The 57671-nt window shown below is 29.0% G+C and carries 56 protein-coding genes, 1 pseudogene and 1 riboswitch (2 of these 58 only partly in view); of the genes and pseudogenes, 7 read left to right on the top strand and 50 right to left on the bottom strand.

What is annotated here, in order from left to right:
• The 4 genes and pseudogenes from ACFYH6_RS05840 to ACFYH6_RS05825 all read right to left on the bottom strand — a co-directional run.
• Window positions 1–301: the 5' portion of a hypothetical protein gene (locus tag ACFYH6_RS05840; protein WP_416178887.1), read on the bottom strand. Its footprint begins 245 nt before the window's first position; only the first 301 of its 546 coding nucleotides appear in the window; its start codon is at window positions 299–301; its stop codon lies off the left edge, out of view.
• Between the two features lie 36 nt (window positions 302–337).
• Window positions 338–499, bottom strand: a pseudogene (locus ACFYH6_RS05835) (PhzF family phenazine biosynthesis protein); the annotation flags it as partial.
• Window positions 500–532: 33 nt separating this feature from the next.
• Window positions 533–1681, bottom strand: coding sequence for a flagellin lysine-N-methylase (fliB, locus tag ACFYH6_RS05830; protein ID WP_416178888.1), 1149 nt, complete (start codon window positions 1679–1681; stop codon window positions 533–535).
• A 47-nt stretch (window positions 1682–1728) separates the two neighbouring features.
• Complete coding sequence (locus ACFYH6_RS05825; protein ID WP_416178889.1) at window positions 1729–2493, bottom strand: EFR1 family ferrodoxin; 765 nt, start codon at window positions 2491–2493, stop codon at window positions 1729–1731.
• A gap of 227 nt (window positions 2494–2720) precedes the next feature.
• Between ACFYH6_RS05825 and guaC the strand changes: the two genes are divergently transcribed.
• Complete coding sequence (gene guaC, locus ACFYH6_RS05820) at window positions 2721–3704, top strand: GMP reductase (RefSeq protein ID WP_416178890.1); 984 nt, start codon at window positions 2721–2723, stop codon at window positions 3702–3704.
• A 102-nt stretch (window positions 3705–3806) separates the two neighbouring features.
• Here guaC and ACFYH6_RS05815 read toward each other — a convergent pair whose 3' ends face one another.
• The 4 genes from ACFYH6_RS05815 to ACFYH6_RS05800 all read right to left on the bottom strand — a co-directional run bounded on the left by ACFYH6_RS05815 (window position 3807) and on the right by ACFYH6_RS05800 (window position 7274).
• Window positions 3807–5060, bottom strand: a complete 1254-nt coding sequence (locus ACFYH6_RS05815; RefSeq protein ID WP_294363173.1) for an Nramp family divalent metal transporter — start codon at window positions 5058–5060, stop codon at window positions 3807–3809.
• Between the two features lie 290 nt (window positions 5061–5350).
• Window positions 5351–5782, bottom strand: a complete 432-nt coding sequence (locus ACFYH6_RS05810; RefSeq protein WP_416178891.1) for a YkvA family protein — start codon at window positions 5780–5782, stop codon at window positions 5351–5353.
• Between the two features lie 227 nt (window positions 5783–6009).
• The gene (locus ACFYH6_RS05805) at window positions 6010–6267 is read right to left on the bottom strand and encodes a hypothetical protein (protein ID WP_294363178.1); all 258 of its coding nucleotides are present in this window, start codon (window positions 6265–6267) and stop codon (window positions 6010–6012) included.
• A gap of 149 nt (window positions 6268–6416) precedes the next feature.
• Window positions 6417–7274 carry a DegV family protein gene (locus ACFYH6_RS05800; RefSeq protein ID WP_416178892.1) on the bottom strand — a complete coding sequence of 286 codons (858 nt, stop codon included), beginning with the start codon at window positions 7272–7274 and terminating at the stop codon, window positions 6417–6419.
• A 225-nt stretch (window positions 7275–7499) separates the two neighbouring features.
• Here ACFYH6_RS05800 and ACFYH6_RS05795 point away from each other — a divergent pair, with 225 nt between their 5' ends.
• Window positions 7500–8108 (top strand): hypothetical protein, encoded by a 609-nt coding sequence (locus ACFYH6_RS05795; protein WP_294363569.1) that lies wholly within the window; start codon window positions 7500–7502, stop codon window positions 8106–8108.
• A 54-nt stretch (window positions 8109–8162) separates the two neighbouring features.
• Here the strand turns inward: ACFYH6_RS05795 and ACFYH6_RS05790 are convergent, their stop codons facing one another.
• From ACFYH6_RS05790 to ACFYH6_RS05735, 12 genes are all read right to left on the bottom strand, one after another.
• Window positions 8163–8987: an RnfABCDGE type electron transport complex subunit B gene (locus tag ACFYH6_RS05790; protein WP_416178893.1), complete on the bottom strand. Its 825-nt coding sequence runs from the start codon at window positions 8985–8987 to the stop codon at window positions 8163–8165.
• 12 nt (window positions 8988–8999) lie between these two features.
• The gene (locus ACFYH6_RS05785) at window positions 9000–9590 is read right to left on the bottom strand and encodes an electron transport complex protein RnfA (RefSeq protein WP_291628356.1); all 591 of its coding nucleotides are present in this window, start codon (window positions 9588–9590) and stop codon (window positions 9000–9002) included.
• Between the two features lie 2 nt (window positions 9591–9592).
• On the bottom strand, window positions 9593–10303 hold the full coding sequence (locus ACFYH6_RS05780; RefSeq protein WP_316342323.1) for an electron transport complex subunit E: 711 nt from the start codon (window positions 10301–10303) through the stop codon (window positions 9593–9595).
• 3 nt (window positions 10304–10306) lie between these two features.
• Entirely contained in the window at window positions 10307–10936 is a 630-nt protein-coding gene (locus ACFYH6_RS05775) for an RnfABCDGE type electron transport complex subunit G (protein WP_416178894.1), read from the bottom strand.
• Window positions 10929–11942, bottom strand: coding sequence for an RnfABCDGE type electron transport complex subunit D (locus ACFYH6_RS05770; protein ID WP_316342321.1), 1014 nt, complete (start codon window positions 11940–11942; stop codon window positions 10929–10931). Before ACFYH6_RS05770 ends, ACFYH6_RS05775 begins: the two co-directional genes overlap by 8 nt.
• Before the next feature lie 67 nt (window positions 11943–12009).
• Window positions 12010–13332, bottom strand: a complete 1323-nt coding sequence (rsxC, locus tag ACFYH6_RS05765; protein ID WP_416178895.1) for an electron transport complex subunit RsxC — start codon at window positions 13330–13332, stop codon at window positions 12010–12012.
• Window positions 13333–13564: 232 nt separating this feature from the next.
• Complete coding sequence (locus tag ACFYH6_RS05760; RefSeq protein WP_316342318.1) at window positions 13565–14308, bottom strand: ABC transporter permease; 744 nt, start codon at window positions 14306–14308, stop codon at window positions 13565–13567.
• Complete coding sequence (locus ACFYH6_RS05755; RefSeq protein ID WP_416178896.1) at window positions 14305–15063, bottom strand: ABC transporter ATP-binding protein; 759 nt, start codon at window positions 15061–15063, stop codon at window positions 14305–14307. The genes ACFYH6_RS05760 and ACFYH6_RS05755 overlap by 4 nt, the downstream gene beginning before the upstream one ends.
• 16 nt (window positions 15064–15079) lie before the next feature.
• Complete coding sequence (locus tag ACFYH6_RS05750; protein ID WP_416178897.1) at window positions 15080–16027, bottom strand: ABC transporter substrate-binding protein; 948 nt, start codon at window positions 16025–16027, stop codon at window positions 15080–15082.
• Window positions 16017–16607, bottom strand: a complete 591-nt coding sequence (locus ACFYH6_RS05745; RefSeq protein WP_416178898.1) for a UbiX family flavin prenyltransferase — start codon at window positions 16605–16607, stop codon at window positions 16017–16019. Before ACFYH6_RS05745 ends, ACFYH6_RS05750 begins: the two co-directional genes overlap by 11 nt.
• Before the next feature lie 40 nt (window positions 16608–16647).
• Window positions 16648–17517 carry a UbiA-like polyprenyltransferase gene (locus ACFYH6_RS05740; RefSeq protein ID WP_416178899.1) on the bottom strand — a complete coding sequence of 290 codons (870 nt, stop codon included), beginning with the start codon at window positions 17515–17517 and terminating at the stop codon, window positions 16648–16650.
• Complete coding sequence (locus ACFYH6_RS05735) at window positions 17504–19333, bottom strand: menaquinone biosynthesis decarboxylase (RefSeq protein WP_416178900.1); 1830 nt, start codon at window positions 19331–19333, stop codon at window positions 17504–17506. Before ACFYH6_RS05735 ends, ACFYH6_RS05740 begins: the two co-directional genes overlap by 14 nt.
• A gap of 97 nt (window positions 19334–19430) precedes the next feature.
• On the opposite strand from ACFYH6_RS05735, the gene ACFYH6_RS05730 reads away from it, so the two are divergent.
• A complete protein-coding gene (locus ACFYH6_RS05730; protein WP_416178901.1) occupies window positions 19431–19799 on the top strand; it encodes a hypothetical protein in 369 nt (122 codons plus the stop codon).
• 180 nt (window positions 19800–19979) lie between these two features.
• Here ACFYH6_RS05730 and ACFYH6_RS05725 read toward each other — a convergent pair whose 3' ends face one another.
• The 5 genes from ACFYH6_RS05725 to cytX form a co-directional block, all read right to left on the bottom strand.
• Window positions 19980–21137: an amidohydrolase gene (locus tag ACFYH6_RS05725; protein WP_416178902.1), complete on the bottom strand. Its 1158-nt coding sequence runs from the start codon at window positions 21135–21137 to the stop codon at window positions 19980–19982.
• Between the two features lie 178 nt (window positions 21138–21315).
• On the bottom strand, window positions 21316–22095 hold the full coding sequence (thiD, locus tag ACFYH6_RS05720) for a bifunctional hydroxymethylpyrimidine kinase/phosphomethylpyrimidine kinase (protein ID WP_416178903.1): 780 nt from the start codon (window positions 22093–22095) through the stop codon (window positions 21316–21318).
• Between the two features lie 41 nt (window positions 22096–22136).
• Window positions 22137–22787 (bottom strand): thiamine phosphate synthase, encoded by a 651-nt coding sequence (gene thiE, locus ACFYH6_RS05715; protein ID WP_416178904.1) that lies wholly within the window; start codon window positions 22785–22787, stop codon window positions 22137–22139.
• Window positions 22765–23589, bottom strand: coding sequence for a hydroxyethylthiazole kinase (thiM, locus tag ACFYH6_RS05710; RefSeq protein ID WP_416178905.1), 825 nt, complete (start codon window positions 23587–23589; stop codon window positions 22765–22767). Before thiM ends, thiE begins: the two co-directional genes overlap by 23 nt.
• Window positions 23579–24757 (bottom strand): putative hydroxymethylpyrimidine transporter CytX, encoded by a 1179-nt coding sequence (cytX, locus tag ACFYH6_RS05705; RefSeq protein WP_416178906.1) that lies wholly within the window; start codon window positions 24755–24757, stop codon window positions 23579–23581. The genes thiM and cytX overlap by 11 nt, the downstream gene beginning before the upstream one ends.
• A 94-nt stretch (window positions 24758–24851) precedes the next feature.
• A riboswitch (TPP riboswitch) is annotated at window positions 24852–24962 on the bottom strand.
• A 166-nt stretch (window positions 24963–25128) separates the two neighbouring features.
• Between cytX and ahpC the strand changes: the two genes are divergently transcribed.
• Together ahpC and ahpF are read left to right on the top strand one after the other, a co-directional pair.
• On the top strand, window positions 25129–25692 hold the full coding sequence (ahpC, locus tag ACFYH6_RS05700; RefSeq protein ID WP_416178907.1) for an alkyl hydroperoxide reductase subunit C: 564 nt from the start codon (window positions 25129–25131) through the stop codon (window positions 25690–25692).
• 12 nt (window positions 25693–25704) lie between these two features.
• The gene (gene ahpF / locus ACFYH6_RS05695; protein WP_416178908.1) at window positions 25705–27246 is read left to right on the top strand and encodes an alkyl hydroperoxide reductase subunit F; all 1542 of its coding nucleotides are present in this window, start codon (window positions 25705–25707) and stop codon (window positions 27244–27246) included.
• 78 nt (window positions 27247–27324) lie between these two features.
• Here ahpF and ACFYH6_RS05690 read toward each other — a convergent pair whose 3' ends face one another.
• The 24 genes from ACFYH6_RS05690 to ACFYH6_RS05575 all read right to left on the bottom strand — a co-directional run bounded on the left by ACFYH6_RS05690 (window position 27325) and on the right by ACFYH6_RS05575 (window position 55345).
• A complete protein-coding gene (locus tag ACFYH6_RS05690; protein ID WP_416178909.1) occupies window positions 27325–28293 on the bottom strand; it encodes an ABC transporter substrate-binding protein in 969 nt (322 codons plus the stop codon).
• Window positions 28294–28322: 29 nt separating this feature from the next.
• The gene (locus ACFYH6_RS05685) at window positions 28323–29036 is read right to left on the bottom strand and encodes an ABC transporter ATP-binding protein (protein ID WP_416178910.1); all 714 of its coding nucleotides are present in this window, start codon (window positions 29034–29036) and stop codon (window positions 28323–28325) included.
• Window positions 29023–29787 carry an ABC transporter permease gene (locus ACFYH6_RS05680; RefSeq protein ID WP_416178911.1) on the bottom strand — a complete coding sequence of 255 codons (765 nt, stop codon included), beginning with the start codon at window positions 29785–29787 and terminating at the stop codon, window positions 29023–29025. The genes ACFYH6_RS05685 and ACFYH6_RS05680 overlap by 14 nt, the downstream gene beginning before the upstream one ends.
• A 329-nt stretch (window positions 29788–30116) precedes the next feature.
• Window positions 30117–31106: a choloylglycine hydrolase gene (gene bsh / locus ACFYH6_RS05675; RefSeq protein WP_416178912.1), complete on the bottom strand. Its 990-nt coding sequence runs from the start codon at window positions 31104–31106 to the stop codon at window positions 30117–30119.
• Between the two features lie 104 nt (window positions 31107–31210).
• Complete coding sequence (locus ACFYH6_RS05670) at window positions 31211–31360, bottom strand: hypothetical protein (RefSeq protein WP_416178913.1); 150 nt, start codon at window positions 31358–31360, stop codon at window positions 31211–31213.
• Window positions 31361–31382: 22 nt separating this feature from the next.
• Window positions 31383–32174 carry an SDR family NAD(P)-dependent oxidoreductase gene (locus ACFYH6_RS05665; protein ID WP_416178914.1) on the bottom strand — a complete coding sequence of 264 codons (792 nt, stop codon included), beginning with the start codon at window positions 32172–32174 and terminating at the stop codon, window positions 31383–31385.
• 56 nt (window positions 32175–32230) lie between these two features.
• Entirely contained in the window at window positions 32231–33913 is a 1683-nt protein-coding gene (locus tag ACFYH6_RS05660) for a GH3 auxin-responsive promoter family protein (protein WP_416178915.1), read from the bottom strand.
• Between the two features lie 137 nt (window positions 33914–34050).
• Complete coding sequence (locus ACFYH6_RS05655; RefSeq protein WP_416178916.1) at window positions 34051–34734, bottom strand: pseudouridine synthase; 684 nt, start codon at window positions 34732–34734, stop codon at window positions 34051–34053.
• Between the two features lie 139 nt (window positions 34735–34873).
• Window positions 34874–37645, bottom strand: coding sequence for a glycoside hydrolase family 3 protein (locus ACFYH6_RS05650; protein ID WP_416178917.1), 2772 nt, complete (start codon window positions 37643–37645; stop codon window positions 34874–34876).
• Between the two features lie 77 nt (window positions 37646–37722).
• Window positions 37723–39234, bottom strand: a complete 1512-nt coding sequence (locus tag ACFYH6_RS05645; RefSeq protein WP_416178918.1) for a response regulator transcription factor — start codon at window positions 39232–39234, stop codon at window positions 37723–37725.
• Window positions 39235–39653: 419 nt separating this feature from the next.
• Window positions 39654–40649: an ABC transporter ATP-binding protein gene (locus ACFYH6_RS05640; RefSeq protein ID WP_416178919.1), complete on the bottom strand. Its 996-nt coding sequence runs from the start codon at window positions 40647–40649 to the stop codon at window positions 39654–39656.
• A 3-nt stretch (window positions 40650–40652) separates the two neighbouring features.
• Window positions 40653–41630 (bottom strand): ABC transporter ATP-binding protein, encoded by a 978-nt coding sequence (locus tag ACFYH6_RS05635; RefSeq protein ID WP_416179029.1) that lies wholly within the window; start codon window positions 41628–41630, stop codon window positions 40653–40655.
• The gene (locus ACFYH6_RS05630) at window positions 41630–42586 is read right to left on the bottom strand and encodes an ABC transporter permease (RefSeq protein ID WP_416178920.1); all 957 of its coding nucleotides are present in this window, start codon (window positions 42584–42586) and stop codon (window positions 41630–41632) included. The genes ACFYH6_RS05635 and ACFYH6_RS05630 overlap by 1 nt, the downstream gene beginning before the upstream one ends.
• A 26-nt stretch (window positions 42587–42612) precedes the next feature.
• Window positions 42613–43602 carry an ABC transporter permease gene (locus ACFYH6_RS05625; RefSeq protein WP_416178921.1) on the bottom strand — a complete coding sequence of 330 codons (990 nt, stop codon included), beginning with the start codon at window positions 43600–43602 and terminating at the stop codon, window positions 42613–42615.
• Between the two features lie 30 nt (window positions 43603–43632).
• The gene (locus tag ACFYH6_RS05620; protein ID WP_416178922.1) at window positions 43633–45348 is read right to left on the bottom strand and encodes an ABC transporter substrate-binding protein; all 1716 of its coding nucleotides are present in this window, start codon (window positions 45346–45348) and stop codon (window positions 43633–43635) included.
• A 562-nt stretch (window positions 45349–45910) separates the two neighbouring features.
• Window positions 45911–47434 carry a phosphomannomutase/phosphoglucomutase gene (locus ACFYH6_RS05615; protein WP_416178923.1) on the bottom strand — a complete coding sequence of 508 codons (1524 nt, stop codon included), beginning with the start codon at window positions 47432–47434 and terminating at the stop codon, window positions 45911–45913.
• 45 nt (window positions 47435–47479) lie between these two features.
• Window positions 47480–48397, bottom strand: coding sequence for a transketolase family protein (locus tag ACFYH6_RS05610; RefSeq protein ID WP_416178924.1), 918 nt, complete (start codon window positions 48395–48397; stop codon window positions 47480–47482).
• Window positions 48397–49218 carry a transketolase gene (locus ACFYH6_RS05605; protein WP_416178925.1) on the bottom strand — a complete coding sequence of 274 codons (822 nt, stop codon included), beginning with the start codon at window positions 49216–49218 and terminating at the stop codon, window positions 48397–48399. The genes ACFYH6_RS05610 and ACFYH6_RS05605 overlap by 1 nt, the downstream gene beginning before the upstream one ends.
• A gap of 92 nt (window positions 49219–49310) precedes the next feature.
• Window positions 49311–49943 (bottom strand): ketohydroxyglutarate aldolase, encoded by a 633-nt coding sequence (locus ACFYH6_RS05600; protein WP_416178926.1) that lies wholly within the window; start codon window positions 49941–49943, stop codon window positions 49311–49313.
• A 75-nt stretch (window positions 49944–50018) separates the two neighbouring features.
• Window positions 50019–50909, bottom strand: a complete 891-nt coding sequence (gene dapA / locus ACFYH6_RS05595) for a 4-hydroxy-tetrahydrodipicolinate synthase (protein WP_416178927.1) — start codon at window positions 50907–50909, stop codon at window positions 50019–50021.
• A 4-nt stretch (window positions 50910–50913) separates the two neighbouring features.
• On the bottom strand, window positions 50914–51516 hold the full coding sequence (locus tag ACFYH6_RS05590) for a KpsF/GutQ family sugar-phosphate isomerase (RefSeq protein ID WP_416178928.1): 603 nt from the start codon (window positions 51514–51516) through the stop codon (window positions 50914–50916).
• Between the two features lie 97 nt (window positions 51517–51613).
• Window positions 51614–52885, bottom strand: coding sequence for a PTS ascorbate transporter subunit IIC (locus ACFYH6_RS05585; RefSeq protein WP_416178929.1), 1272 nt, complete (start codon window positions 52883–52885; stop codon window positions 51614–51616).
• Between the two features lie 63 nt (window positions 52886–52948).
• On the bottom strand, window positions 52949–53230 hold the full coding sequence (locus tag ACFYH6_RS05580; protein ID WP_416178930.1) for a PTS sugar transporter subunit IIB: 282 nt from the start codon (window positions 53228–53230) through the stop codon (window positions 52949–52951).
• Window positions 53231–53242: 12 nt separating this feature from the next.
• Complete coding sequence (locus tag ACFYH6_RS05575; RefSeq protein WP_416178931.1) at window positions 53243–55345, bottom strand: BglG family transcription antiterminator; 2103 nt, start codon at window positions 55343–55345, stop codon at window positions 53243–53245.
• A 453-nt stretch (window positions 55346–55798) separates the two neighbouring features.
• Between ACFYH6_RS05575 and ACFYH6_RS05570 the strand changes: the two genes are divergently transcribed.
• Window positions 55799–56434, top strand: coding sequence for a hypothetical protein (locus ACFYH6_RS05570; RefSeq protein WP_416178932.1), 636 nt, complete (start codon window positions 55799–55801; stop codon window positions 56432–56434).
• The gene (locus ACFYH6_RS05565) at window positions 56409–57020 is read left to right on the top strand and encodes a hypothetical protein (RefSeq protein ID WP_416178933.1); all 612 of its coding nucleotides are present in this window, start codon (window positions 56409–56411) and stop codon (window positions 57018–57020) included. The genes ACFYH6_RS05570 and ACFYH6_RS05565 overlap by 26 nt, the downstream gene beginning before the upstream one ends.
• Before the next feature lie 202 nt (window positions 57021–57222).
• On the opposite strand, the gene ACFYH6_RS05560 is transcribed toward ACFYH6_RS05565, so the two are convergent.
• Window positions 57223–57671: the 3' portion of a sulfite exporter TauE/SafE family protein gene (locus ACFYH6_RS05560; protein ID WP_416178934.1), read on the bottom strand. It continues 328 nt past the right edge of the window; 449 of the gene's 777 nt are visible here — the last part of the coding sequence; its start codon lies off the right edge, out of view; it ends in the stop codon at window positions 57223–57225.

Here is a 57671-nt window from a genome sequence, read left to right as displayed (position 1 = left end):
GTTTGAGTTTTTCTATATATTCCTTGGACTTTTCTCTTAAATTCATCTTTTCTCCAACCTCTAATATATCTATATTTATACCCGCATCTCCTATGGCATCATATGCATTTTGTAACTTTTTATTAGCACCTTTTCTATTTTCAAGATGAATTAATATTGTTATAAAAATACCCACTATTGAATTACCATATGTTATAAATGAATCATTTCCTATATTAATTTTAATTATTCCACTTGATTTAAGTAAATCTATCTCACTATAATCTTCTATATTATTAATATAATCTTTATAACTTCTCATCCCATCCCTCTTATCCTTATAATGTACTTTAATAGCTTTGCCGCTTAATTTCACTCTATTATTTTCTAATAATTCAATGGAAATTTCTCCACCTCTATCTGAATTTTGATAGGCTAACATTTCAGTTTTATTTAGTTTACTATTCCAATACTTTGCTAATACAGTATGAACTGCTCCTGTAACTAGAGCTTCGTTTATACCTCAAAAATAATTATCTTTAAATTATTTCTATTAGATTAAAACTAAAGAAGAAATATAATGAAAATCTAATATCTCATCTTCAAAGATATCTAATAAAAATTCCATTACTGCATCAGAATTATTACCTATAATTCTTGAAAAAATTACAATGTAGTCTTTTAAATCTTCAATGCTAATTTCTTTATTTTCATTAATACAGTAATTTAAAAATACAGCATGTCTTACAAATAAATATTCTAATATAATCATTTCCAAGGAAATAATCATCTCTTCTAAATCATCACTAATACAACTACTCAAAACTTTTGATACAATGCAGTTTTCCATTAAAGGATCATATTCTTTAAATAAATCCTTAACTTCTCTCCAATTATTGAAAATCTTTTCTATATTAATTTTTTCTGCAAATTTATAAATATCCTTTAAAGCCTCCTTAAAAAGAGGAACATTTCTGTAGTTTTCTATTATATCTATAAATAATGAATTTATTTCTTTTAAAGATTTCACCTTATCTTTACTATTATATTCTCTAAATTCATTTAATTCTTCTTTTATATAATTTTTAGATTTATAATTTTCTAAAAGCTCTATTAAGGCTTCATAATCTAAATCATCACTATTAAGAATATTAAAAAGTATATTGTAAGAAAGAATAAGCTTATTTTCTAAAGTTATATCTTCCTTTTGAAGTATATTAACTAAAGCTTCTCTTATTTGTAATGAGCCTAAATCCTCAATATAAGATAAAGCTTCATTAGACTCTATATAAATCTTTTCCTTCATATTGCTAATTATATTAACCACTTCAGGACATGAACATGATAAAGTAAGCTCTTTTACATCTTCAAAATCATTTTCTATTCTAGGAAAGCTTTTGCAAGTTGAAGATAAATATTCTTCACCATGATTTAAAACTATATTGCATAATCCTTCATCACTTAATAAAGGACATACTCCCTTTGTTTCTTTTTTTATTAAGTAACTATTTTCTCCATTACTTTTTATAAATCTTACATTATCTAAAAGATAATTCAGTTCACTCTTTTCTTTCCACTTGTTGTAGGTGTTAGTATCTACATTTATATCCCAGCCATTACAACAAGTGAATTTGCATTTATCTGCTATACACTTAAATTTATCATATTCTTTTATCTTTAAAATATTATCTATTTTCTTCATATAATAACTCCAACTTTCTCTTTAGTTTTAGTATAGTTCCTTTAGCTTTAGTCATTAGATACTAGCTCTTTAACTTCAATAAATGGATTTCTATATCTATTTTTCTTTAAAGTTGAATTACCAATATTTATAGCTTCCTTAGGACATATATTTATACATGCCATACAGTCTGTACACTTTCCTAACCATTTGGGTTTATTATTTATCATTTCAATATTATCTACTGGGCAAATTATTTTACACATTTCACAGCCTATACATTTATCATTAACATTAAAGCCCTTATCTTTATTCTTAAAAAAGTTTTTCCATCCATTATATATTAATTTCTTGCTAGCCTTATAATCCACAGTCTTTACTTCTTGATTTTTAATACTGTTAATAAAATTATCTATTATACCTTCATTTAACTTTATGGATTTAATAGCTCTTTCCTTTGTTGGATTTTTCCCTGCTCTTGTGTAATTAGAAATATATTTTACACATAAGTAATTGCTAAGACTACCCTTATCCCCTAAGACTTCATTAATGTGAGGAAAACTTATTTTAGCCTTTCCCCCTCCAGTAACTCCTACTGCAAAAACATATGATTTTTCCTTTATATGTAATTTAGATATAAAATCTTCTACTACTATAGGTAATGAGCCACAATGTATTGGATATACAAAGCCTATTATATTATCTTCTACATTAAATTCTTGATTTTTTAAAGCCTTTGGTATAGAGATTAACTCACAATTTTCTACTGATTCTTTGATTTTTTTAGCTACATATAATGAATTTCCTGTGGATGTAAAATAATAAATTCTCATTTTGCCTCTCCCTTTATCTATTTACTATAATTTTAATTTTAAATGAATTATATAAATTTGCAATTAAGTTATATACAAAAGGTAATACACATTATTCTTTTCTTTCGGATAATCAAGAAAAATCACTTCATTTCTTTTGACATATCCATTAAATATATGTATAATATACCTTGTTTGCGAACTATAAATTTATATTTATAAAAATAATTCGTAAAAAAGAGGTAAAAATGGATAAAGTATTTGATTATGAAGATATACAATTAATACCAGGAAAATGTATAGTAAACAGTCGTTCTGAATGTGATACATCTATAACTTTTGGAGGGAGAACCTTCAAGTTACCTGTAGTTCCTGCAAATATGCAAACTATTATAGATGAAAAAATTGCAACTTATCTAGCTGAAAATGGATACTTTTATATAATGCACCGTTTCAAGCCAGAGCAAAGAATAGCTTTTATTAAAGATATGAAAGAGAAAAACTTATATTCTTCTATAAGTGTTGGAGTTAAAGAGGAAGAATATGCCTTTATTGAAGAATTAAAAGCAGAAAATCTTTCTCCTGAATATATAACAATTGATATTGCTCATGGACATTCTAATGCAGTTATTAATATGATTAAACATATTAAAAAGCATTTACCAGAAAGCTTTGTTATTGCAGGAAATGTTGGAACACCTGAAGCAGTAAAAGAGCTTGAAAATGCTGGTGCCGATGCTACAAAGGTAGGAATTGGCCCTGGAAAAGTATGTATCACTAAAATTAAGACAGGCTTTGGTACAGGTGGTTGGCAATTAGCTGCCCTTCGTTGGTGTGCAAGAGCTGCAACTAAACCAATTATTGCAGATGGAGGTATTCGTACTCATGGGGATATAGCTAAATCAATTAGATTTGGTGCTTCTATGGTTATGATAGGTTCACTATTTGCTGGACATGAAGAATCCCCAGGGGAAACTATTGAAAAAGACGGAAAGATTTATAAGGAATACTTTGGTTCTGCTTCTGAATTCCAAAAGGGTGAAAGAAGAAATGTTGAAGGTAAAAAAATGTTTGTAGACTATAAAGGTTCTTTAAAAGATACCTTAGTAGAAATGCAACAAGACCTTCAATCATCTATTTCTTATGCAGGTGGTAAAAAGTTAGAGGCAATAAGAACTGTTGATTATGTAGTTGTTAAGAATTCAATTTTTAATGGTGATAAAGTATATTAAAATTACTTATACAAAAAAATCTACTGCTAATTTAAATATTAACAGTAGATTTTTTTATTTTACATTCATAATTATTCTAATTTAATTTTCTAGAATTTATTTTTAAATATAACTTATTAATAGCATAATATTTAAAGCAGTTACTATTCCACCTATTGTCCATAACATAATATTTTCTACTAAAGTATTTTTATATTCTCCCATAACCTTTTTTGATGATGTTAAATATATTTGAGTAAAAATAGTTATTGGAAGTTGTACACTTAATAGCATTTGAGAATATAAAAGTCCTTTAAATGGATTACTTACAAAGAATATTATTATTAATGCAACTATAATTGTAATTAACACTCCTATTTTACTATGTTTCTCATTTATATCATAGGACTTATTAAATAGTCCTGCAAATATAGAGCCTCCTGCCATTCCTGCTGTTACAGAAGATGCTACTCCTGCAAAAAGTAATGCTATTGCAAATATTATAGCTGCTGAATTTCCTAGTAATGGCTTTAATATTTCTTGTGCTTGTTCAAGTTCTGATACTGAAATATTATTTTTAAAGAATGTTATAGATACTAGAACCATTGCACTATTTATAATAAAACCTATTATCATAGATAAAATTGTATCCATGTATTCATATTTTAATTGCTTTTCCATAATAGATTTATCTTTTAAATTCCATTCTCTACTTTGAATTACTTCAGAATGTAAAAATAAATTATGAGGCATAACTACTGCTCCAAGTACACTCATTATTATTGGTAAAGAGCCCATTGGAATAGATGGCACTACCCAACCCTTAACAGCTTCACCCCAATTAATATTAGCTAAAGCAGATTCAAATATAAAAGAAAGTCCAATTATCGATACAAATCCAATAATAATTTTTTCTATTTTCTTATATGAATTTGAAAATAACATAATTATTATAAGAATTGATACTATTAAAGACCCTAATTTTATAGGAATATTAAAAAGCATCTTTAAGCCTATTGCAGCACCTAAAATTTCCGCCATGGCTGTACCTATTGCAGCTAATATTGCTGTTGAAGTTACTATTTTACCTATGGTAGGTTTTATATATTCAGTTATTGCTTCTGAAATACATAGCCCTGTAACTATTCCTAAATGTGCTGCATTATGCTGTAATATTATTAGCATTATTGTTGATAGGGTTACTATCCACAACAGCTTGTACCCATATTCAGATCCTGCTGAAATATTAGATACCCAATTTCCAGGGTCTATAAATCCAACAGTTACTAATATTCCTGGTCCTACAAATTTCAAAAATTCTTTCCCACTAAATTTTTTATTTTCCTTTATTAAATTACTTTTTATCCTTTTTTCCATAATAAATTACCTTCTTCATTATTAATTATAGTATTTTTATATGAAATTACAACTTTTCATTAATATCCCTTTACATTTAGCTATTAGTAATAATGTTAATTAGTTATTTTATCCTCTACTATTTTTAAGTAAAATTTAAAGTATTGTTATAAAAAACTTTTTATAATAATTAGAACTAAAAAGAAAAAAGTAGAAAATAGCTAAAAACCATTTCCTACTTAAAATAAATAATAAACTTAAATGTTATTTATTTAAGTTTACTATTTTTCTCTATTATAAAATTAATTTTTCTATTTATTATAATTTATCTTATTATCAACTTTTTCAAATTCATCATTTCCTATATTACCAAATAATTGTTTTGTCTTCCTTTTAGCCTTTTCTTTAGTTTCATCTGTTAGATATATTGCCACAACTCCTAATGCAAGCATTATTGTGGCTAAATCATCAGTATAACCTGCTACTGGTACTGCATCTAAAATTAGATCTAATGGTGTAATAAAATATCCTAAAGCTCCTATTATAGTTGCCTTAGCTTTAGCTGGAACATTTGGATCCTTTAAAGAATAAAACAATAGTAATACTGCATATACAACTGATGCTCCTGCCTTAGAAAAATTCTTTTTTATCTTGTCCACTAATTTCTTTTCTGTATATTCTTCTTTATATTCTTCTTTATATTTATCTTCAACTAGCATTTCTTCATATGCTTTATTATTCATACCAATTCCTCTTTTCTTTTTAGTATCTACAATACATAATAAAAAATGTATTTATTTTACTTATATCATTCCTTGGTATATATTGCAAGATTATTAAGAGTTTTAAGTTATCTTAAGATATTAAGATTAGTTTTTATAATTATATACATAATAAAAAAGCTATCTATTAGCTTTTCTACTAATAGATAACTTTTCTATAATTAATATCTACTTTTACAAATTAATTTTTAAACATTTAATAACAATATAATACCAGCTATATGAGAAACAAGACTTACAATTAAAACTATTATTCCTAAAACAAGAGATATTATAAACTTTTTATCTTCTTTATAAGCTTTCTTTCTTAATGACATTACTATAGTTATAATTGATAATATATATCCTATTAATGGACTTAATATGCCTCCTACTAAACCTATTACAGCTAATACAATTGCCACTACAGATTTAGAAGACTTTTGTGAAACTGAATTATTCTCCATAAATACTTCCCCCTATTATTTTAATATTTACATAATACCATTTTTAATGAACATTTGAAATAAATATTTTTTTCACAAAAGAAGTATAGACATATATTATAAAGTAATTAATGTCTATACTTAATGGTTATTATAATCTAATTTAATTCTTAAACTTCTTTAGAAAAGCCCACAATTCCAAAGGATCCTGGTCCTCCATGAGAGGTAATTACACAGCCTGGCTGCATCCAATGAATTATTTTAAAGCCTATTTTCTTTGCCTTATCTTCAGCTATTTTACGAACCTCTTGTGATAATCCTATGGACCATAATAAGTATAATTCTTTTTTATCTAAATTTTTAATATAGTCAAAGTCCTCTATTAATTTTTCAACTATACTTTCCATTTTCCCTCTATACTTTTTCTTAGCTACTAAGTATCCATTTTCAATTTCAATTGCTGGATGTATCTTTAGGATTTTCCCACCTATAAAGGCTGCATTACTTACACGTCCTCCAGCTCTAAGATACTCTAATTCAGCAGGAACAAAACACATTTGACAACTATCACGTATTTTATTCACTTCTTTTAATAATTCCTCCATAGTTACCTTTGGATTTTCTTTTAAATATCTAGCTGTTTTAATTACAATGGCTGCTTGTCCTATTGATACATTCTTAGTATCATAGCTTGTAACGTAATCTCTATTTTCTGCTGCTATTATTGCACTTTGATAAGAGCAAGTTGTTACAGCAGAATATGCTAAATGTAGTATTTGCTTATTTGGATATAAACTATGAATTTCATCAAATACTTTTATAAAATCCTGTGGAGAACTTCCACTGGTTTTTGGTACTTTATTTGTTTTATTATAATACTCACAAACTTCTTCTACTGGAAAATTTCCATCATCATAAGTATTCTCTCCCATGGTAACATGCATTGGAACAAGAAAAATCCCCATTTCTTCTGCAATATCCTTTGGAATATCTGAGCCTGTTTCCGCCACTAAAATAATATTGCTCATTTTCTTTCCTCCTTTTATATTAATACCCTCTTTAGGAATTATTTTCTAAATAACTTAGGTATATTATATCATTGTTTTTATAATGTAATAGTTTTATTTTCAAAGTTTTTATTATTTATAATCTCTCTACAACTTTCCTTAAGTTTTTTATAAGTTAATGAAAGAAACACCCTTTAATGGAATATTTAATATAATAAATATAATCACTTTTAATGAGGTAAAAATATGAATTTTAATGGTTGGGGAAATTTCGAAGATTTATTTAGAGCTTGCGGTTATACTAATTCTTTCCATGGAAAAGGTAATAATTGCAATGATAATGATGAGAGTAATAATACTACTGATAATAGTAGTAATAACAACAATAGTAATTATAATTCTAATTACTATGGATGTAATGATATACCAAATGGTTTCCAAAACCTGCACCCTGAACTTTTTGTAATTATAGGTGAAATACTGGGAAATATAGTAGCTGGAAGTATTCCCTTTAATGTTCAAAACGCCATTGGTAACTGGCTACAATTAGTTGGGCAAGCTATCGAAACTTATAATGCTCAACAACAATATTTTCAATCTGGTCCTGGTAGATATTATGATGTTAATACTCGTAATATTGATAATCCTTTTTGTAGCTCTGCCGCTCCAAGTACAGCTACATACACAGCAAATCCATCCAATGCACAGGGTCCTTCAAGTGGATCAAATTCTCAAAGTTCATCAAGAAACTCTAACTCAAAAGGTAATGCCAATAAAATAGAAGAATTAGAAAAGCAAGTTCAGGAATTAACCAAGGAAATAAATGAAATTAAAACTCTTCTTCAAAAAAAATAAGCTAATAGATTTTTAATTAACTAATAGCTTATTTTTATTTAAATAATTATTATATTAAACTGATATCTTAATGTTTGAATCAATAGTACTACTATACTTAATTATCTTAACTGGGCATTTTTCTGCACACTTTCCACAGTTTATACATTTATCGTAGTCTATTTTAGCTAAATTATTTTCTACTGTAATAGCATCGCTTTCACATACTTTAGTACATAATTTACATCCTATACATCCTGCATCACATACTAATTTTACTTCTTTACCCTTGTCATTAGACATACATTGAACTTGATATTCAGCACTATATGGAATCATTTCTATAAGGTTCTTAGGACATGCTTTTATACATTTTCCGCAAGCAACACATTTTTCTTTATCTACTACAGCTATTCCCTCTATTATATGAATAGCATCAAATAAACAATCTCTTACACAAGAACCATAACCTAAACATCCATAAGAACAGCCTTTATCTCCTCCCCCTGGGGCAATTACAGCCTTAGCACAATCTTCTATTCCATAATAATTATATTTTTTCTTAGATTTCTCACAAGTTCCTCCACATCTTACAAAGGCTACTCTTTTTTCGCTTTCTTCTAAGTCAACTCCCATAACTTCACTTATTTGATTAGCTACTGCTACCCCTCCAACTGGACAACTATCAACAGCTGCTTCTCCTGATGCTATAGCTTTAGCCAACCCATCACAGCCTGGAAAGCCACAACCTCCACAGTTATTACCTGGAAGTAGTTCTCTTACCTTCAATTCTTTTTCATCTACTTCTACTTGCAACTTCTCTCCTGCAATTCCAAGAAGAACACCAATAATAATTCCAATTCCCCCTAAAACTGCTGTTGCTATTATAATCTCTCCCATTTTCTATCCCCCTTATAGCCCAGCAAATCCCATAAAAGCAATTGCCATAAGTCCTGCGGATATTATTACTATAGGCATACCTTTAAAAGATTCTGGTATATCATTATGTTCTATTCTCTCTCTTATTCCTGCAAGTATTAAAATTGCAACTAAATATCCTATAGATGTACCAAGGCCCGATACTATACTAAAAATAAAGCTTTGAAGATTACTTGTATATTGTACTTGTACATTTGTAAGAGCAACTCCAAGAACTGCACAGTTTGTAGTTATAAGAGGAAGATAAACTCCAAGAGCCTTATATAAACTAGGAATATATTTTTTTAGAATCATCTCCACTAATTGAACTAAAGCAGCTATTACTACTATAAATACAATAGTCTTCATATATTCAAGATTAACTTTTACAAGTATAAAATTATAAATAAGATTAGTAATTGCAGAAGAAAATGTTATTACAAAGATAACTGCTCCTCCCATTCCAACTGCTGTCTCTGTCTTTTTTGAAACTCCTAAGAAAGAACAAAGACCTAAGAATTGACTAAGTAATACATTATTTATAAAAATTGTAGTTATTAAAACTAAAATTAAATCTTTTACCATAATTATTTACCTCCCTCATCAATTCCATTTACTATTTCAATTTTTGAACTACAGCTTGAAATAGTACATCCAGCACAACCTGAAGTGCAATTATCTTCTGACTTCTTCTTATTAGTAGCACTAGGTGCATTAAATTTATTTTGAAGGGCTGTTAAAAATGCAATTACAAAAAATGCCCCTGGAGCTAGTACAAATATTGATACTGGTTCATAAGAAGATGGTAATATATTAAGTCCAAATAATTGTCCACTTCCTATTACTTCTCTTACAGCACCAATAACTAAAAGTCCTACTGTAAAGCCTAGTCCCATACCAATTCCATCAAAAATAGATGATACCACATCATTTTTCGCTGCATAGGCTTCTGCTCTTCCAAGGATTATACAGTTAACAACTATAAGTGGTATATAAATACCAAGGGATTTATATAAACTTTCATAAAAATATGCCTCTAATAGCATTTCTACTACTGTAACAAAAGAAGCTACTATAACTATATAGGCAGGCATTCTAACTTTATCAGGTATAACTTTTCTAAGCATTGATATAAGTAAGTTTGAAGCTACTAAAACTGCTGTGGTTGAAAGTCCCATACCAATTCCATTAATTGCAGCAGTAGTTACTGCCATTGTAGGACATAATCCAAGCATCATTACAAAAGTAGGATTTTCTTTAATTACTCCATTATAAATACGTTCTGTACATTTATTCATTTATTAAAAAGCCTCCTTACCTAAAATATTTTCTTTGGCAAATACTAATGCTGAATTTACAGCTTCAGTTACAGCAGAAGTTGTAATGGTAGCTCCACTTATAGCATTAATTTCGTCTTCTTTAGATGCACCTGATTTTGTATATTTTATTTCTTTAACTTTTTTGCCTGCAAATTGTGATTTGAATTCATCATCTTTAGCCTTCATACCAAGTCCTACTGTTTCACTAATTGAAAGTATTTCAAAGCCTTGAATTTTACCTTCCTTATCAAGTCCAAGGGAAATTTCGACATTTCCGCCATATCCATTTGGTGAAGTAGCATTTATTATATAACCTATAGCTTCATTATTTGATTTAGCAATTAAAGCTTCATTTACTGTAGTTCCATTAAAGCCTTTCTCCTTTAAGAATTCTTTAGAAGACTCACACCTTTGAACTAATGTTTCATTTGATTGGAAAGTTTCTGCTTCATTAAACATTCCTTTATAAGCTTTATTTTTCTCCTCTGTTCTAGCATAAGCAATTGGCTCTTTTGTAACCTTATTAACTGCTGATAATGTAAATCCAGAAACAATTGTTATAATTAAAAGTATTATTGTATCTTTAATTATTGTACTTTTTCCCTTAGCCATTTATACTAGCCTCCTTTCCAAATGCCTTTGGAAGAGTGTATTTTTCAATAAGAGGCACAACCATATTAGATAATATAATAGCATAGGAAACTCCTTCTGCTGAACTTCCATAAAATCTAAATACTGCTGTAATAAAGCCTAATAAAATTCCATAGTATATTTTCCCCTTTTGAGTTATTGGGCATGTAACATAATCTGTTGCCATAAAGAAGGCACCCAGCATTAAACCACCCCCAAAAATGTTTCCTATAAGGTATTCTATGTTAAGGCCTTTTCCTCCTAAAAGATTCATTATTATAATAAATCCAATAAATGAACCTATATATGTCATAGGAATTTTTAGAGAAATTATTCTTTTTCTAAGCAGATAAATTGCTCCTATTAAAATTGCAACTACAGAGGTTTCTCCAATTGTTCCACCTGTTGTTCCAAGAAACATACTTAATAAATTATAATCTCCTCCTGTTTTAACTGCTGAAAGTATAGTTGCTGATGAAACCCCATCCACCATAGCATATCCATTTACAGCTGCATGTCCATTCATTATAATTCCTTTAAGTGTATTATTTGCTGCAATTCCAAAGTCTGTCATTATTCTTGAAAATGAAATAAGTAAAAAACATCTTGCAGCTAAGGCAGGATTCATAAAATTTTGTCCAAGACCTCCAAATAGCTGCTTAACAATTATTATTGCAAAAACTCCACCTACTATAGGTACCCAAAAAGGTACAGTTGATGGTAAATTATACGCTAATAACAGACCTGTTAATAATGCACTATAGTCATTTATTGTAATTGGTTTTTTCATTCTTTTTTCATAGATATATTCAGTAATTATGCAAGTGGCAACACTAATTAATATTATTTTTAATGCATTTAATCCAAAGTTATATATTCCAAATAAACCTGCTGGAATTAATGCAATTGCAACATCAGCCATTATAGTTTTAGTACTTTCTTTACTTCTTACATGAGGTGATGCTGATACATTATATAATTCACTCATTTTAGATAATTCCTTTCCCCATAATTTTTTTCATTTCCCCTAAGGTTTTTTATAAATTAAAATTTTATTATTTCTTTTTTCTACTATCTAAAACACTTTTTCTACTTTGTTTAAAGGCTTGAGTAATTCTCCTTTTAGCAGGACAAATATAAGTACAACTTCCACATTCATAACATTCCATTCCATTAATAGCTATAAATGATTCATTGTCTAGGCCTTCTATAGTTTCAATTGCTTTTTGAGGTATAAGATTGCTTGGACATACTTCCACACATCTTCCACAACGAATACAAGCTGTAGGTTCATTTTTTGCTACTTCATCTTCTAGAAAACATAGAAGTGCAGAAGATGTTTTAGTTACTGGAATATCAAGATTAAAGATAGCTACTCCCATCATAGGTCCTCCTGAAATGATCTTTTCAGGTCTTTCTTTAAATCCTCCAGCTTCTTCTACAAGCTCAGAGTAGTTTGTCCCTATTTTCACTTCAAAATTTCTAGGATTACTAATAGCATCTCCTGTTACAGTAATTATTTTTCTCATAAGAGGAGTTGATTCACATACAGCCATGTAAATAGATACTACAGTGTCAACATTATCAACAACACAGCCTGCATCTGCTGGTAGCATAGTTGAATTAATTTTTCTTCCTGTTGTAGCGAAAATTACAGAACGTTCTGCTCCCTGTGGATACTTAGTTTTAAGAACCTTTACTGAAATATTTTCTTCCCCTTCTACAGCCTTACGAATAACTTTTATAGCCTCTGGTTTATTATCTTCAATTGCAATTATTCCTTTAGCCTTTGGAAATAAACTTAAAATAACTTTAAGTCCTCCAATTACTTTTTCAGGCATTTCAAGCATAACTCTATAGTCTGAAGTTAAATAAGGTTCGCATTCTACTGCATTTACAATTACATAATCAATAGCATTGTCATCCTTTGGAGTAAGCTTCACATGAGTTGGAAAGCCAGCTCCTCCTAAACCTACAATGCCTGCTTCTTTAATATAATTTCTTATTTCTTCTTTAGAAAGTTTAGTATAGTCTCTTTTTTCGCCAATACCCTCCAAATTTCTGTATTCGTTATCATTTTCGATAATAATCGACATGACTTTATTACCAGAAACATTAAGTTTTGGCTCAATAGCTTTTACTGTACCAGATACTGAAGATATAATATTGGCTGAAATAAAACCTGTAGCCTCTGCTATTTTTTGTCCTACTAACACTTTATCCCCAACAGAAACTATTGGTTTTGCAGGTGCTCCTATATGCTGAGCTATAGGGTATACCAGATTACCTTTAGGTAAAATCTCCTTTATGGGAAGGTCTTTTGATATGTCTTTCCCATCCTTTGGATGAATACCCCCTTTAAATGTACCTAATTTCATAAACTCATCCCTTTTCTAATAATTTTTTTAACACTTTAATTATATTCCTCAGTCTCTAATTTAACAATTAGTTATGTACATTTTTTTCTCATTATTACATTTTTTTCTATATAACTGTACTTTTTTTAAATTATTTATATAGAAAATATTGTTTAAATTACATTGTAATAAAAAAACCACTTATCTATTAATCATAGAAAAAAGTGGTTTATCATTTGAAATCATTAATATATTATCTTTTCCATCTACAAACTATATTTTCAATATAATCTATAAGTATAAATAATATTAATCCTAATATGCTTAACATAAGTATTCCAGAATACAAATCTATATAATTAATTCTTGACCAAGCATCTTGTATAAAATATCCTACACCTTTACTAGTTCCATAGCCTTCAGAAAAAAATAATATTGAAAAGGCTGTTCCTATAGATAATCTCATATTAGTTAATATATCAGGTAGTATAGAAGGAAAAGTTACATGGTAAAATAATTCTAATCTTTTTGCTCCTAAACTTATTAACATATTATAATTTTCTTTAGATATATTAATTACTGAATCTCTTACTGAAACTATTATTGGGAAAACTGTAATTAAAACTATCATAGTAATCTTAGACACATCCCCAAGGCCACCTAAAGTCATAGCTATGGGTAATAAAGCCATTTTAGGTATGGGATATGTAAAATAAATTAATGGATTTAATAATTTATTCACCTTATCAGAATACCCCATTATAAGCCCTATAGTAATTCCTATAATAAAGGCTATTAATAATCCAATTCCTACTCTATATAAACTTGCAAATATATGTATGTAGAAATTGTTTTTTAATAAGTTTGGTAGATTAGCATATATTTTTAGTGGACTAGGTAATATTCTAGAATTCATTATTAAAGAAAAAATATACCAAAGAATATTTAATATTATAAATCCCTTAATAAAAATCCAAATTTTCTTCAATTCCTTCATTTACTTTTCCCACCTTTAATTAAGCCTTTTACATAAGAAAACATATTAGAATAGCTTGGATGATTTTTGTAGTCTTTATTATTAAATAAAGCATTATCTATAACATCAATTATATTCCCAGGTGTATTAGATATTACTATGATCTTTTTCCCCATATATAAGGCTTCATCTATACTATGAGTCACAAAAAAAGTATTATTTTTATTTTCATTCCATATTTCTAAAAACAGTTCTTCTGCCTCTTCTCTTATAATTTCATCTAAGGCTGAAAATGCTTCATCCATTAACAAAAGATCGGGTTTCATTAAAAAGCTTCTTACAATAGCTACTCTTTGCTTTTGACCTCCGCTTAGTTCTCTTGGATATCTCTGCTTTAATTCATATATACCTAATCTTTTCATCATTAAATCCATTTTACTTATAATTTCTTGATTATTTACATTAGTTTTTTTTATTTTTAATGGTAAAATACAATTTTCTTCTACTGTTTTCCATGGTAAAAGTCCAAAGTTTTGAGGAATTAAACCTATATTATGAATATAAGGGTTAAGCTTTTCTGAATCCAGAAGAACTTCCCCCTCATATTCTTTTATTATCCCTGATAATACATTTAATAAAGTTGTTTTTCCACAGCCTGAAGGTCCTATTATTGCACATATATCTTGTGAATCTATATCAATACTTATTGGACCTAGTGCTTTTACTTTTTCCTTTTTAGATTCATAGAAAACAGATAAATCCTTTATCTGTATCATAAAATCTCCCTACAAGCTATTTAATAAATTTATCAATTATTACATCTTCAGCTTTTAAATCTTTATCTATTATTCCATTATTTTTTGACCAATCAAATACAGCTTGAACCTTCTCTGAATTTGGTAAATAATTTGTGTTAAGTTCTGGTAATATTAAATTACCTTTTGTATCTTCTGAATATCCTACTGTTTTTATAACTATATCTTCATATTCTTTTATGTCAGTATTTTTCATGTATTCTACAGCCTTGTTATAACCTGTAAAGAAAGCTTTTATTGCTTCTTCATTATTGTCTATTTGATCTTGTAAGAAACCTATTGCTGATATCATTATATCTGCATTATCTATATCAGCTAATCCCTTACCACCATCAGCTACTGCTGTATCATTAAAAGGAGCTGGAAGGATAGCTGCATCTACTTGTTTATTTCTAAGAGCTTCTAACCTAGCTGGCATTGCTGGTATAGCAATCTTTTCTATCTCACTTGAATTTACTCCATTTTCTTCAGCTATATAATCTGATAAGTAATCTATCATAGTATTTTCTGATATAGCCATTTTCTTACCCTTTAAATCTTCTAAGTTTTCAATTCCTGAATCTTTACCTACTACTAAAGTCCAAGCACCATTTGTTGCCCCTGTAATCTTCATATCAATTCCTGAATTTTGATAGATAGAAATAGCAATTTCATCAGCAATTACTCCATCTAATTCTCCTGCTTGAAGGGCAGCATCTCTATCCTTAGCTGCTGTAAATAATTGAAAATCTAATTCTAATCCTTCTTCTTCAAAATATCCTTTTTCTTTAGCAATTACTATTGGTACAATATCTATTGAGCCCATTGCACCAAAGCTTAATTTCTTTGTTTCTTTTACTTCTTCTGTTTGTGTCTTAGTACATCCTGCCATTGTTCCTACCATAGCTAATGCCATAAATGTTGTAAGCAATTTTTTAAACTTCATATTCAGTATCCTTCCATTTCTTAAATAAATTATTTTCTATATTTAGATAATCTAATATTTTCCCAATTAAGAAATCCACTATTTCATCAATAGTTGTTGGATGATGATAAAAGCCTGGCATAGCAGGAATTATTCCTACACCCATTTTAGATAATCTACACATATTTTCTAAATGTATTGTATTTAATGGTGTTTCCCTTGGTACTAAAATTAGTTTTCTTCCTTCTTTTAATGCTACATCAGCTGCTCTACATAATAAATTTTTAGATAATCCATGACTTATTTCAGCTAAAGTTCCCATTGAACATGGCAGAATTATTACTGCATCATATTTATTTGAACCACTAGCTACTCCTGAAAACATATTATTGTTATTTTCAAGTTTTATATTACTATAAGTTAAACTTAGCTCATCAATCCAAGTTTTTAAATTAATTCCAAGCTCAAATCCAAATACTTGTCTTCCCTTTTCAGTTGCTACAACATTTATTTGAATACCTTCTTTGACTAATACCTCTATCAATCTTTTAGCATATATACTTCCACTTGCACCTGTAATTCCAACTACTATTTTTTTCATAGTCCCCTCCTTATATATGTTTTAATTAATAATCAACATATTATAATAAACAATCTATAACTCCAGCAAGTAAAAATACTATACTTATAACTTGATTTACGTTATATGATGCTACTTTAACATTTTTTAAATTATCTGGACTAACTAATTTATGCTGTATTACAAATAATACTGCTATTATAGATAAACCTATGTAATATATTATCCCTAGTTCAGGTGCTAATAATCCAACTAAAAATAAGCAACTTAATGCAATTACATGAAATACCCTTGATATAAGTAATGCATTTTCAACTCCAAATCTTGCAGGTATTGAGTGTATACCATTTGTAGTATCAAAATCGTAATCTTGAGCTCCATATATTATATCAAAACCAGCTACCCATAAAGTGTTAGCAGCTCCCATTACTAACGATAGTAAGCTTATTTTTCCTGTAACAGCTAACCAAGCTCCTACTGGTGCTGCTGCTGAAGTTATTCCAAGTACTATATGACATGCCCATGTAAATCTTTTAGTATATGAATATATAATCATTAAGAATAATGCTATAGGAGAAAGTATTAAACATATAGTATTAAGCTTCCATGCTGCAAATACCATAATTGCAAAACATATTATTACAAATATTATTATCTCCTTTTTATTCATTAAACCTTGTGGTAATTGTCTAGTTGCTGTTCTTGGATTTCTCGCATCTATTTCTGCATCTATAACTCTATTTAAAGCATTTGCTCCTGTTCTAGCTCCTAAAAATGCAATTAATATCCAAAATATAGTTACAAAATTCAACTTGTTATTTCCAGCTATAAGCATAGATATTAATGCGAAGGATAATGAAAAAATAGTATGTGAGAACATTACTAAAGTTCCGTAATCTAAAATCTTATTTTTTATTTTACTTAATTCCATATTCTTGCCACCTTCTATCTACATGCTCTTTCATCTCTTCACTCATTTCTATATCCTTTGGCCATTCCCTACTATGTCCTTCACTTGGTAATTTTCTAGTTGCATCTATTCCTAATCTATTATCATCGTATATTAGGAAATCTCTCTTAGCATCAATATTATTGAATACCTTCCAAGCTACAATAGATAAATTTTTAGGATTTACTTCTTTATCAACTACTATAACAATTTTAGTATAGATGCTTTCTTCCATTTCCCATACAGACTTCATTATCTCCCTTGCTTGACCTGGATACTTTTTATCTATTGATATAATTACACAACTATTAAAAACTCCTTCTAATGGGAAGTTTATATCTATTATATCTTCTTTATTTCTAAATTCTTGCCAAATTTTATCTGCCTGTTCTTTAATTTTACTTGTAATTTCTATATGCTTTTGACCTTCTCTATCCTGAACTTCCATTGGCCATTTTTTAGTTGCATCTATACCAACCCTGCTACCATATAAAGGTGTATTAGAAGCGTGATCTAAAGCATCTAATGGACCTTCAGCTATTACTATATCTCTCTTAGCATCCATATTATTAAGTACATTTAAAGCTACAGCCTTTGCATCTTGTGGATTTATGTCCTTATCTACAACTATAACCATTTTAGTGTACATCATTTGTCCCATTCCCCACACGGAATTCATAATCTTATTTGCATGGCCTGGATACTTTTTATCTATTGATATAATCACACAACTATGAAAAACTCCTTCTAATGGGAAGTTTATATCTATAATTTCTGGATTCATCATTTTAAGTAGTGGTAAAAAAATTCTTTCTGTTGCTTTACCCATATAACAATCTTCCATAGGTGGTTTACCTACTATTGTAGTTGGGTATACAGGATTTTTCTTATGTGTTATACAAGTTACATGGAAAACTGGATAATCATCAGCTAATGAATAATATCCTGTATGATCTCCAAATGGTCCTTCTAATCTTAACGCCTCATTTACATCAACATATCCTTCTATAACAAATTCTGCATCTGCTGGTACATAAATATCATTTGTTATTGATTTAACCATGTTTATTGGAGCCTTTCTTAAAAATCCTGCAAACATCATTTCATCTACCATTTTTGGTAGTGGAGCCGTTGCTGCATATGTTATAGCTGGATCACAGCCAAGTACTACTGATATAGGCATTTTTCCACCTAATTTTTTATACTGTTCGTAGATTTCTCTACCATCTTTATGCCAATGCCAGTGCATACCTGTAGTATTTTTATCGTAAACTTGCATTCTATACATACCCATGTTTTGTATTCCTGTATCTGGATCTTTCGTAATAACTAAAGGTAATGTTATAAACTTACCTCCATCTTCAGGCCAGCATTTAAGTACAGGTAATTCATTTAAATCTGGATCATGATTTATAACTTCTTGGCAAGCTCCCTTTACTGGTAGTTTTATTGGCAAAACCCCTAACATTCTACTTAATCTTGGCAGAGATTTAACTGCATTCATTATTCCCATATAATTACTCATATCAATAATTTCTTCTATAGCATTCCCCATGTCATTTATATTTTTAACCCCTAAGGCCATTCCCATTCTTTCATATGTACCCATAGCATTTATAAGTACTGGATATTTAGAACCTTTAACATTTTCAAATAATAATGCTTTTCCATAACTTTTAGATACTCTGTCTGTTATTTCTGTTATTTCTAAATCTGGATCTACTTCAACTTTTATTCTATCTAATTGGCCTTTTTTATCTAATGCTTTTATAAATGCTTGCAAATCTTTAAAAGACATAATTACCTCCTAAATTTAACCTTATTGATTTAAGTTCTACATTGTTTTTATATAAATGTTATAATGTGTATATAATTAATCCTACAGGAGGACTAAAATGCTAACCTTAACTAAAAAATTTAAAACTTACGATATTAATTGTTCTGTAGTGCAAATGGGAAATGATTGGAATATAAGCATATATGGTGGTGATATTCCCCATATAGGTGCTCTTGCACTTGGAATACCTAGACCTAGCCTTGAAAATAAAAATAAAATAAGTTCTTCAGTATCTGTTTTAACAATAACTGGTCACAAAGAGGATGTTATTGTTCAAAATGTAGCTAAAGTCTTGTCAAGTACTCTTAACAGTACAGTAATTGTAAGTTGTGGAATACATATTAATGATATCTCTTTTGATGATATACAAAATCTAAATTTAGTTATCCACAATTTAGTTAATGAATTAATTTCTAAAATCTCATAACTTATAAGTGTAGTATTTAGATATTGTGCAATCTAAATACTACGCTTGTTATAATTTTATACCAATTAATTATATTACTCAGTTACTAATTTAACAATTAAATATGAACACTTTTTTTTCTATAATTATATTTTTTTCTATAATAATTAAAAGAAGCTGTATTAACAGCTCCTTAATTTCCTATATATAGTAAACCTCTGATAATATCTTAATTGCCAAATCAGAAAAATATTTAGCTGCAATAATTAATGCATCTTCATTTAGGTTATAAGATGGATGATGCCATTCCCTACTTCCTTCAACTCCCATCCAAATAAAAAATCCTGGAATTTTATTTTGATATAATGCAAAATCTTCTCCACCAGTGCTTTCCTTAGCTAACTCAACTTTATATCCTAATTCTATTGCAGTTTCAGTAGCTACTTTAGTAAAGCTTTCATCATTATAGACTCCTGGCAAATATGGATACCATCTAAAATCTACATTAGCTCCAAAGGCTGATGCAACTCCTTCTATATTTCTCTTAATTAAATCAGGAATTATTTTTCTAGCATCCTTTTGAAAAGTTCTTACTGTACCTTCTAAATAAGCCTTTTCAGGTATTACATTCCAAGTGTTACCTGATTGAAATTTAGTTATACTTATAATAGCATTGCTAAAAGGACTTAAATTGCGACTTATAATTGTTTGCAGTGAAGACACTATTTCACTAGCAACTATAATTGGATCTATGCATCTTTCTGGAATAGCTGCATGTCCTCCTACACCAATAACATCTATTTCAAATCTATCTACACTTGCCATAAGTGGTCCTGCTTTTATACCTATTGTTCCTACTGTAAGGTCCGGTTTATTGTGCATTCCAAATATAGCTTTTACATCCTTTAAAGCTCCAGAATTTATAATCATTTCAGCACCCTTTGCATTTTCTTCTGCTGGCTGAAATATAATTCTTACCCTTCCATGTATTTTTGATTTATTTTTATTTATAATAATAGCTGCTCCTAAAATTGCTGAAGTATGAAAATCATGACCACAAGCATGCATTACCCCATAATTCTTAGAAGCAAAGTCTAAACCTGTTTCTTCTATAATTGGAAGTGCATCAATATCTGCTCTTAAAGCAATAATTGGTCCAGGGTAATCTCCTTCTATTTCAGCAACAACTCCAACTGTTAAAGGTAAATTTAATATATTTATATTTTCTTCCTTTAACCAATTAATAATTCTTTTAGTAGTTTCATGCTCTTCCATAGATAATTCTGGATTTTCATGTAATTCTCTTCTATATTTAATTAGTTTCTCACTTAAAATTTTTTCATTTATAGATAATGTCATTTTGTCTATCTCCTCTCTTGTTTAGGACGATTATCTTTAGAATTTTTTATAATTCGATACTACATATAGTATTTATTACTTTATACTATTCTTTTCCTTTATAAAAATTCCATTATCTATAATTTTCTTTAGTTATAATGATTAAATTATCTATAGAGTTGAAAATTTTCGAATTATTTTATAGGTTATAAGTATGCTCAAGAGGGCCTCTACCTTCTCCTATATCTAGCTTTGCCTTTATAGCTCCTGTTAAATATTCCTTTGCATTTTTAACACTTTCTTCTAAACTTTTCCCCTCTGCTAAGTTACATGCAATTGCTGAAGATAATGTGCAACCAGTTCCATGAGTATTAGGATTTTCTATTCTTTCACTTTTAAAATATGTTATATTACCATTTTCATATAATATGTCTATTGCTTCTTCACTTAAATGTCCACCTTTAACTAATACTGCTATATTTAAATCCTTTGCTATTCCCTTTGCTGCCCTTATCATATCTTCTTGATTTTCTACTTTAAAACCACATAAAACTTCTGCTTCTTGTATATTTGGTGTTATAACTTTTGCTAAAGGCATAAGCTTGTTAGTAAGTACATCTATAGCTTCATCACAAATTAATTTACTTCCACTAGTTGATACCATAACTGGATCTAAAACTATATTTTTAGCTTTATAGTATGAAAGTTTCTCTGCTATTGCTTCTATTATTTCTGAATTAGAAACCATTCCTATCTTTGTTGCATCTGGAACTATATCTTTAAATATACAATCTATTTGGTTACAAACAAAATCTTTTGATGCCTCTTCTATTCCATAAACTCCAGTAGTATTTTGAGCTGTTAAGGCTGTTATAACGCTCATTCCATACATTTTATGAATTGTTATTGTTTTTAAGTCTGCTTGTATTCCTGCTCCTCCACTACAATCTGAACCTGCTATAGTTAAAACCTTTTTCAAAATCCATCCCTCCATTAGTATTTTTCATTAGAACTATATAATTAATCTAAAATTACCTCTTTTGTAATTTTTATAAATTCTTTAGTTCCTTCTTTTATATTTTCTTTAGCAAATATAGCTGATACAACTGCAACTCCATCTATTTTGCTACCCTTTAGTTCTCTTATATTTTCTTCACTTATTCCACCAATAGCTACTACTGGAATACTTACACTTTCACAAATATTCTTAAGTTCTTCTATACTTACATAATCAGCATCTAATTTTGTTGATGTAGTAAAAATTGATCCAACGCCTAAATAATCTGCACCCATCTTTTCAGCTATTAAAGCCTCTTCTTTATTTTTAGCTGATACGCCTAATATCTTATCTTGTCCTATAATCTTTCTTACTGTTTCTGCATTTAAATCACTTTGTCCAACATGAACTCCATCAGCATTACATTTAATTGCTATATCAACATTGTCATTTACTATAAAAGGTACATTGTATTTTTTACAAAGCATATTAATATTTATAGCTTCTTCTAAAAAATCTTTTTCTTCTAAATTTTTTTCTCTTAATTGGAGTATTGTAACTCCACCCTTTAAAGCTTCTTCCACATCATGTTCTAGTGTTCTATTTGAAAGCCAAGCTCTATCTGTCACTGCATAAAGTAATAATTGAGATTTATTTAATTTCAAATTTAGCACCTCCTTCTAAATCTTCTTCTGTTAATTTATAAACTTCATCAATAAGATAATTTCTATAAGAAGAATTACCCGAATTATTTTTCTTCAATATTTCATAAGCATTTTCTCCTGCAATACCCATAGTACATAAAGCTGCTACTGTTGCTTCTAAATAGTTATCATCATTTGCTGCTACAAAGGCAGATATCAGGGTAGTTAACATGCAGCCACTTCCTGTAATTTTAGACATCATTTTATGACCATTTCTAATTACATAAGCCGTATTTTCGTTACAAACTATATCTATAGCTCCTGATATTGCTATTATAGATTTTGTTTTTTTAGAAAAGTCTTTTGCAAAACTTATAACACCATCTATATTTTCATCTGTTACAACATCTGAAATATTAGCATCTACGCCCTTTGTCCTTCCACTACCTAAGGCTAATGCTTTTATTTCTGATATATTCCCTCTGATAACTGCAAATTTCACTTCTTCAAGTAATCTTTTGGCTGTACTATTCCTTAAATTAGAAGCCCCTACACCTACTGGATCAAAGGTTACAGGATGTGAAAGTACATTTGCTTTCTTCCCTGCAAGAATCATTGATTCTATTACATTCTTATTTAAAGTTCCTATATTTATATTAAGTCCATTACATATTGACGTTATTTCTTCTACTTCTTCCTTTTCGTCTGCCATAATTGGTGATGCTCCACAAGCAATTAAAATATTTGCACAATCATTGACTGTTACATAATTAGTTATGCAATGTATAAGTGGATTTTTTTCTTTAATATTTTTTAACATTTTACTTAACATTATTAATTCCCCCTTTAACCTTTCCAATAAATGTTGTTATTAAAATTATAATAATCATAACTGGTATTGTATTTCCAATAGGTGTATCAATCTTCATAAAGAAACGATAGATAATAAATCCTATAATCCATAAAATTAAATTAGTAAAGTCGAAATCTTTATTTATGCTATTTTTATTTAATATAAAATTATCTGCAATTTGTATGGCTATCATTGGTGCAAATACTGACCCTATAAGATATAAGAAATTTTCATATTGAGTAATTGGGGTAAATATAGCAAGAAGCATTCCAATAATACAAACTACTATAGATGTCCACTTTTCCTTAAACTCTTTGGAAATACTGTTTAAACTAACTCCTGCAGAATAAACATCTAAGAATGTTGTAGTAACTGTAGAGAAAATTATTATTATAAGTGCTGCTACTCCAAGTCCTGCTGCTGCCATTATTTTAGATATATCTGATTCTCCTGTATAAATCGCAGCTCCCATTCCTATAATATACATCCATGAACTAGCTACAAAATAAACTATTGAACTAACTGCTATAGACTCTTTTGGCTTTTTAGCATCTTTAATATAATCTGATACTAAAGGTAACCAAGAAAGAGGCATTGCTATACTCAATTCTACCGCTCCTCCAAAACTTATATTCGCACTAAAGGTGCTTGTACTATTTTCTTTAAAAATAATAAAACTTAAAATTACTGTTAGTATAAAAAGCATAATCATAGCTACTGTATTTAGTTTGCTTAGTTTATTAATATCAATTATAACCCATAATATTATTAAAATTGATATTAGCACTGCCCATATTGAACTTCCACCAAAGCTGAATAAATTATTAGCTGCTATTGCTCCACTTATTATCATTACAGCTGTCCATCCAACTAATTGCAATGCATTAAGACTTGAAAATAATATAGATCCTTTTTTCCCAAAGGATATTTTAACGCTATCCATTGAACTAAGTCCTGTTTTAGCACCTATAAATCCAGAAAAATAGAAAAGAATACAACCAATTAAATGTCCTAGTAATATAGCAATTAATCCTTTTTTGAAGCCTAAAGGCGCAATAAGAGTTCCAGTTAATATTTCTGCAAGTGATACTGCTGCTCCAAACCAAATTAGACTTTGTCCAAATGTTGATATTTTAGATTTTTCCATAAATACATCTCCTTTTTATAATCATGTCAAAAAGGCTAGTAAATATAATTCCTTAAGTAACAAAAAAAGGAAATACCCTTTGGTATTTCCATCATATAAGCAAACTATATCACTTCCTACGTTGGCATTACCCAAATCAGGTGTAAGGGTCGAAGTTTGATTACTTCCTCTCAGCCTGCTACCACAAGCTCCCCCGATTATATCTAAATTGTGTTAATTATATCAAAGTATTTATTTTTTGTAAATAGTATACTTTAATTACCTTATTCTTAATAACTTATTTTTTTAAGACATAGAATGAATAATCATTAATTCTATAGCAAATAATATTTTTGAATAACTAAAAATTACTATAAAAGGAGAGAATTAATATGTCATTAATAGGTAAACAAGTAGAACCATTCAAAGCTGATGCTTATCAAAATGGAAAATTTTTAGAAATAACTGAAGAAAGTTTTAAAGGTAACTGGAGTGTAATTTGCTTCTACCCTGCTGATTTTACTTTTGTTTGTCCTACTGAACTTGAAGATTTACAAGATCAATATGCAACTCTTAAATCTCTTGGAGCTGAAGTTTATTCTGTTTCAACAGATACTCACTTTACTCACAAGGCATGGCATGATACATCTGAAGCAATTGGTAAAATTGAATATATTATGATTGGAGATCCATCTCATACACTTTCATGGAACTTTGATGTTCTTATTGAAGAATCTGGTCTTGCTGATAGAGGTACCTTTATTATAGATCCAGATGGAACTATTCAATGTATTGAAATTAATGCTGGTAATATTGGTCGTGATGCTAGCTCTTTAGTAGATAAAATAAAAGCTGCTCAATATGTAAGAAATAATCCAAAGGAAGTTTGTCCTGCAAAATGGAAAGAAGGATCTAAAACATTAACACCTGGTCTTGATCTTGTTGGCAAAATTTAATAGGTACTTATTATGTTAGATAATAATATTAAAGAGCAACTATCAACATACCTTAATATGTTAGAAAATGATATTCTCATAAAAAAGAATCTAGGTACTGACAAATATTCTTTAGAGGTAGCGGAACTTATTGATGAAATTTCTTCTATGTCTTCTAAAATTCATGTAGAAAATGCTACTTTAAAAAGAACTCCTAGCTTTAGTGTTAATTCTATGAATGAAGATACTGGTGTAATTTTTGCAGGTGTTCCCTTAGGCCATGAGTTTTCTTCTTTGGTTTTAGCATTATTACAAGTAAGTGGAAGACCTCCTAAGGTAGATGAAAGTATAATAAATAGAATAAAATCCATTGATAGAGATTTAAATTTTGAAACCTATATAAGCTTAAGCTGCCATAATTGTCCTGATGTTGTTCAGGCATTAAATCTTATGAGTATTTTAAACCCCAAAATTACTCATAGAATGATAGATGGTGAAAGCTTTAAAGAAGAAATTGAATCTAGAGATATTATGGCTGTTCCAACTATCTTCTTAAATGGTGAACATTTTGATAGTGGCAGAATAAGCCTAGAAGAAATTTTACTAAAGCTTGGTGAAAAGAAGGATAGTTCTTCTCTTAATGATAAAGGAATCTTTGATGTTTTAGTTATTGGTGGAGGCCCTTCTGGCTCTAGTGCAGCTATATATTCTGCAAGAAAAGGCTTAAAAACTGGAATAGTAGTTGAACGTTTTGGCGGTCAAGTTATGGATACAATGGCTATTGAAAATTTTATTAGTGTTCCATATACAGAAGGTCCAAAACTATCTAGGAACTTAGAAGAACATGTTAAAAACTATAATATTGATATTATTATTTCTGAAAGTGCAAAATCAATAAATAAAAATAATGATTATATAGAGGTAACTTTAGAAAGTAATGCTACTCTTAAAAGTAAAACTCTTATAATTTCAACAGGAGCAAAGTGGAGAGAACTTGGTGTACCTGGTGAAAAGGAATTTAAAAATAAAGGTGTAGCTTATTGTCCTCACTGCGATGGTCCAATTTATAAAGGAAAGGATATAGCTGTTGTTGGTGGTGGTAATTCTGGTATTGAAGCTGCTATTGACCTTGCTAATATTGTAAAGCATGTAACTGTATTAGAGTTTTTACCTGAATTAAAGGCAGATGCTGTTTTACAAGAAAAGCTAAATTCTTTATCTAATGTCACTGTACTAAAAAATGTTCAAGTAAAAGAAATTACAGGAACTAATAAGGTAAATGGTCTAGTTTATGTTGATAGAAACACAAATGAAGAAAAGAGCATAGCCTTAGAAGGAATCTTTGTACAAATTGGCTTAGTACCAAATACAAAGTGGCTTAATAATACTTTAGAAATGAATAAGATAGGAGAAATAATTGTAGATAAAAAATGTTCTACAAGTTTAGATGGTGTTTTTGCTGCTGGAGATTGTACTGATAGCCCTTATAAGCAAATTATCATTGCTATGGGTTCTGGTGCAACAGCTTCATTAAGTGCTTTTGACTATCTTATTCGTAATAGACAAAACAGATAAATTTTTAAATATAAAAATGCAATCTAAAAGTTATATATAATTATTTAACTTTTAGATTGCATATCTTTTTTAATTTACTTAGTTTAAATATAATGAATCTGTATTAAATTCTTTATCTATCATTTTAGTTTTATACATGAAATCAGCTACATTTTGTAATGCTGTACGGTCAGCTTCTGTTATTTCAATATTAAAGTCATATTGCTTAAACATTTCTTCTACTGCTGCCTTTTCTAAACCAAGGTCCTTAGCAACCATATCCATTGTTTCATCATGATTTTCATTTATAAAATCAAGAACCTTATATTGAGCCTTAATAAATAATTCTATTTCTTCTTTATGTTCATTATAAAAGTCTTCTCTAACAGCAACTACATTTACTCCATCAGTTAAGCCTTTTCCATCAGTAATTAAGTTATATCCTTGTTCCTTTGATTTATATGCATTAGCACCAGCAACTAATGCTGCATCAATGCTTCCAGCATCTAAAGCTGCTTTTGCATCTGGAATAGACATATTTACATAATTCACATCTTCAATAGTCATTCCTGCTTTTTCAAGATATGATACTAATAATTGGTGTAAAGTAGTTCCCATAGGTCCTGCTACTGTTTTACCCTTTAAATCTTCTGGTGTTTTAATATTTGCATCCTTTGAATATATAGTATAAGCTTCTGGAGATCTACCATATATATCTAATACCTTTATATCTGCACCATTTGCTGCTGCTAAAACTGCTGAAGTTCCTCCAAGAGCATATAATATATCAACATCACCTGATGCTAATGCTTGAGTTTGATCTGCTCCAGATGTTATTTCTGCATATTTGACAGTTATATCCTTGCCATTATTCTTAAATTCTTCTTCTATAATATTTTTATTTTTTTGTACTATGCTTGGTACATTTAAAGGTGATGTTACGTGAGTTATTGTTAATTCACTTAAATCTGATTTTTCAGCATCTCCTTTTTGTGAACATCCTACCATAGATGTCATAATTACAGTACCTGCTATAATTGATGTGAGTACCTTGTTTCTTAATTTCATTTTTCTTTCCTCCAAATTATGTATTTTATCTATTCAACCTTTAAGTCATTCATTATCTTTTTTTTAATATTTAGATATTTATCACTTAATAGGTCTCGTTCTTTATTTTTTTCATCCATTTCATATTGAGATTTAACTTTTCCTTTTTCTAAAACTACTATTTTATCTCCAAGAACTAATGCTTCATCTATGCTATGGGTTACAAATAAAATTGGGCAATTTCTCTTATTATGTATTTTTATTAATTCTTTTTGCATTTGTTCTCTTGTAAAATAATCTAATGCAGAAAATGGCTCGTCCATCATTATAAAATCTGGTTCATAGGCAAAGGCTCTAGCAATAGATACTCTTTGCTTCATTCCACCTGATAATTGATTTGGATATGCACTATTAAATTTTTCAAGACCTACAGTTTCTATAATATCGTTAATTTTTTCTTCATTTATATTTTTCTTCTCTATACCAAAGGTAATGTTCTTTTTCACATTTAACCAGGGCATTAATCTATCTTCTTGAAATATATAGGCCTTTCTATTAATATCAGTTTCCTTTATTTCCCCTTCATCAGGTTTCATTAATCCAGCAACAAGTCTTAGTAAAGTAGTTTTACCACATCCACTTCGCCCTAAAATCACTGTAATTTTATTTTCATGTATATCTAAATTAATACCATCTAAAACTTTTATCTCTTCTTTTTCAACAGTATAAACCTTACTTACATTTACTAACTTAATCCCAACCATTATTATATGATCCTTTCAATAATTTACTAATGACAAAGGCAAATAGTCTATCTGTCATGTAACCAACTAATCCTATTACTAAAATCCCCACTATAACTTTATCTGTTCTAGACATTTGTTGAGCAAATAAAATCATATGTCCAAGTCCTGTAGAGGCAGCTATCATTTCAGCACTTATTATAGCTCTCCAACTATATCCAAGTCCTATTCTCATACCAACTAATATATCTGACATGGCATATGGAATTCTTATTTTAAAAAAGCTTTTAATCCTTGAATATCCATAAACTTGTCCAACTTCAATAAGCTTGATATCACAACTTATAAAGCCTTTAACTGTATTTAAATATATAGGGAAAAATGATGTTAACACTATAATTGCTATCTTAGTAGTTTCTCCTATACCAAACCATAAAATTAATAGTGGTATTAAACTTAACGGTGGAATATTTTTTAAGAATTGAACAATAGTCTCGTAGTAATCAGTAGATTTAGGAAGTATAATCCTAAGCATTGCTAATATAAATGCGGATATTGTTGCTATGAAGAATCCTTTTATTACTCTTATAAAACTTATGTATATATCTATAAATATTTCTCCAGATAGAGTCATTTTATATAAACTATCAAGTACCTTAGCTGGTGATGGTAGTATATAAGAACTTACTAAATTAAGCTCCGTTACAATTATCCATATTAAAAGTAATGTTATAATTGAAATCCATGTCTTTATAATTCTTTTTTTATTCACTTATTAACACTCCGTCTCCATTATTACATCCATTTTGCAGTAATTTTTGCATCCATTCATATCTTTTGTTAAGTTATGTCAAATTTTATTAAATGTTATAGGTTTTTATCAGCATAATTTACCAATTTCAAAACAAGTATACTACAATTGATATTGAATATCAATATTAATTATTCACGAAAAAGTATGTTTTAAATTTTTAATACAAATATATATTTTTATTTAAACTTTTTTTTAATAAAAATAAGATAAATATTATATTTATTGTGACATCCTTCACTAAAGTCAAACTTATATAATATTTATCTTCTTCTATAATTAAATAAGTTTTAATTTTGATAATTTATATCTTGAGTATTTAAGTATTTAAATATTTTTAGTTCTTTTCCTTCTAACTTTTCTTTTTTCATATCTATAGCATTTATTCTATTGTTATCATAATTTTTATAATAGTAAATACAGTTTTCTTGATCCATACAAGAAGAATATAATGTTAAATCTTCTAAGCCATCTTGAGTTATAACTCCACCTTTAACCATCTTAACATAATCAAGCATATGAAAAAATTGAGTAACTGCATTTATATCATTATTAATTTCTGGCATATTAGCTCTAATATAAGAACTTCTTACAAATCTTGAAACTGATGCAAAATCTCCTGGGATTCCTAATGTTCCAGCGCCTACTCCTAAAGGATATAATTCTTGCCTACTCCAAGTAGTATCTTTGGGATTATTTGGAGTAATAAACATATATTCATTTAAATTGGTTAAATGCCAATCAAAAGTAGGGTTATTAGTCATTACTCCTACAGTATTATCATAAAAAGCAAATTTCTCCTTTGTTTTTTCAACAACTATAGACTTACCACTTCTATCACTAATCATCCAATGAAGAGTTGGACACGGTGTCTTTTCATTAATTGGAATATCTACTAATTCTATATGTTCAATACCCTTTTTTACTTCCTCTACAGTATCATGATTAGATAATACCCACTGAATAAAATCATAGGGAGGAATATTAACCTTCCCTTTGCTTACTTCTTTTTCAAAATATGCATAGCCTTGAAAATTTAAACCTGCAGCAGCTAATCCATTTTCATTTATAGCATCAGCTAATGTAGGGTGATTATCAATAACAGTTCCCATACCAAGTATTGCACGATTATTTACTATTGTATTACCTGTAACTATATCTCTAAATTCAAAAAACCTTGGAATCATAATAACTGATTGATTAAAAGTATAGGCTAAATCCATATTGCGCCCAAAGTAGTAATTACCTTCCTTTGAGCTTATACTTAATGCTGTACACATAAATCCACCTCACATTTAAATTAGATACTCCTATTATGTCTTTAATTAATTATCCTATACTTATAATGATATATAAAAACCTCACCAAATAACCTAGTTATTATTTACAAAGTTATTGGTGAAGCTTGTATAGTTTGTTTTCTAAATTTATATGGCTTAAATATAAACAGTAATTTTCTCCTCATATATCTATCTTTATCTGCCATTAACATTTCAATTTGCAATGTTTCCTTTGTAATAACTTTTCTTTTCACAATGACAATATTCCATCTTAATTTATTTTAAAAGTTCTCTCTTCTTAAAAGAAGACATCATAAATCTTTTAGCTGATTTTATATTTGTAAGCCAAACTATATGAGCATCCTGCTTCTTATTACTAAGAATTTTAGGAACTAAAAATTCAGCTACTGTTTCTGGTTTATCTCCAAGAGTATTAAAAACCTTTCTAAATTCATCATCTTCTAAAACTGATGAAGGCTCACCAGTAGGAGATTTTGTAATAAAATCTGTAAGCATCATTCCAGGTGATAGCCTGCCTACCTTAATATTAGAATTCTTTAATTCTTTAGCTAACCCCTTAGTAAAATAAGTAAGTGCACGTTTGGAAGTAGCATATAAAATTGTTTGCTCAATAATAACATCATTTGAGCCTAAGCCTTCCATATTCCATATTTGACCATGTCCTTGCTTAATCATATTCTCCACAGCAATTTTACACCCATACATAACACCTTTAATATTTGTATTTACAACTGCTTCAATATAATCATCAGGTGTATCCCAAAAAGATTCACGAGGACAGTTTTGCCCTGCATTATTAATCCATATATCTACACTTCCCCATTTATCAGATGATTTTGTCCATAAATTTCTAAGGTCTTCTTTCTTTGTAACATTGCAGGGAATATAAATATATTTATTATTAAATTCCTTAAGTTTTTCCTTTGTACTATTAAATGATTCAGGTTTTGAACCAGAAATAGTTACATTACATCCAATCTTTAAAAATTTTTTAGCCATTTCAAAGCCTAATCCACGAGTACTTCCTGTTATTACTACATTTTTCATTTTAAAACCCCTTCACCCTTTTAATTGGTTATACTTATAAATATTACCTATAATACCTAATAATACACCTTATTTTCTTCAATTACTTGTAGAATATTTTTATTTGTAGTAACTACTCTTGGTATTTTAATTTGATTTTTTGAAATTCCTTTTTCAAATAAAAATTCTTTTACTTTATTAAAGGTTCCCTCTTCTACTATTATTATCTTAGGCATAGCTAGACCATTTTTATTTCTAAATCTATTATAGGCTAAATTGCAATTTCTAAGCTCATTATCTAAGGTAATTTCCATATTTCTAACATCAGCTTTTGAAACCTTTCCTTTAACTTCAAAGTAAAATTTATATCTACCTGGGGTTATTAAATTATCTGTAACTGTAGTGTAATCTACTAAATTAATATTAAGCTTACTCTTTGTATTCTTAATAGAATTTGTTAAATGTTCTTCTGTGGTTTTTTCTGATACCATATTTAATACTTGATTTCTTCTATATAAAAATTCTATTTCTGGTGAGTTATTATAAAAGCCTACCACCTTAACTACATCTCCTAACCTATATCTATAAAGACCTGCATAGGTGGTAATAACTATTTCATAGCTTTCTCCTATTTCTAGTTCATGAGAAGAAAGAGTTCTAGGTTTCTTTTTATCAAATTCATTTATTGGTATAAATTCATAAAATACTGTATCTGGTATTATTACATATCTTATCTTAAGAACATACGGATTTATACCCATAGTTCCTTCTGATGCTGCATAACAAGGAGAATATATAGGAATATTTCCAGAATAGTAATCAACAATATCATTATAAATTGAAAAATTTGCTCCTGTAACAGAAGCAATATATTGAAGTCTTGGCCATATTCTTTTACAAATTCCATTAAAACCTTTTTTGAATTCCCTTTCTAATTCCTCTGCTCTAGCTGCATTGGGTAATAAATATTTATTTAAAGACTTTCTAGTTTCTTCATCAATATTCAATGTTTTGCTTAATCTTCCCTTTCGTATATCTTTTACTAACATATCAGAATACTTTTCCATAACTCTTAATAAATCTAGAACATTTGAAATAAATACTCCAGATATAAATAATAAATTCTTTTCTATTAATCCAAAGAGTATATGCAAATAAAGTGATACTTCCTTATCTTTAATGCTCATAACTTCATAGGGTGAAGTATATAAATAAGGTAAAAATTTTTTAATACTTTTTATACCTCCAGATGTAGCTGAACAAATAGGAGTTCCCCCTTTTGTATAAGTACTCATAACAACATCAGCTATCATTAATCCTCTTCCATAATTCCAATTTTCTTTAAAAGTATTATAGGCAAATTTATTTATTAATAATGCCATATATTTTGAAGCTTTAAGCCTACTTTCCTTAGTTACAGGAATTAATTTTTGCTTACCTGTAGTTCCTGAAGTATGACCAAAATATTCAATCTTTTTTGTAACTAAAATATTTTCCCCTCCATTAGCCATACCTTCAATATAATTTTCATAAAAGGAGTACTCTGTTAATGGTAGTTTTGACTTAAAATCCTCTATTGAAAGTATATCTTTAAACTTATATTTTTCACCTATTTCACTACTAGCATTTTTCTTTAAAATATCAAATAGCACATCATTATTTACTTTCTTAAAGTTTTTAGTTTGCTTATTAAAATTCTTTTCTACTATTCCTCCACAAGTAATCATTGTCCTATAAAGTGCCTTACTTATAATGGACATATTTCTACACATCCTGTGATTATTTTCCATAGATATTATATGAAAATCATCAAAAAATGCTATTAAAGTATAACAATTAAATTAAAGAGTCATATTTTCTATAATAAAAAAATAAGCTAGTATAACCTTTAGTAACACTAGCTTATTTCCATTAAATTTTCTATTTCTTCTTTAGTTAACTCTCTCCAGTTTCCAACTTCTATACCTTCTAAAAGTATACTAACTATCCTTATTCTTTCTAGTTTAATAACATTATATCCAAAGACTTTGCACATTCTTCTTATTTGTCTATTTAATCCTTGAGTCAATATTATATTAAAGGTGTTATTATTTATTCTTCTTACCTTACAAGGTCTTGTAATTGTTCCTAATATATTAACGCCCTTTGACATATTATAAATAAACTCATCATCAAAATCATTATCTAAGGTTACTGTATATTCTTTTTCATGATAACTTTCTGAAGATAATATTTTATTAGCCATATCACCATCATTAGTCATTAGTATAAGCCCCTCTGAATCCTTATCTAGACGACCAACTGGAAAAACATAATCCCTATAATTGAGAAAATCAATTATATTATCCTTTATTTCTCTTGATGAAGTACAAACTATTCCCCTAGGTTTATTTAAAGCTATATATATCTTTTCCTTTTGCTTAACTTTTTCTCCATCTAACAATATATCATCAGTTTCTTCCACCCATTGACCTTGCTCACATAGTTTTCCATTAACAATTATTCTTTTATCTTCAATTAATCTACTTACTTCTTTTCTTGAGCAATATCCATAGTTGCTTAATAGTTTATTTATTCTCAAAGTAAAATATCCTTCCTATTTGTAAAAATTATAATATATATTTTTATCCTATTAATAATACTATAATTAAAATAACAGAGTCAATTTATAGACTCTGTTATAACTTAAAAGTTTTATTTCAATTTATTAAAAAGAAATCTTAATTTTTTTCTTCAGGAGTAATCATAATCTTATCTATATCTAAACCATTTGTTCCAAAATATAATTTAATATAATGATTATTTCCGAAAACAAATCCTAAAGATCTAGTTTCTGTAACAAAGTGGCCTTCAGTTCCTCTAATAGTAATAGTATATTTTAAAGCATTATCATAATAAATAGATAAAGGTAATTGTGCTAGTGGTCCTTGATCTGATTTCATTTTTATTGAAATGTCATATACTCCATATTCATTAACAGAAATACCAAAAACCTCTGAATTTCCTTTTTCATTTTTGAATTTCTTTCCATCAATAACAATACTATTAGTTTCTTTATCAGCTTTATAATAAACTATATTCTCTACTTTTAAATCATCTTCGTCTTTTTCATTAATTTCATTTAATTCCTCTTCACTAATAAGATTTAATTCATGTATCATTGCTGGTGATTTTATTAAAAAATTTAAAATATTTTTTGCATTTCTTTGTAAATCACTTCTTTTTAAATCACCATTTTCAAAAGCTTCTTTAACATTATCATTTTCAGGATTTAACTTTGAATCTGCTACACACATATATATATCATTTTGTGCTGCTACCATAGGGTACTTATTTTCTTTTGTAGCTTTTTCACCTTCTATATTTGCATTTGCCCACCAATCTGACATTACAATTCCATCAAAACCCCATTCTTTTCTAAGTATTGTTGTACATAAGTCATAGTTTCCAGCAGTCCAAATACCGTTTAATGGTCCATAACTAGTCATAACAGAACCTGCATTACCTTCTTTAATAGCAATTTCAAACCCTTTTAAATAAATTTCTCTAAGAGCTCTCTCTGATACTATTGAATCTGCAAAATGTCTAGATACTTCTTGGTTATTAGCACAAAAATGCTTAATAGTTACTGCAACACCTTGTGATTGTATTCCAATTACTTGAGCTGCACTTATTTTTCCTGTTAATAATGGGTCTTCTGAAATATATTCGAAATTACGTCCATTTAGTGGATTTCTATGGATATTCATTCCTGGCCCTAAAAGAGAATCTATCTTATTTTTTCTCATCTCTTTTCCTGTCATTTTATAAAGTTCTTCTACTAAATCTATATTAAATGTACAACCTAGAGCTGTTCCATTTGGCAGAGAACATGCTTTAGTTCCACAATCCATACGTATTCCCGAAGGTCCATCTGCACAGCATGCAAGTGGTATTCCAAAACTTCTTAATTCCTCTGTAACTCCACCAAAAGCTGCTGCTGTTCCTGGTGTAACCTTAGGACTACACATTCCCTCTCCTCTGAACATATAAATTAAATCATCATCACTTAATTGAGCAACAAAATCATTTATATCTACCTTTTTATTAAATACATCTCCAAGTTTATATCCCTTATCTCCAGTATAAATAATGTCCTCTTCTCTTCTTTCTTCCATTCTTTTATATGGATTTATAGTTCTTGTAGGAACATCTTCCATTATAATCTTAGGACTTCCATCTTCATTATAATTTAACTTAAATCTTTCAAAGGAAGCTGTAGGTGCACATGCTTCTTCTAGCTTTTCTACTACAGTAAATTCTTCATTATATTCTCCAGAAATATTGGCACTTCTAACATCTGAACCAATATAAACCTTGTAGCATCCTTCTTCCAATACATAGCATGACTTATATCCAGTTATTCCAACATCATCATAAGAAGCAATATAATATTTAGGAATTTTTATTTCCAATTTTTTGGTCCCCTGGGGATTGATTATATTAGTTTTTGCAAATCCAACTAAGGACCTTGCTGGTTTTCCAAGTTTTCCTTGTGGTGCTTCTATATATACTTGTACAACTTCTTTTCCTGGCAGATTTCCTATATTGGTTACAGTTGCTTCAACTATTACTTCTTCCCTGGTTACATTTAAAATTTTTCCTTTTACATCAAAATTAGTATAAGATAATCCATATCCAAAAGGATAAATCACTTTATCCTTAGCAAAAGTTTCAAAGTAACGATATCCTAAATATATATCTTCTTTATAATAATTTCTTTCTATGCCTCCGAAATTTTCAGTTGATGGATAGTCTTGAATATTCCTTGCAATAGTATCTGTTAATTTTCCACATGGGTTTACCTTTCCTGTTAAAACATCAACAACTCCATTTCCCCCTTCTTGTCCTCCTTGCCACACATAAAGAACAGAAGATGGATTATATTTATCTACCCATTTCATATCTATAATATTACCTACATTTAAAATTACAGCTGTTCTTTTAAATGTATTAGTAACTTTTTCAATCATAATTTCTTCTTCTTCAGTTAAAAGGTAACTTCCAGGTTCATTTTTGCTATCTTGATCTTCTCCTGCAGTACGACCTATTATAACTAATGCAATATCTGCATGGGAGGCAGCTTGTACTACTGAATCATCAAGCTTCATTTCTTTTTGAGACCAAGGTACATTTCCCCATCCCTTGCCTTCATCATAAGGATTTTCTTTAATCCATTCTTCATATACTTTTAGTAATTCTTCATCTAAAATAATACTCTTATTTTCTCTTAGAGCATCTAAAATACTAACTACATATCTTGTATTTACAAGACCACCTGAACCCAATCCACTTTTATAATAATTAAAAGCACTCCTTCCAAATACAGCTACCTTATCATTATCTCTAAGTGGAAGTGCCTTATCATCATTTTTTAATAAAACACAACCTTCTGCTGCTACTTGTCTTATAATACTTGCATACTTTTCTAAATCCAATGTATATTGTCCCATATTATCCTCCATTAAATATATTATTTATCAAGCTGACTTTTGTAATTTATTATATAAATATTTAGGTATTGTTATATTTACTTTATCTTCTTATAATTTAAAGGACTTATACCTACATATTTTTTAAATTTATAATAAAAATAATCAATATTTTTATAGCCTACCTTTTCACATACTTCATATACTTTCAATTTATCCTCAATTAGTAATTTTTTAGCTTCTTCTATTCTTACATTATCTAAATAAACATTAAAACTTTTACCTGTAGTATCTTTAAATAACTTACCTAAGTAAGAGCTATTATAATTAAACATTTTTGCTAAATCCTCTAATTTTAAATCTCTATAATATTTATTATCTACATATTTAATTATTCTCTTAATCCCTTTACCCTTAAAGTTCCTTGCTACATATTTTGAAATATTTAAAAATTTATCTATTAATAACTTAATAACTTCATTTAAACTATTTTTACTATAAATTTCTTCAATAATTATTTTATTATCCATATCTAAGGTTTCTTTTACATTATAGTTTAATATAATATTATCTTTTAATTGAATATAGTAAGTAGTTAGTAAAGCCTTTATTTGTTCTTCTTTATAATTCTTTTCTAATATAATTTTTTCTAGTAATGAAAAGTTTTTCTCTATCTCCTCTACTTCACCTATTTCTATATAGCTATATAAATTATTAATTATTTGTTCTTCACTAATTGAACTATTAATATTATTTTTTATCTTATCCTTATAAATAATGCCTTGATTAAGGTATAAATACTTCTTATTCATTAAATCTTTAGCACTTTCATATGAATAATTAATTTTATTAATATTACTAACTTCTTCTCCTATTGTAATAAAAAGATTTTCTTTCATCTCTTTTTCTATTTGAATTTTCATTTTTTTTAATAATGAATAAATGTACTCAATACTTTTGTCATAAAATATTATTGCCACTCTATTTTTAACTCTAAAAACATTAGTATTATTGCCACTTAAATTTTCTTCAACTACCTTTTTTAAATCAATTATATTGTCACTATCAAATCTATTTTTATCACTAGATATCAATGCTACATATAAACTTTTATTATTTATAGAATTTAGGATTTCCCTTGCTTCTTCTAAATAATTATTTAAGCAAAGCCTTACTAAAGCATATTCTTTTATTAATTCAAGTTTACTTTCAAAATTTGTATTTAAATTTATTTTATAAAAAATTTCTTTTTTTACTTCATTAACAATCTCAAGTAACTCATCTTTATCTATAGGTTTTAACAAATAGGATTTTGCTCCATATCTCATAGCATTTTTTACATAATTAAATTCAGAGTTCTCGCTTACTATTATGAATTTTCCTAAAAACCCTTTTTTCTTTGCATCTCTTATAATATCTAATCCTGATTTCCCATGCATTTTTATATCCATTAATATTAAATCTGGCTTTAAATCAAAAATCTTTTCATATGTATCATAACCATCAGTACCTTCTCCACATATGATAAATCCACATTCGTTCCAATTAATAATATTTTTTATTTCTTCCCTTACATAAAGTTCATCATCTGCTATAAGTACCTTTAGCATCTTATTCTCCCCCTCTCATTATCCATAAAATAATAAAACCTTCATCCCAATACTTTCTTTAGTTTTTACTATAACTCCACAACTATTATTTCTAATATGGTCTTTTAAAATTTTATTTAATTTGCATATTAATATTATATAATATCCAATATTACCTTTAAATAGATATAATTCAATATTTATGTAATTATTTTCATAAATAATTATTGTAAGTCTATTTTTCCTAAAAAATAAATCCCAGAGTTATACCTCTAGGATTTATGGTAATAAAAAAATTACTTTTAACATAGTGTTCCTTCTGGCATCTTAGTAACTATATTAATTTAGTTCTTTATAAACCTCTCTTATAAACTTTATATCCATCTAGTCATAAAATTCTCTACTTTTTTATATTGATATTATGAGAAGAATCTAATTAACTAACCATGTATACACCTAATAAATTGTCCAGGTGAAACTTCTCTAGGTTCTGGACATTTACTTTCACAAATATCCTGTGCTACTGGACACCTAGTTCTAAATGGGCATCCAGTGCTTTTAGGTGTCCACTGTCTTATTTCTGTATCTTTATCTCTTACAACAGGTAATTCCATTACTCCTTCTCTTTCAGGATCTGGAGCAGCCGCTACAAGAAGCTTAGTATATGGATGTTTTGGATTGCAAATTACTTTATCTACCTCTCCCCATTCAACCATATGTCCTGCATATAATACAATTATTCTATCTGCAAAATATCTTGCTGTCGCAATATCATGTGTAATATATACAAAAGATTTATTCATTTCTTTTTTTAGTTTATTTAATAAGTTTAGAACTCCAAGTCTTATAGATACATCAAGCATAGAAGTTGGTTCATCTGCAAAAATCACATCAGCACCTACTGCTAGTACTCTTGCAATATAAGCCCTTTGTTTTTGTCCACCAGAAAGTTGATGAGGAAATTTTTCACCTTGATCCTTAGGTGGAGTTAATCCAACCATGGTCAAATATTCATCCATTTTTTTATACATTGTCTCTTCATCAGAAGGATGATAAAGTTCTAATGGTCTTTTAAGATGATAATATATATTGTGTAATGGATTTAAAGATGAAAAAGGGTCTTGAAAAATCATTTGAGACTTTTGTCTATAATTTTTAAGTTTTTCACCTTTTAATTCATTAATATTTTCCTTTTCAAAATACATTGCTCCAGAACTTGGTTCATAGAATTTCATAGCAATTCTACATAATGTAGACTTTCCACAACCAGATTCTCCAACTATTGCTAAAGATTCTCCAGGATATAAGTCAAAAGATATGTCATTTAAAGCACGAATAGTACCTTTCTTTGAAAAAAAGCTTTTTTTAGCAACTTTAAAATCCATTGTAACGTTTTTCACACTAAATATTGGTTGTACTAATTCTTTTTCTTCCATATCTTATCCTATCTCCTTTACCACTTCTAATGGATTATGACAGAAGAAGAATTCTTCACCTTCTGAACTTCTTTTTGGTTCTTCTTCAAAGCATATTTTAGTTGCTTTAAAGCATCTTTCTTGGAATCTACATCCCTTAGGAATGCAACTTAAATTTAATGGTGAACCAGGAATCCCTTCCATATATTCTATTTCACCTTGTAATGAAGGGAATGAATTCTTTAATCCATAAGCATATGGATGTTGTGGGTTCTTTAATATTTTCCTTGAAGATGCTTGTTCAACAATTTTTCCTGCATACATTATTGCTACTGTATCACAAAATTCCATCATTAAACTAATATCATGAGTAATAAATAAAATTGAAAAATTAAACTTTTCCTTTAACTCATATATTTTTTGAAGTATTTCCCTTTGAACTACAGTGTCTAATGCTGTAGTAGGTTCATCTAATATAAGTAGTCTTGGATTTAAAGCTAACGCCATAGCGATTACAGCACGCTGTCTCATTCCACCTGAAAATTGATGTGGATAATCTCCTAAACGATTAGCTGGAATACCTACTATTTCTAGAAGCTCCTCTGCCATTTTTCTTGCTTCCTTCTTATTTTTAGTTATTCCATGAGTTTTATAAAGTTCAAAAAATTGATTTTCAAGAGTAGCTACTGGATTTAAACAGTTCATAGCTGATTGGAACACCATACTTATTTTATTCCATCTAAATTCTTGCAATTGATTTTCTGGTAAGGATAAAATATCTTTTCCATCCATTTTTATTGTTCCACCAGTAATAAGTGCTGGAGGTCTGTGTAATCTCATTAAGGAATAAGCAATAGTACTTTTACCACAACCTGACTCTCCTGCTAGACCTAGGCTTTTTCCTTCTTCAATAACAAAGCTTACGTTATCTACTGCTCTTATATGTCCATTTTCTGTTATATAATCAACACAAAGATTTTCAACTTCAAGTATTGCTCCCATCACTTAATGCCTCCTTCACTAGTAGTAGTTCCTGAAAATTCTTTCTTTAATAATCTTTCTTGTTTCTTCTTTTCTTTATAGTATTTTCTCATAATTCTTTGAGCTCTTAATTTTGGATTAGATACCTCATCAATGGAGAAATTAATTAGTGTAAGTCCTGCTCCAAATAATATTACAAATACACTTGGTCCAAGTACTTCCCACCATACTCCACTATTTAAAGCACCAGTACTTTGGGCATTGTTTAACATTTGCCCCCAAGTTACTGACATTCTATCTCCAAAACCTATAAATTCAATAAAAGATTGTGCCATAATAGCATATATTACTGTTCCTATAAACCCTGAAGTTATCATTGATAACATATTAGGCATTATTTCTACAAATAGTATACGCACCTTAGATTCTCCTAAGGTTTCAGCTGATTTCACAAACTCTCTATTTCTTAAGCTCATAGTTTGTGCTCTATAAACACGAGCTCCCCATGGCCAAGAAGTAACACCTATTATAATTCCAATTGCTAGAGGAGAAATTTTTCCTATCATTGATGCAATTATTAATAGTAATACTGTTTGTGGAATAACCATAATTATATTTATTGTAGTTGTTATACCATTATCTGCTACTCCACCAAAATAACCTGCTGTAATTCCAACTATTAAGCTTAGAATAACCGCTATTGTCCCTGCAAAAATCCCAACTGATATAGATACTCTTCCACCATATAAAGTTTGAGCCCACACATCTTTACCTGCTTGTGTGGTTCCAAGAATATGTTCAGATGATGGTGCTACACGCCATAATCCATCAAATGTTTGCATAGGTGCATATGATGTAAATAAGTTAGCTCCAAGAGTTAATACTAATACAATTAATATTAAAACTACTCCAACAGTAGTTTTAGGAGACTCTTTCAAAAAATTAACTATTTTAGAATTTAATAATTTCTTTACCATATTACAACCTCATACTTTCCTTATAATTATTCTCCTGATTGTCTTCTAATTCTTGGATCAAGAATAAAAACACTTATATCTGCGATAAAATTAGCTGACAGCATCAAAATAGTAGTCATAAGCAAAATACCTTGCATTAATGGATAGTCTCTACCATTAATAGCTTGAATCATTAATTTTCCTAATCCTGGATAGTTAAATATATTCTCAATAAGTAATTGTCCACCAAGTAAAAATCCAACTGACATGGCAAATGAAGTTACTACTGGTAGCATAGCATTTCTCGCACAATACTTAAGCATAATCTTTTTATCAGGAACGCCTTTTGCAACTCCCATAACTATATAATCTTCACCTAATTGATTTATCATATTAGCTCTCATACCCATTATTCCACCAAAACTACTTAAAATAATTGCAGTTACTGGCAAGAAGGCATGATAGGCAACATCCTTAGCATATGCAAAACCCTTAGCATATAATAAAGGAGTTATTGCATACCCTTTAGGGAAAACCCCAGTATAAGCCAATGTATAACTTAAAGTTAATGCAATAATTACAGCAGGAATATTTGCCATAATTTGTCCACCAACTGTTAACGTCGTATCTAATCTACTTCCTCTTCTCCATGCAACAAATATACCTAAAGCTGTATTAATAATAAATGATAATATTAATGCTGTTCCACATAAAAATATTGTCCATCCTAATGGTCTTTTTATTACTTCTGTAACAGGATATAGGTTATTTGTAAAAGAAACTCCCCAATCACCTTTTAATATATCAACGAAATTTTTCAAATAAGTTAATATTAAAGGTTCATTGCTATTAATTCCAAACATTTTTTCAATAGCTTGTATAGTAGCTGGATCTACTTTACCACCTTGTTTTGCAAGCTCTCCTAATCTCATTTGGACTGGGTCTCCTGGCATAAGACGAGGAAGAAAGAAGTTTAATGTAAATGCTCCGATAAAGGCCATAAAATAAAACCATAATCGTTTCAAAATATATTTCATCTTTCTTCTCCTCTAATCTTACTTAATAATTTATTTTACTGGTTCTAATTCCATTAATTGTAGTATTTTAGAATCATGTATACAATTAGATGGGTCTGGACCTTTACCTTCTGCTGTTGTCCATCCTGTAAATCTAGCATCATTATAAATATTCCACTTACCATTAAATAAGATTGGTACACTAATCATATTTTCAGCAAAGAATTTTTCAATCTTTTCTACTATTTCAGTTTGTCTTTCTTCTGTTGCTACTGGTAATTCTTCTATTAAAGCAGTCATTTCATCATTCTTATAGTTGTTTTGACAAGTTGACCACCAAGTACTTGTTAAGAATCTTGATTGATCACCAATTGTATCGAAATAATATTTCCATATATTTGTGTTTTGTCCATAAGCTGTATATAACATATCGAAGTCACCAGTTCCCCATGCTTCAGTAACTACTCCAAGTTCCTTAGGTGCATTTGTAGCATTTATACCAATTTTTTGTAAGTTTTCTGCAACTATTTGTGCTCCTGCATTCCAATCTGACCATCCTGCAGGGGAAATTATATCAAATTTGATTGGAGTTCCATCTGGATTATCTCTGAATTTATCTCCATCCTTATCTACAAAACCTGCTGCATCAAGAATTTTTCCTGCTTCAGCTAAATCAAATTTTACATATGGATCTGAAAGTGCTTTTGCATCTTTATTTACATAAGATGACAACATTGGTGGCAATCCAGTAACAGTTGGTATTTCATCACTTAAATAACCAAATGCTGCAGATTTATTAATAGTATTTCTATCAGTTGCTAAAGATACAGCTCTTCTAAAGTCTACTGAATCGAAAGCTTTCTTATTATTTTCATTTTTAGTCATATAGTTAAAACTTAATCTTATAGCATCATTTCTACCATACCAATATTTTTTATGAGCATCGCCTTTTACATAAGTGTTTTCAATATCTGGAATCATAATATAAGCCCAGTCAATATTTCCTTCTTCTAATAATGCTAAGGCAGCATCATTTCCATCAAATTGTGGTATTCTTAATTCATCTACTTTTAAATCATCAGCGTTCCAATAGTTTGGATTTCTACCTAAAACAACCATTTCAGGAGTATAATCTTTAACTTCTGAGAAAGAACCCGTAACAACTGGATTATCTACTACTGCTGTAGCTGGATCAGAAATTTTAGAGAATACGTGTTCTGGAACTATCCAAGTTTGGAAGAATATATCTTTTCTGCTAAATACGTTAGGTTTAGATACTACAAATTTAACTGTATGATCATCTACCTTTTCAACTGATTTTAGCTTTGGACTATCTCCATGCCAATTACCACTTGTATCTATTTCTGGCTTGTCCTTTGAATAAGTGTATGTGAATACTACGTCATCAGCATTGAAATCTTCACCATCGCTCCATTTAACATCTTTTCTTAATTTTACTACAAGAGTTTGGTTATCTTCTTCACTCTTAATATCTTCTGCTAGCCACATTGTTTCTTCTCCACCATTATTTGCATCAAAAATAATTAATGGTTCGTACATAAATCCTTGAATAAATTGAGTTGGCTTATTGTATGGGTTAAAGTTTCTTACCCAACCTTGTGAGGATTCTTGTAAAATTGTTAAAGCTGCTGGTTTTGTATTTTCTTCAGCTTTTCCTTTATCTCCTCCATTTGAATTACAGCCTATTAATATTCCTGTTGCAACAACTACTGTACAAATAAGGCTAATGATTTTTTTGACTTTCATACTCTCTTCCCCCTAAATAGTTTTTGTAATTATCTTATACCATTTTTCGATTTAGTAGTATACCTTTACATCGAGGTTATATTGCAATTTAATCGATTTCATTAAATACTACTCTATCTAGCTAAATTCTATATCAAATCCCTTTATAAAAACACCCTAAAAATTCAAGATATTTTCCTCTATTAATTCTAGCTTTTTATATTAATTAAATAAATAAGGAAGTATACTATAAATAAACTAATTAATCCAATGCCAATTATGAATTTCTTATTAATACCCTTTAAAATTTCTTTATTTAAGCTTGTATACTTTTATTGATACAATACTTCTTTCAGAAAAACTCACCTCTAATGAAGCAACAAATACCCCCTTTCTATTTATATTTATTCTAAAATTAATTATAGATTATTTTATATGAACTTTATATATTAAATAAAATAAGGCCTATAAATTAAGAACTTCTTAACCTATAGGTCTTATATTTCACTTATTTAAATTCATATTAGTAATAATGTAATTACATATGTATTTTCAATTAATACTTAATAAACTACTTTATTTTCTAAACCTCTAAGGAACTGTATTTCTTCATAAAAATATCAATTCTATCACTAATACTTTTTACTCCGCCTTCAATGTCACTTTCTATATTTATAGCAAGTATTGGCTCATGAAGAGATAACCTTAAAAGGGCCCACCCCTTTTCTTTATCACAATTTAATTTTATCCCTTCATAATTTTTAGCTTCTATATTCCAATCTTTATACTGGTTAACATATAGTTTTAAATTATCTATAACAGATTCTCCATATTCCCTGAAGTTCTCACATTTAATTTTTATTCTCTTTTCTTCACTTTCTAATGGATATTTTAAATCTTTTATTAAATCACATATATCCTTATTTTCCTTTTTTAGCTTTGACATTTCTATAAGAATCTTCACTACAAGGTAAGCTCCATCATCTAAGAAATAATTCTCTCTTAAAGCGGCATGTCCAGAAGTTTCTATTGCAACAGGACAATCAATTCCTTTTTCATTTAATCTCTTAGCCTCATTTATAACATTTTTATATCCTCTTTTAAATCTGTGATGAACGCCACCTAGATTTGTTATAAATTCTGTTAGCCCTGTAGATGTAATTGAATCTGTAACTATAGTTGTATATTTATCTTTCTCTATAACTATAGCTGATATTAATGCTATAAGAGAATTCTTATTTATTTCTTCACCTGACTTAGAAACTATTGCAGCTCTATCCACATCTGTGTCAAATATTATCCCTAAATCTGCCTTTGAATTTAGTACTGCATTTTTTATAGATTCCATTGCTTCTTTATTTTCTGGATTAGGTATATGGTTAGGAAAATTTCCATCTGGATTTAGATATTGACTTCCTTTAGTATCTGCACCAAGCTTTTCTAAAACCTGTGTCGCAAAGAACCCTCCTGCTCCATTTCCAGCATCAACTATTATCTTACTACCTTCTAATGGTCTTTCCATATTTACAGCTTTTCTTACTTTATCAACTAATACTTTTGAATAATCTTCTATTAAGTTTACTTCTTTTACTTCTCCAATTTCAGATACAGAACTTTCATTATTATTAATTGAAATACTTGCTAAATTTATAATATTATCTATATCTTCTTTTTCACAACCTCCATTAGATGTAAAGAATTTTAATCCATTATAATAATAAGGAAGATGGCTTGCTGTAATCATTATAGCTCCATGACATTTATAATCATCTAGTACTGTAGTCATAAACATAGCTGGTGTAGTACTGATACCACAATCATATACAGTTATACCTTCTTTAATTAAAACATCCTTTAAAGTCTTTTTTAAACTTGGACCAGATAACCTTGAATCTATACCTATAGCTACTTTTAAATTATCTATTTCAGGATTTTTATTTTTTAACCATTTTGAAAAACCATATCCAATTAATGATACAATTTCAGATGTTAAATTCTTCTTATAATCTTTTGTATCTATTGCAATTCCTCTTATATCTGTACCATTTTTTAATTTTTGAAGGGTATTTTTTATATCAACTTCTTGATTAGCTAAATTAATACTCACTCTTTTCTCCTTTTATACTTATATTAATTTCACTTATTATCTGTACTAAATTGATTTAACTGCATCTACTATATCCTTTGATGTAAGTCCATAATACTCTAATAATTCATCTGGAGTACCTGATTGACCAAATATATCCTTAAGTCCAACTCTTTTAAGTTTTACAGGACATTCTTCTGATAATACTTCTGCAACTGCTGAACCTAATCCACCTATTATGCTATGTTCTTCTGCTGTAACTACCTTTCCAGTCTTTTTTGCTAAGTTTACTATCATTTCTGTATCTAATGGCTTTATAGTTGATATATTTACTACTGTTGCTTCAATATTTTCTTTACTTAAAGCTTCTGCAGCTTCTAATGCTTTGCTTACCATTATTCCTGTTGCTATTATAACAACATCCTTTCCTTCTCTTAATATTTCACCTTTACCTAATTTAAATTCATAGTTTTCATCATGAATTACTGGTGTAGCTGCTCTTCCAAATCTTATATATACAGGGCCATAATATTCTGCTGCTACATATACTGCTTGTTTTGCTTCTACTGAATCAGATGGATTTATCACTACCATATTAGGTATACTTCTCATTAAAGATATATCTTCAATAGCTTGATGGCTTCCCCCATCTTCTCCAACTGTAATACCAGCATGAGTAACAGCTATTTTTACATTTAAATTTGGATAAGCTACTGAATTTCTTATTTGCTCAAAGGCTCTTCCTGCTGCAAACATAGCAAAAGTTGTAGCAAAAGGAATTTTTCCACAAGTAGATAAGCCTGCTGCTGTTCCTATCATATCTGATTCAGCTATTCCCATATCAAAAAATCTTTCTGGTGCTACATTTTTAAATTCTATACTTTTTGTTGCCTTTCCTAAATCTGCATCTAAAACTACAACATTTTCATTTTTGGCTAATTCCTTTAATGCTGCTCCATAAGCTTCTCTTGTTGCTATATTCATTATTGCTCTCCTCCTTCTAAGTCACTTAAAGCTTGTACTCTTTGTTCTTCATTTGGTGCTGTTCCATGCCAAGCTGCTTGGTTTTCCATAAATGAAACACCCTTACCTTTAACAGTTTTAGCTATTATTGCTGTTGGCATTCCTTTAACTTTTTTTGCCTTATCTAAAGCATTTTTTATTTCTTGAAAATTATGTCCATCTATAACTAATACATTCCATCCAAAGGCTTCAAATTTCTTATCTACTGGACTTACATTCATAACTTCTTCATTTGATCCATCAATTTGTAATCCATTATAATCAACAAAAGCAACTAGATTATCTAACTTATAATGAGCTGCACTCATTGCTGCTTCCCAAATTTGACCTTCTTGAAGTTCTCCATCACCTATTACTGTATAAACTCTATAATCTTTTTTATCTAACTTTCCAGCTAGTGCCATTCCGTTAGCAGCTGATAAGCCTTGTCCAAGGGATCCAGTTGACATATCTACTCCTAAAGTTTTCTTCATATCAGGATGACCTTGAAGATGTGATTTGAACTTTCTTAAAGTTTTAAGTTCTTCTCTTGGGAAGTATCCCTTATTTGCTAAAACTGCATATAATGCAGGTGCCGCATGTCCCTTAGATAAAACAAATCTATCTCTATCTTCCCATTTTGGTTCATTTACTTTAATATTCATTTCTTCAAAATATAGAAATGTTAATATATCTGTTACTGATAATGATCCACCTGGATGTCCTGACTTAGCTGTAGCTACCATATCTACTATGTCTATTCTTATATTTTTTGCTATATTTTTTAATTCTTCAATATTCAAACTTTATTCCTCCTTGCACTTAGCAATGTTCTATACCGCAATGTAAAATTAATAATGAAAAATGTAGAGCTGCTTAAGCAGCTCCTTATCTTTTATTTTTCTCTTGAATTTTTTATTATTTCACGGATTTTACTTGCATTATTAGCTATATCTTCACTAGTTCCAGTCGTTAGTAATCCACCAAATCCACATACTTCAACTCCATTTTCAAGCCATATATGTAGATTATCTAAAGTAATTCCACCACTTGCTAAAATAGGCATATCTGGTAATGGCGTTTTAAATACCTTTACTAACTTAGGTCCATAGAAATCTGATATTGGGAAGGCTTTTATAAAAGACGCTCCCATTGTTAGTCCATCTACAGCTTCTGTTAATGATGTACATCCTGGTGCATAGGGTATTTGATATCTATTACAAATTTTTGCTACATCTTCATTGTAGTTTGGTGCAATAATGAATTCTGCTCCATTTAAAATAGCATGACGAGCTGTTTCACTATCTAAAACAGTTCCTGCACCAACTACAAGTGAATCACCGTATTTTTCTTTAAGTCCTTTAATTACTTCCCCTGCATTATTTAGTGTATAGCTCATTTCCATAACAGGTATTCCACCCTTTATACATCCATCAGCAATTTCACATGCACGTTCAATTGTCTTTGCTCTTACTATTGCAAGGGCACCAATCTCTACCATTTTATTTATTATATTAACCTTCTTCATATTATTCACCTCAATATTTCACAAATCTTCTGAATCATAAGAATTCTACAATTAAATATAGTTTCCTTATAAAAACTAATTACTAAATGTTTTTTGGTACTCTTTAACTACCTTCTTAATTTCCTCTAAAGCTTCACCTTTTGGCTCAGTTACAGGTAATCTTGCTGGGCCAACATTAATTCCATTTAAAACAACTGTCTTTTTTATAACTGATGGAATTGTTCCAAGCTTTAATATACGACGAAGTTCTTCAATGCTTTCTTGAGCTTTTTGTGCTCCTTCCATATCACCCTTTATAAAATTATTATAAATAGCAACATCAATTTCAGTTAAGAAATTTGCTGTAGCTGCAACTGCCCCTTGGCCACCAGCCTTTAATATTTCAAGAATAAGTGAATCTGATCCTGAGAATACACCAAAATCTTCACCTTTAGTGACTTCAAGATAAGCCTTCATATTATTTAAATTGCCACTACTGTCTTTAATTCCAACTATATTTTTTACCTTTGCTAACTCTCTTACTGATTCAGGTTCAATATTAATTCCAGTTTTTCCAGGCATATTATACATCATAATTGGTAAACTAACTGACTCAGCAATAGTTTTATAATGTAAAATTAATTCCTGCTGTGTTGGAGGTACGAAATATGGTGTAATAATTGATAAGGCACTTGCACCAATTTCCTCCATTCTCTTTGATAAAGCAATTACTTCTCTTGTAGAATTCCCCCCAGTTCCAACAAAAACAGGAACACGGTTATTAGTATGTTCAATAACAATTTTTGCAAATTCAACTTTTTCATCATCAGTTAGGACATGACATTCACCATTAGTTCCTAAAATAAATAATCCGTAGACTCCACTATCAATTAAGTAATCAATTAATTCACATGTTGCTTGGGGATTAATATTTTGATTTTCATCAAGGGGTGTTATCATTGCACATATAATACCTTTATAATCCATAGCTTTATCTTCCTTCCCTTATAGATTGTCCAAGACTTCCACCTGGATGCCATTTTAAATATTGCTTAGCATCTAGTCCTTTTGCCTCTTGCAGGGCAACACTTAATGATTGTAATACTATAATTTCAGCAAGAATTGAAGCTCTTGGTGCTTTATTAAGATTATCACCTTCTTGTTTAACTCCAGCAAATAAAAATACATCTGAAGCTTCTTTAAGCCAGGATTCATCATTTCCACTAACGCCTATAATTTTTGCTCCATTTGCTTTTAATGTTTCAATAGTTGCTTTTAATTCTTGTGTTTCTCCACTATTTGATATAGCAATTACTACATCATTTGGTTTAACTTGTCCACTTGAACCATGTACTGCTTCTGTACCATCAAGAGTATAAGCTGGAGTTCCTGTAGAAGATAATAGTGAAGAAATATATCCTGATACATGTCCTGGCTTCCCAATTCCTGTTACATGAACACGTCCATGATTTTTTTCTGTTTCAAAAATTAATTCACAGGCTTTATTTATGTTTACTTCATCAACTGATGATATAAATCTTTCTACTTCATTAGATAATCTATTTAAAAATTCTGATAGAGTTTTATCTTTCATAGGTCTCCTCCTTAAAACTATGGAGCTGCCTAAGCAGCTCCATCATATGATAAATGTGAAATGTGAAATAAAATTATTTATAGTAATTTAAAATAGCTTACATAGGCTTGATAAATTGTAAAATCTTATGTAGTATTGTTCCAACTACGTTGTAATCTACATTAGGGAATGTTGCCCCTTCAACTCCTAAAGATCCATATAGTGGATATAGTATTGTTGGTAAGAATGCAAGTAATAATCCAACTACGAAGGATCCTAAAACTGCTCCTCTCCATCCACCTGATGAATTACCAAATACCGCTGCTGTACCTCCTGAGAAGAAACATATATGAGCCGCAGGAATAATTACTACAGGGAATATACTTGGTAAAGCAGCCATAACAAATACTGCTAGTAATCCTGCAGCATATGCTGAAATAAATCCAATAATAACTGCATTTGGTGCATATGGGAATACTGTTGGTACGTCTAATGCAGGACGTGAACCAGGTATAAATTTTTCAGAAATAATTACGAATGCTGCTGTTATTTCAGCTAGGAACATACGAACACCTGTCATCAATACTGACATACCAGCTGCAAATGTGAACGCTTGTACTATTGGAAACACTAACCAATGTGTTGATCCAGCAATTCCTGTTGCAAATTCTTTACCTGCTTTTAATGTTGCAACATAGAATAAAATTAACATTACTATTGATAATCCCATTAAGAAATCTCTGAAAATTGATAACCAACCTGGGAATTTGATACTTTCTGTTGTATCATTTTTATGTTTTGAGAATATACGTCCAATATAACCTGATAATCCATAACCAATCATGTTGAAATGACCAATAGCTTGTTCATCTCCACCTGTTAATTCACGCATAAATGGTTGACAGAATTGAGGTAATGCTGCTGACATAAAACCTAAAATAGCTCCACCTACTATAATAGTAGTTGTATCATCAAAGCCATGTGCTTTCATGATTAAGGTTAATACACAAGCAAAGAATAAACTATGTCCTGTTGTAAAGAATATATTCTTAAACTTTGTAATACGAGCAAAAACTATGTTTAATATAAATCCAAGTATTAATGTACAAGAAACTGCAAAACCATATGTTCCTTGAGCAAGAGCTGTTGCAGCCTCAGGTGAAGCTATAACTCCTGTAATTCCAAAACCATATTCAAATAGCTTATTAAAATTTTGTAATGCTCCTGTCATAGCATTAGCACCAATACCGAATATTAAAAATCCAATAACAGTTTTTGCAGCTCCAGTAAATACTTCAACTGCTGATTTCTTTTGAAGCATTAATCCTATTAATGCAACTAAACCAAGTAATATAGCTGGGGTGCTTAATAAACTAATTATAAATTCCATTGTAAATCTCCTATTCTCTTAATATTAATTTAATGTGCCTTTTAATTTCTATTAAATTTATTTTTATTTTGATTCAAGAAATTTTTCTAATGCTGATTTAATTTCATTACGATCTACAATGTTATGAATGCCAATTACGTCAAATTTTAAATTTTTACTCTTTAATTCTTCTGCAACATCAACTAATGTTAATGCAGCATCTCCATTAAATCCACTAACTGAATCTAATGAACCATGTTCAACCTCAATTGGAAAATTATTCTCCTTTATAACTTGTTGAGTTTTTATTTTTAACATTAAACTTGAGCCAACTCCTGCTCTACATGCTATTAAAAGTTTGTACATAATAAATTCCTCCTATTGTAATTCCTTTTCTTTTATATAATTAATAATTTCTTCTTCTTTTTTAGCATTATCTAATACTCTAAAAAATTCTTCTTCATCTAATAATTCAACTAACTCAGACATTGCACGTAAATGACTATTGCTATCTACTGCACTTAGAGAAAATACATACTTAACTGGATCATTTTCATCATTTCCAAATTTAACTGGAGTCTCTAAAGTTGCAATTCCTATTGCTATATCTTTTGCTCCTGCTTCAGGTCTAGCGTGTGGAAGAGCTACATGTTTAGTTATAACAATGTATGGCCCTGATTCTTTAGTTGTAGCAACCATAGCATCTACATAAGCTTCACTAGCTTTATTATTTTCAACTAGAACAGAAGCTGATTGTCTTATAGCATCCTCCCAATCTTTAGCCTTTACATTTAGCTTTATTAGTGTTTCATTAGTTATTTCACTTAACATTGGTCCTTCTCCTTCCCTAAATGTAGAACTTTCTACTTGTTTATAATTTTCTATTTGTTTAAAATAAGCTGATAGCTCATTTAAAAGCATATTTTCTGAAGTTATATTTGCATATTTTTTTATTATATTCATTACCTCTTCTACTTTAGGTTGCTTGAAGAAAATCTCTCCTAACTGAATATAAACCTCTCTTGTAACTTTATACTTTTCAGCAGTAGTCATAACTGGACTAACTTTAATTATTGGTACATCTATATTAAATTTTTCTACTTTATCATTTGTAGTAAATATAATATCAACAGAATCTATAAATTTTTCTAATGAATACGATTCCACAGGGTGTAGAAAATGTATATCAGGAAATAGACCTGTAAGCTCTGAATATAAAATTGCTGAGCTTCCTACTCCATTTGAACAAACAATTAATGCAACTTTTTTTCTAATAGCATCACATTCTTTTCTATTTGAGAAAAATATGGCAAAATGCATTGTTAAGTATGCTAATTCTTCTTCTTGGATTTCTTCTCCAAATAAGCCGCAAAACTCATTCATCGTATTACTTACAATTTTATATACTAATTTATATTCTTCTTTTACTCTTTGACAAAGAGGATTGCATATAGGCAATTTAAACAGAAGTCTATAATAAGCTGATCTAAAATGAGAATATAATTGCTTACATATTTTCTTTTGACTTATGTAATAAACGCCACTTAGATATCCAAATTTCATCATGATTTTATTTACAATTTCTAATATTACTTCTCTATCTTCAGTATGCTCATCATAATTACCTACTGATATTCCTAAAATCCAAGCGCTTATGTATGTTATATCATGAGACTTTATAAGTTCTTTACTTTCATATATTTGTAATAATTCTTCAGCAAATTTATATTCCTTCATGGATTTCATAACAGAAACCTTTGGAATATCCATATTTTCTAAAACCTCTACTCTCTTGGAGTACATTCTTGCTTTTAAAAATATGAATATATATATAAATTCCACTAGCCTATCTTCCACGAAAGTAATTTTGTATTTATCAACAAGCTTTAATATATTCTTCTTTGCTTCTTCAAAACTATCTAAATTATATTCTTCAATAAAAATATCAAATACTCTAGAGCTTTTTTCATTTGCTAAAGTTTCTATAATATTTTTAATAAGTACCCTTCTTATTTCCATTTCAGAACCAACTAGGTAATAACCATTAGATCGACTATTCTTAACTTTTATTCCTTTTTTCTCAAGCTCTGGAATTAAATCTTTAAAGTCAAGATTTAAAGTGGATCTACTGATTTTTAAGAAATAAGTAAAATGATTAATTGATAGTTCCTCTTGATTTATAAAAAGCATTAAATACATACATAAAAGTCTTTCTTCCTTACTTAAATAGTAAGTATTCTTTGAACAGTTTTTTTCTAAAATTTCTTTTATTGCTTTCTTAGTTTCTTTACTAATCATAATATCTTTTTCAGCTCTTAATGATATCAGTGGAACATTTTCTGCTTTAAGCATATTATTTATTTTATTTATCCTATAATCAATTTGTCTTTTTGAATAATTAGATTCTTCTTGTAATTTTCTTGTTGTAATCAATGAATTATTCAATAACATTTTAAGAATTAATATAAGCTCTTTGTCCACTTCTATCCAAACCTACTTTCATCTCAAGATTAGTCCTCATATTTTTGTTATTTTTCCATCAAGTCCCTCCTCATGTTTTATTCTATTTTAAAATGATAACTTTTTCAATTCATTTTTTGTCCGATTTTTGTACTTATATATTACAAAAATAACACATTATTTTATTGATATATTTATATAAATTAATATATTTATTTATTCTATATAAATAAGACTTTCAGATAATTTTAATCTTCTTAAAGTCTTTACAACTTTATAGTAAGTTCTAAATAATTAATTATATAAAGTAACTTGACAAGCTTTTATTTAATAATTAATATTGTTTATAAGATAATTGATATTTACTATCAATTAAAAATAAAATTCAGTAAGTAGCAACAATGTCATAAATAAAAAGATTTCAGATTTTATAGTTTAAACATATGAAAATATAGAATTCAAGGGAGATTACTAATGGAATTGAAAATTTTAGAACTAAGTCCCTCTCATGCCTTTGCTGAGGAAGAAGAAAAGAAAAAGGATTTTTACATATCAGTTATTGATGAATATGAACTTGAGACCACTTATTTATCTAAATACAATGTTTTATTAATTACATATTTTATTAATCAAGAGTACTTATATAAACACAAGGATATCATTGAGAATTTTTTAAATGAAGGAAAAGTAGTTATATTCTCTGGCCATTTATTCCGTAATTGGTTACCAGGAGCTTCATTATTTATGCCTAAAAAAATTAATAGTCATAAAGATTACTTTGTACAAACTATACCTGGCTCACCGCTATTTAATGGTGTTAAAATGGAAGATATGGTTTATAACAAAGGTGTGGCAGGATTTTTTGCCCGTGGTTATTATTATCCACCAGAAAGTGCTGAAGTTTGCTTAACATTTACAGACGGAAAAATTATTACTTATATAGATCGACATAGTACAAAGGGAACTATAATTCTTCATGCAGGTAGAAATATTTTAGGATACAAAAATAAAAATAACACAACAAATAAAATTAGTGAGCAATTAATTACTTTATTAAATAAAGAAATATCTGGAGGGATGAATAATGAGAAAAATAGCAGTAATTTATAGTGGACAAGCACCTCATTATCGTACTTTCCATGAGCCTAAATACGCCCAATATATAGAAAAGCTTATATACTTCCCAGAATTTCTAGACACAGACCTTACCCCCTATGATGTACTAATTGTGCCTTCTCAGCTTAACTCAAAGTTATTACTAAAGTCTGCTGACAAGATTAGAGACTTTGCTGATAATGGGAATACAGTTGTTGTCTTTGGCCCACAGCCCTGGGAATGGATACCTAATCAAAAATGGGAGGATCGCCCAACAAACTTCTGGTGGTGGAGAGAAGAAAATCCAGATAGTGGCTTAAGAGTTAAGAATGAGGATCATCCATTCTATAACTACTTCACATTAAAAGATTGTACTTGGCACCAACATGGTGTATTTTGGCCTCCAGCTAATACAACAACATTAATTGCCACAGAAGATAATGGAGCTGTATTATATATTGATGAGGTATCATCAAAGGGAACTTGGATTATTACCACCTTAGATCCTGACTATCACTTTGGCTCTTATTTTATGCCAGCCACAGAAGCTTTCCTTGATAATTTATTTCCATGGCTAAGCCTTGGAGAGTTTACAAAATAAATAATATTATCAACAGATATTTACACTAAAAATATAATATATTTTTACATAATTAAATCATAATAATAAAAAATCGAACTACTTTTGAAGTTAGTTCGATTTTTTATTATTAATTCTATAATTTCTCATTAATTGAGACTACTATAAAAAATAACTTGTTTTATTTAAATAAAAATATTTTATAGTTAGCACTACTTTTATTCTACAATATACCCATCCATATTTTCACTGCTGTAGCAAGGATAAGTACTGCTAAAGCATTTTTAAGTATTTTTGCATTAACTTTCTTACTAGAGGCTGCCCCTAATGGAGATGCAATAAGACTTGCTACTACCATTATTAAAGCTGGAACTAATTCTACTTGTCCTGTAGTAATCTTTCCTACCATAGAACCTATAGATGATATAAATGTTATCGCAAGAGATGATGCTATAGTCATACGAGTAGGAATCTTTAAAACTACAAGCATTATAGGAACTAATAAAAATGCACCTGCAGCTCCTACAATCCCTGATCCTACTCCAACAACAAAAGCAAGTCCAGAAGCTAAAATTTTATTGAAGCTTACCATTTCCATAGGTACATCTTCATTATTTTTTTTAGGGATAAACATTAATATAGCTGCTAATAAAGCAAGTACCCCATAAATTA

This window comes from Clostridium sp. HCS.1 (assembly GCF_047900555.1).
GTDB lineage: Bacteria > Bacillota > Clostridia > Clostridiales > Clostridiaceae > Clostridium.
This window is presented reverse-complemented; position numbering and strand designations above follow the sequence as displayed.

What these genes read in the sequence shown, in the direction of transcription:
- fliB (WP_416178888.1), bottom strand. Translation starts at nt 1,681, where the DNA reads ATGAAGAAAATAGATAATATTTTAAAGATAAAAGAATATGATAAATTT.
- ACFYH6_RS05825 (WP_416178889.1), bottom strand. Translation starts at nt 2,493, where the DNA reads ATGAGAATTTATTATTTTACATCCACAGGAAATTCATTATATGTAGCT.
- guaC (WP_416178890.1), top strand. Translation starts at nt 2,721, where the DNA reads ATGGATAAAGTATTTGATTATGAAGATATACAATTAATACCAGGAAAA.
- ACFYH6_RS05815 (WP_294363173.1), bottom strand. Translation starts at nt 5,060, where the DNA reads ATGGAAAAAAGGATAAAAAGTAATTTAATAAAGGAAAATAAAAAATTT.
- ACFYH6_RS05810 (WP_416178891.1), bottom strand. Translation starts at nt 5,782, where the DNA reads ATGAATAATAAAGCATATGAAGAAATGCTAGTTGAAGATAAATATAAA.
- ACFYH6_RS05805 (WP_294363178.1), bottom strand. Translation starts at nt 6,267, where the DNA reads ATGGAGAATAATTCAGTTTCACAAAAGTCTTCTAAATCTGTAGTGGCA.
- ACFYH6_RS05800 (WP_416178892.1), bottom strand. Translation starts at nt 7,274, where the DNA reads ATGAGCAATATTATTTTAGTGGCGGAAACAGGCTCAGATATTCCAAAG.
- ACFYH6_RS05795 (WP_294363569.1), top strand. Translation starts at nt 7,500, where the DNA reads ATGAATTTTAATGGTTGGGGAAATTTCGAAGATTTATTTAGAGCTTGC.
- ACFYH6_RS05790 (WP_416178893.1), bottom strand. Translation starts at nt 8,987, where the DNA reads ATGGGAGAGATTATAATAGCAACAGCAGTTTTAGGGGGAATTGGAATT.
- ACFYH6_RS05785 (WP_291628356.1), bottom strand. Translation starts at nt 9,590, where the DNA reads ATGGTAAAAGATTTAATTTTAGTTTTAATAACTACAATTTTTATAAAT.
- ACFYH6_RS05780 (WP_316342323.1), bottom strand. Translation starts at nt 10,303, where the DNA reads ATGAATAAATGTACAGAACGTATTTATAATGGAGTAATTAAAGAAAAT.
- ACFYH6_RS05775 (WP_416178894.1), bottom strand. Translation starts at nt 10,936, where the DNA reads ATGGCTAAGGGAAAAAGTACAATAATTAAAGATACAATAATACTTTTA.
- ACFYH6_RS05770 (WP_316342321.1), bottom strand. Translation starts at nt 11,942, where the DNA reads ATGAGTGAATTATATAATGTATCAGCATCACCTCATGTAAGAAGTAAA.
- rsxC (WP_416178895.1), bottom strand. Translation starts at nt 13,332, where the DNA reads ATGAAATTAGGTACATTTAAAGGGGGTATTCATCCAAAGGATGGGAAA.
- ACFYH6_RS05760 (WP_316342318.1), bottom strand. Translation starts at nt 14,308, where the DNA reads ATGAAGGAATTGAAGAAAATTTGGATTTTTATTAAGGGATTTATAATA.
- ACFYH6_RS05755 (WP_416178896.1), bottom strand. Translation starts at nt 15,063, where the DNA reads ATGATACAGATAAAGGATTTATCTGTTTTCTATGAATCTAAAAAGGAA.
- ACFYH6_RS05750 (WP_416178897.1), bottom strand. Translation starts at nt 16,027, where the DNA reads ATGAAGTTTAAAAAATTGCTTACAACATTTATGGCATTAGCTATGGTA.
- ACFYH6_RS05745 (WP_416178898.1), bottom strand. Translation starts at nt 16,607, where the DNA reads ATGAAAAAAATAGTAGTTGGAATTACAGGTGCAAGTGGAAGTATATAT.
- ACFYH6_RS05740 (WP_416178899.1), bottom strand. Translation starts at nt 17,517, where the DNA reads ATGGAATTAAGTAAAATAAAAAATAAGATTTTAGATTACGGAACTTTA.
- ACFYH6_RS05735 (WP_416178900.1), bottom strand. Translation starts at nt 19,333, where the DNA reads ATGTCTTTTAAAGATTTGCAAGCATTTATAAAAGCATTAGATAAAAAA.
- ACFYH6_RS05730 (WP_416178901.1), top strand. Translation starts at nt 19,431, where the DNA reads ATGCTAACCTTAACTAAAAAATTTAAAACTTACGATATTAATTGTTCT.
- ACFYH6_RS05725 (WP_416178902.1), bottom strand. Translation starts at nt 21,137, where the DNA reads ATGACATTATCTATAAATGAAAAAATTTTAAGTGAGAAACTAATTAAA.
- thiM (WP_416178905.1), bottom strand. Translation starts at nt 23,589, where the DNA reads ATGTTAAGTAAAATGTTAAAAAATATTAAAGAAAAAAATCCACTTATA.
- cytX (WP_416178906.1), bottom strand. Translation starts at nt 24,757, where the DNA reads ATGGAAAAATCTAAAATATCAACATTTGGACAAAGTCTAATTTGGTTT.
- ahpC (WP_416178907.1), top strand. Translation starts at nt 25,129, where the DNA reads ATGTCATTAATAGGTAAACAAGTAGAACCATTCAAAGCTGATGCTTAT.
- ahpF (WP_416178908.1), top strand. Translation starts at nt 25,705, where the DNA reads ATGTTAGATAATAATATTAAAGAGCAACTATCAACATACCTTAATATG.
- ACFYH6_RS05690 (WP_416178909.1), bottom strand. Translation starts at nt 28,293, where the DNA reads ATGAAATTAAGAAACAAGGTACTCACATCAATTATAGCAGGTACTGTA.
- ACFYH6_RS05685 (WP_416178910.1), bottom strand. Translation starts at nt 29,036, where the DNA reads ATGGTTGGGATTAAGTTAGTAAATGTAAGTAAGGTTTATACTGTTGAA.
- bsh (WP_416178912.1), bottom strand. Translation starts at nt 31,106, where the DNA reads ATGTGTACAGCATTAAGTATAAGCTCAAAGGAAGGTAATTACTACTTT.
- ACFYH6_RS05665 (WP_416178914.1), bottom strand. Translation starts at nt 32,174, where the DNA reads ATGAAAAATGTAGTAATAACAGGAAGTACTCGTGGATTAGGCTTTGAA.
- ACFYH6_RS05660 (WP_416178915.1), bottom strand. Translation starts at nt 33,913, where the DNA reads ATGTCCATTATAAGTAAGGCACTTTATAGGACAATGATTACTTGTGGA.
- ACFYH6_RS05650 (WP_416178917.1), bottom strand. Translation starts at nt 37,645, where the DNA reads ATGGGACAATATACATTGGATTTAGAAAAGTATGCAAGTATTATAAGA.
- ACFYH6_RS05645 (WP_416178918.1), bottom strand. Translation starts at nt 39,234, where the DNA reads ATGCTAAAGGTACTTATAGCAGATGATGAACTTTATGTAAGGGAAGAA.
- ACFYH6_RS05640 (WP_416178919.1), bottom strand. Translation starts at nt 40,649, where the DNA reads ATGGAAGAAAAAGAATTAGTACAACCAATATTTAGTGTGAAAAACGTT.
- ACFYH6_RS05635 (WP_416179029.1), bottom strand. Translation starts at nt 41,630, where the DNA reads ATGGGAGCAATACTTGAAGTTGAAAATCTTTGTGTTGATTATATAACA.
- ACFYH6_RS05630 (WP_416178920.1), bottom strand. Translation starts at nt 42,586, where the DNA reads ATGGTAAAGAAATTATTAAATTCTAAAATAGTTAATTTTTTGAAAGAG.
- ACFYH6_RS05625 (WP_416178921.1), bottom strand. Translation starts at nt 43,602, where the DNA reads ATGAAATATATTTTGAAACGATTATGGTTTTATTTTATGGCCTTTATC.
- ACFYH6_RS05620 (WP_416178922.1), bottom strand. Translation starts at nt 45,348, where the DNA reads ATGAAAGTCAAAAAAATCATTAGCCTTATTTGTACAGTAGTTGTTGCA.
- ACFYH6_RS05610 (WP_416178924.1), bottom strand. Translation starts at nt 48,397, where the DNA reads ATGAATATAGCAACAAGAGAAGCTTATGGAGCAGCATTAAAGGAATTA.
- ACFYH6_RS05600 (WP_416178926.1), bottom strand. Translation starts at nt 49,943, where the DNA reads ATGAAGAAGGTTAATATAATAAATAAAATGGTAGAGATTGGTGCCCTT.
- dapA (WP_416178927.1), bottom strand. Translation starts at nt 50,909, where the DNA reads ATGGATTATAAAGGTATTATATGTGCAATGATAACACCCCTTGATGAA.
- ACFYH6_RS05590 (WP_416178928.1), bottom strand. Translation starts at nt 51,516, where the DNA reads ATGAAAGATAAAACTCTATCAGAATTTTTAAATAGATTATCTAATGAA.
- ACFYH6_RS05585 (WP_416178929.1), bottom strand. Translation starts at nt 52,885, where the DNA reads ATGGAATTTATAATTAGTTTATTAAGCACCCCAGCTATATTACTTGGT.
- ACFYH6_RS05580 (WP_416178930.1), bottom strand. Translation starts at nt 53,230, where the DNA reads ATGTACAAACTTTTAATAGCATGTAGAGCAGGAGTTGGCTCAAGTTTA.
- ACFYH6_RS05570 (WP_416178932.1), top strand. Translation starts at nt 55,799, where the DNA reads ATGGAATTGAAAATTTTAGAACTAAGTCCCTCTCATGCCTTTGCTGAG.
- ACFYH6_RS05565 (WP_416178933.1), top strand. Translation starts at nt 56,409, where the DNA reads ATGAGAAAAATAGCAGTAATTTATAGTGGACAAGCACCTCATTATCGT.